Source organism: Streptomyces sp. NPDC046203, assembly GCF_040646255.1.
Lineage (GTDB): Bacteria > Actinomycetota > Actinomycetes > Streptomycetales > Streptomycetaceae > Streptomyces.
In genome coordinates this window covers 1-57671 of the sequence record NZ_JBEYZX010000038.1, presented here as the reverse complement: position 1 = coordinate 57671, position 57671 = coordinate 1, and the positions used below count along the sequence as shown (strand labels likewise).

The 57671-nt window shown below is 74.1% G+C and carries 41 protein-coding genes (1 of these 41 running past the window's edge); 26 read left to right on the top strand and 15 right to left on the bottom strand.

Annotated features, from left to right (window positions below):
- The 6 genes from ABZ990_RS23775 to ABZ990_RS23750 form a co-directional block, all read left to right on the top strand.
- Positions 1-3144 carry the 3' portion of a DUF5682 family protein gene (locus ABZ990_RS23775; protein ID WP_361234993.1) on the top strand. Its footprint begins 501 nt before the window's first position, so 3144 of the gene's 3645 nt are visible here — the last part of the coding sequence; its start codon lies off the left edge, out of view; the stop codon is at positions 3142-3144.
- Entirely contained in the window at positions 3141-5036 is a 1896-nt protein-coding gene (locus ABZ990_RS23770) for a hypothetical protein (protein ID WP_361234990.1), read from the top strand. The genes ABZ990_RS23775 and ABZ990_RS23770 overlap by 4 nt, the downstream gene beginning before the upstream one ends.
- Positions 5037-5290: 254 nt before the next feature.
- The gene (locus ABZ990_RS23765; protein WP_361234987.1) at positions 5291-6016 is read left to right on the top strand and encodes a dienelactone hydrolase family protein; all 726 of its coding nucleotides are present in this window, start codon (positions 5291-5293) and stop codon (positions 6014-6016) included.
- 192 nt (positions 6017-6208) lie between these two features.
- Entirely contained in the window at positions 6209-8110 is a 1902-nt protein-coding gene (locus ABZ990_RS23760) for an ABC transporter ATP-binding protein (RefSeq protein WP_361234984.1), read from the top strand.
- A 90-nt stretch (positions 8111-8200) separates the two neighbouring features.
- Complete coding sequence (locus ABZ990_RS23755) at positions 8201-8392, top strand: hypothetical protein (RefSeq protein ID WP_361234981.1); 192 nt, start codon at positions 8201-8203, stop codon at positions 8390-8392.
- A complete protein-coding gene (locus ABZ990_RS23750) occupies positions 8393-9730 on the top strand; it encodes a hypothetical protein (RefSeq protein ID WP_361234978.1) in 1338 nt (445 codons plus the stop codon).
- Between the two features lie 150 nt (positions 9731-9880).
- Here the strand turns inward: ABZ990_RS23750 and ABZ990_RS23745 are convergent, their stop codons facing one another.
- The 4 genes from ABZ990_RS23745 to ABZ990_RS23730 form a co-directional block, all read right to left on the bottom strand.
- Positions 9881-10318, bottom strand: coding sequence for a VOC family protein (locus ABZ990_RS23745; RefSeq protein WP_361234975.1), 438 nt, complete (start codon positions 10316-10318; stop codon positions 9881-9883).
- Between the two features lie 96 nt (positions 10319-10414).
- Entirely contained in the window at positions 10415-11059 is a 645-nt protein-coding gene (locus tag ABZ990_RS23740) for a response regulator transcription factor (RefSeq protein ID WP_361234972.1), read from the bottom strand.
- On the bottom strand, positions 11050-12156 hold the full coding sequence (locus ABZ990_RS23735; protein WP_361235017.1) for a histidine kinase: 1107 nt from the start codon (positions 12154-12156) through the stop codon (positions 11050-11052). Before ABZ990_RS23735 ends, ABZ990_RS23740 begins: the two co-directional genes overlap by 10 nt.
- A gap of 215 nt (positions 12157-12371) precedes the next feature.
- Positions 12372-13040, bottom strand: coding sequence for a DedA family protein (locus tag ABZ990_RS23730; RefSeq protein ID WP_361234969.1), 669 nt, complete (start codon positions 13038-13040; stop codon positions 12372-12374).
- A 411-nt stretch (positions 13041-13451) separates the two neighbouring features.
- On the opposite strand from ABZ990_RS23730, the gene ABZ990_RS23725 reads away from it, so the two are divergent.
- Positions 13452-14069 (top strand): hypothetical protein, encoded by a 618-nt coding sequence (locus tag ABZ990_RS23725; RefSeq protein ID WP_361234967.1) that lies wholly within the window; start codon positions 13452-13454, stop codon positions 14067-14069.
- Positions 14070-14091: 22 nt separating this feature from the next.
- On the opposite strand, the gene ABZ990_RS23720 is transcribed toward ABZ990_RS23725, so the two are convergent.
- The 4 genes from ABZ990_RS23720 to ABZ990_RS23705 form a co-directional block, all read right to left on the bottom strand.
- Complete coding sequence (locus tag ABZ990_RS23720) at positions 14092-16716, bottom strand: glycoside hydrolase family 65 protein (RefSeq protein ID WP_361234964.1); 2625 nt, start codon at positions 16714-16716, stop codon at positions 14092-14094.
- Positions 16713-17621 carry an HAD-IA family hydrolase gene (locus ABZ990_RS23715; RefSeq protein ID WP_361234961.1) on the bottom strand — a complete coding sequence of 303 codons (909 nt, stop codon included), beginning with the start codon at positions 17619-17621 and terminating at the stop codon, positions 16713-16715. The genes ABZ990_RS23720 and ABZ990_RS23715 overlap by 4 nt, the downstream gene beginning before the upstream one ends.
- Complete coding sequence (locus tag ABZ990_RS23710) at positions 17618-18775, bottom strand: zinc-dependent alcohol dehydrogenase family protein (RefSeq protein ID WP_361234958.1); 1158 nt, start codon at positions 18773-18775, stop codon at positions 17618-17620. Before ABZ990_RS23710 ends, ABZ990_RS23715 begins: the two co-directional genes overlap by 4 nt.
- A 228-nt stretch (positions 18776-19003) precedes the next feature.
- Positions 19004-19669: a class I SAM-dependent methyltransferase gene (locus ABZ990_RS23705; protein WP_361234955.1), complete on the bottom strand. Its 666-nt coding sequence runs from the start codon at positions 19667-19669 to the stop codon at positions 19004-19006.
- Between the two features lie 213 nt (positions 19670-19882).
- On the opposite strand from ABZ990_RS23705, the gene ABZ990_RS23700 reads away from it, so the two are divergent.
- On the top strand, positions 19883-20386 hold the full coding sequence (locus tag ABZ990_RS23700; protein ID WP_361234952.1) for an N-acetyltransferase: 504 nt from the start codon (positions 19883-19885) through the stop codon (positions 20384-20386).
- Positions 20387-20473: 87 nt separating this feature from the next.
- On the opposite strand, the gene ABZ990_RS23695 is transcribed toward ABZ990_RS23700, so the two are convergent.
- On the bottom strand, positions 20474-21151 hold the full coding sequence (locus ABZ990_RS23695) for a metalloregulator ArsR/SmtB family transcription factor (RefSeq protein ID WP_361234949.1): 678 nt from the start codon (positions 21149-21151) through the stop codon (positions 20474-20476).
- 95 nt (positions 21152-21246) lie between these two features.
- On the opposite strand from ABZ990_RS23695, the gene ABZ990_RS23690 reads away from it, so the two are divergent.
- Positions 21247-22599 (top strand): MFS transporter, encoded by a 1353-nt coding sequence (locus ABZ990_RS23690; RefSeq protein WP_361234946.1) that lies wholly within the window; start codon positions 21247-21249, stop codon positions 22597-22599.
- 128 nt (positions 22600-22727) lie between these two features.
- Here the strand turns inward: ABZ990_RS23690 and ABZ990_RS23685 are convergent, their stop codons facing one another.
- Positions 22728-23663: a hypothetical protein gene (locus ABZ990_RS23685; RefSeq protein WP_361234943.1), complete on the bottom strand. Its 936-nt coding sequence runs from the start codon at positions 23661-23663 to the stop codon at positions 22728-22730.
- Between the two features lie 216 nt (positions 23664-23879).
- Between ABZ990_RS23685 and ABZ990_RS23680 the strand changes: the two genes are divergently transcribed.
- From ABZ990_RS23680 to ABZ990_RS23625, 12 genes are all read left to right on the top strand, one after another.
- On the top strand, positions 23880-24050 hold the full coding sequence (locus tag ABZ990_RS23680; protein WP_361234940.1) for a thiazolylpeptide-type bacteriocin: 171 nt from the start codon (positions 23880-23882) through the stop codon (positions 24048-24050).
- Between the two features lie 437 nt (positions 24051-24487).
- Positions 24488-26599, top strand: a complete 2112-nt coding sequence (locus ABZ990_RS23675; RefSeq protein WP_361234937.1) for a BTAD domain-containing putative transcriptional regulator — start codon at positions 24488-24490, stop codon at positions 26597-26599.
- A 490-nt stretch (positions 26600-27089) separates the two neighbouring features.
- On the top strand, positions 27090-29378 hold the full coding sequence (locus ABZ990_RS23670; RefSeq protein ID WP_361234934.1) for a TOMM precursor leader peptide-binding protein: 2289 nt from the start codon (positions 27090-27092) through the stop codon (positions 29376-29378).
- A complete protein-coding gene (locus tag ABZ990_RS23665; RefSeq protein ID WP_361234931.1) occupies positions 29368-31314 on the top strand; it encodes a TOMM precursor leader peptide-binding protein in 1947 nt (648 codons plus the stop codon). The genes ABZ990_RS23670 and ABZ990_RS23665 overlap by 11 nt, the downstream gene beginning before the upstream one ends.
- A 161-nt stretch (positions 31315-31475) precedes the next feature.
- A complete protein-coding gene (locus tag ABZ990_RS23660; RefSeq protein WP_361234928.1) occupies positions 31476-33152 on the top strand; it encodes a nitroreductase family protein in 1677 nt (558 codons plus the stop codon).
- A gap of 28 nt (positions 33153-33180) precedes the next feature.
- The gene (locus ABZ990_RS23655) at positions 33181-36093 is read left to right on the top strand and encodes a lantibiotic dehydratase (protein ID WP_361234925.1); all 2913 of its coding nucleotides are present in this window, start codon (positions 33181-33183) and stop codon (positions 36091-36093) included.
- Positions 36081-37211 (top strand): lantibiotic dehydratase C-terminal domain-containing protein, encoded by a 1131-nt coding sequence (locus tag ABZ990_RS23650; protein WP_361234922.1) that lies wholly within the window; start codon positions 36081-36083, stop codon positions 37209-37211. Before ABZ990_RS23655 ends, ABZ990_RS23650 begins: the two co-directional genes overlap by 13 nt.
- The gene (locus tag ABZ990_RS23645; RefSeq protein ID WP_361234919.1) at positions 37208-38497 is read left to right on the top strand and encodes a M50 family metallopeptidase; all 1290 of its coding nucleotides are present in this window, start codon (positions 37208-37210) and stop codon (positions 38495-38497) included. The genes ABZ990_RS23650 and ABZ990_RS23645 overlap by 4 nt, the downstream gene beginning before the upstream one ends.
- Positions 38498-38691: 194 nt before the next feature.
- Positions 38692-39666: an ABC transporter ATP-binding protein gene (locus ABZ990_RS23640; RefSeq protein WP_361234916.1), complete on the top strand. Its 975-nt coding sequence runs from the start codon at positions 38692-38694 to the stop codon at positions 39664-39666.
- Entirely contained in the window at positions 39663-40418 is a 756-nt protein-coding gene (locus tag ABZ990_RS23635) for an ABC transporter permease (RefSeq protein ID WP_361234913.1), read from the top strand. The genes ABZ990_RS23640 and ABZ990_RS23635 overlap by 4 nt, the downstream gene beginning before the upstream one ends.
- A gap of 89 nt (positions 40419-40507) precedes the next feature.
- Positions 40508-42460, top strand: coding sequence for a TOMM precursor leader peptide-binding protein (locus tag ABZ990_RS23630; RefSeq protein WP_361235014.1), 1953 nt, complete (start codon positions 40508-40510; stop codon positions 42458-42460).
- Between the two features lie 173 nt (positions 42461-42633).
- A complete protein-coding gene (locus ABZ990_RS23625; RefSeq protein WP_361234910.1) occupies positions 42634-43935 on the top strand; it encodes an amidohydrolase in 1302 nt (433 codons plus the stop codon).
- A gap of 29 nt (positions 43936-43964) precedes the next feature.
- Here the strand turns inward: ABZ990_RS23625 and ABZ990_RS23620 are convergent, their stop codons facing one another.
- Positions 43965-45575 (bottom strand): AMP-binding protein, encoded by a 1611-nt coding sequence (locus ABZ990_RS23620; protein WP_361234907.1) that lies wholly within the window; start codon positions 45573-45575, stop codon positions 43965-43967.
- 218 nt (positions 45576-45793) lie between these two features.
- Positions 45794-47125 (bottom strand): D-arabinono-1,4-lactone oxidase, encoded by a 1332-nt coding sequence (locus ABZ990_RS23615; RefSeq protein WP_361234904.1) that lies wholly within the window; start codon positions 47123-47125, stop codon positions 45794-45796.
- A gap of 359 nt (positions 47126-47484) precedes the next feature.
- Here ABZ990_RS23615 and ABZ990_RS23610 point away from each other — a divergent pair, with 359 nt between their 5' ends.
- Entirely contained in the window at positions 47485-48906 is a 1422-nt protein-coding gene (locus ABZ990_RS23610; RefSeq protein ID WP_361234901.1) for an alanine racemase, read from the top strand.
- An 86-nt stretch (positions 48907-48992) separates the two neighbouring features.
- Here the strand turns inward: ABZ990_RS23610 and ABZ990_RS23605 are convergent, their stop codons facing one another.
- Positions 48993-50477, bottom strand: a complete 1485-nt coding sequence (locus tag ABZ990_RS23605; protein ID WP_361234898.1) for an MFS transporter — start codon at positions 50475-50477, stop codon at positions 48993-48995.
- A gap of 401 nt (positions 50478-50878) precedes the next feature.
- Here ABZ990_RS23605 and ABZ990_RS23600 point away from each other — a divergent pair, with 401 nt between their 5' ends.
- The 4 genes from ABZ990_RS23600 (at position 50879) to ABZ990_RS23585 (ending at position 55066) form a co-directional block, all read left to right on the top strand.
- On the top strand, positions 50879-52102 hold the full coding sequence (locus tag ABZ990_RS23600) for an aromatic acid exporter family protein (protein ID WP_361234895.1): 1224 nt from the start codon (positions 50879-50881) through the stop codon (positions 52100-52102).
- Positions 52103-52253: 151 nt separating this feature from the next.
- Entirely contained in the window at positions 52254-53066 is an 813-nt protein-coding gene (locus tag ABZ990_RS23595) for a crotonase/enoyl-CoA hydratase family protein (RefSeq protein WP_361234892.1), read from the top strand.
- A gap of 436 nt (positions 53067-53502) precedes the next feature.
- Positions 53503-53826 carry a plasmid stabilization protein gene (locus tag ABZ990_RS23590; RefSeq protein ID WP_361234889.1) on the top strand — a complete coding sequence of 108 codons (324 nt, stop codon included), beginning with the start codon at positions 53503-53505 and terminating at the stop codon, positions 53824-53826.
- A 280-nt stretch (positions 53827-54106) separates the two neighbouring features.
- Complete coding sequence (locus ABZ990_RS23585; RefSeq protein WP_361234886.1) at positions 54107-55066, top strand: NmrA/HSCARG family protein; 960 nt, start codon at positions 54107-54109, stop codon at positions 55064-55066.
- A 433-nt stretch (positions 55067-55499) separates the two neighbouring features.
- On the opposite strand, the gene ABZ990_RS23580 is transcribed toward ABZ990_RS23585, so the two are convergent.
- Positions 55500-56918, bottom strand: a complete 1419-nt coding sequence (locus tag ABZ990_RS23580; RefSeq protein WP_361234884.1) for an amidase — start codon at positions 56916-56918, stop codon at positions 55500-55502.
- 130 nt (positions 56919-57048) lie between these two features.
- The gene (locus tag ABZ990_RS23575; protein ID WP_361234881.1) at positions 57049-57210 is read right to left on the bottom strand and encodes a hypothetical protein; all 162 of its coding nucleotides are present in this window, start codon (positions 57208-57210) and stop codon (positions 57049-57051) included.
- Positions 57211-57671 lie beyond the last annotated feature (461 nt).

The window sequence follows — 57671 nt, the reverse complement described above, 5'->3', positions numbered from 1 at the left end:
CGCGCCGTCGAGGTGCTCGCGCCCGGCGGTTCGCCCGAGGCCGTCCGCCGGGCGGCGCTCGGGGTGGGATGGGCGCTGCGCTCCGACGGCGCGGTGCCCGCGACCGATCTCGCCCGCGAGGCCCGGATGCGCCGGGTCGTCGCCGAGGCCGCGGCGGGCGGCCGGCGGGTGGCCGCCGTGGTCGGCGCGTTCCATGCCCCGGCGCTCCTCCTGGACGGCTCCGGATCCCTCGGCGACACGGTCGGCGCCCCGGACGGGGAGGCCGGGATCGGTCTCGGCACGGGGACGGTGACGGCGACGGCGACGGGCGCCGAGGTGTCCGTCACCTCGTTCGTGCCGTACTCCTTCGATCTGCTCGACTCGCGCTCCGGCTATCCCGCCGGCATCCGCGACCCGCGCTGGCAGCAGGCCGTGTTCGAGGCGGGCGGAGACCCGGAGCGGCTCCGCGACGCGGCCGCCGCCGCGCTGACGGGGCTGTGCCGCGAGCTGCGCCGGGCGGGCCACCAGGCAGGCACCGGCGAGGCGGCCGAGACCCTGCGCGTGGCCTGCGACCTCGCGTCGCTGCGCGGGCTGCCCGCGCCCGGGCGCGGCGAACTTCTCGAAGCCGTCACCTCCGTCCTCGGCCAGGGCGAGCCCCTGGGCCGGGGCCGGGCGCTGGCGCGCGCCCTGGAGACGGTGTTCGTCGGCACCGCCCGCGGCCGGATATCGCCGCACGCCCCGCGCTCGGGTCTCGGCCCGGCCGTCGAGGAGGAGCTGGCCCGGCTGCGGCTGCCGCGCCCGGAGGAGCCCGAGCCCCGGGAGGTACGGCTGGACCCGCTGCGCTCGCCGCTGGACGGCGAGCGCGAGGTGCTGCTGCAACGCCTGCGGGTGATCGGGGCGTCGTACGGCGAGCCGGTCGCCGTCGCCGCCACCGGCGACGGCACGGCGCTCGGCAGCAAGTGGCGGCTGACGTGGACGCCTTCGGTGCCCGCCCGTCTCGATCTCGCGGGCGCCCGCGGGGTCACCGCCGCGCAGGCGGCGGCCGGCACGCTGCGCGAGACCGCGCGCCGCGAGGCGGCCGAGGGCGGCCCGACCGCCGCACAGGTCCTGACCGGGCTCACCGCCGCCGCGCGCTGCGATCTGCCCGGACTCGTCGACGACCGGCTGCGCGAGGCCGCCGCCGTGCTGCCCGCCACCGCCGACCTTCCCGAACTCCTCTCTGCCCTCGATCTGTTGGAGGGGCTGCGGCGCGGCCACTATCCCGGGACCACTCCCGAGGCCCGCGCGGTCGCGGGCGAGCTGACCGGCGAGCTGCTCGAAGCCGCCGTCCGCGCGCTGCCCGGTCTCGCCGGGAGCGACTCCCCCGCGGACGCGGCGGCCCTGGTGGCGCTGGCGAGCCGGGCGGCCGCCCGGCAGTCGGGGCTCCGGATGGACCATGTGCTCGCCTCTCTCGCCGCCGACGCCTCCCCGCTCGTCCAGGGTGCGGCCCGGGCGGTCCGTGTGCTGCTCGACCTCGATCCGGCCGACGGGCTGGGCGAGCGCGTGGCGGGATGGATCGACGGGGCGACCGGCCCCGACGCGCGGCGCGCCCTGACGAAGCGGCTCGGCGGGCTGCTCACCGCCGCCGGGCCGCTGCTCCAGTCGTCCCCGGCCGCGCTCACCCCGCTGCTCGACCGCGTCGACACCCTCACGGACGAGGAGTTCCTCGACCGGCTCCCGGCGCTGCGCGGTGGTTTCGACGTCCTCACCCCGGCCGACCGCGACCGCATACTGACCACGGTGACCGAGCGGCTCGGCGACCGGCTCGACCTGTCCCTCGACGCCCCGCCCGAGCTGCTCGCCCTGTGGGCCTCGGCCGACGCGGCCGGGCTCGCCGCGCTGAAGAACCTTCCCCTGCCCGGCGCCGACGCGGCCGGCACGCACCCGCCGGCGGCGGACGACCGTACGGCGGAGAACCGTACGGCGGACGATCGCGCGAAGGGCGCACCCGCTCACCCCGTCGCCCCGACGCCGCCCGTCCCCTCGCCCTCGCCCTTGCCCGTGCCGGAGCGCCGGCTCGGCGGGGCGGACCGCTGGCGGCTGCTCCTCGGCCGTCACCAGGACCGGCTGAACGGCGAGGCCCGCCGGTACGCGAACGCTCTGGACGAGCTGTACGGGCACGGCCGCGGCGAGGGCGCCGAGGATCTCGGCGGCGGGTCGGGCGGCGGCCGGGATGCCTCGTTCCCCACGGCCCGCGAGTGGTCCGAGGAACTCCGGGCGCTGTTCGGCCCCGATGTCCGTGAGGAGGTGCTCGCGGACGCCGCCGGCGCGGGACGTTCCGATGTCCTCGCCGAGTTGGACCCGGCGTCCGTGCGTCCGTCGGTGGAGTTGCTGAGTTCGGTACTGTCCCTGGCCGGCGGCCTGCCCGAGGCCCGGCTCGCCCGGCTGCGGCCGCTGGTGAAGCGGCTGGTCGACGAACTCGCCCGGGAACTCGCCACTCGCGTACGCCCGGCCCTGTCCGGGCTCTCCACCCCGCGCCCGACCCGGCGCCCCGGTGGCCGTCTCGACCTCGCCCGTACCCTGCGCGCGAATCTGGCGCACACACGCCGCACGGACGACGGCCGGGTGGTCGTCGTCCCCGAACGCCCCGTGTTCGGCAGCCGGTCGGCGAAGGAGGCGGACTGGCGGCTCGTCCTCGTCGTCGACGTCTCCGGTTCGATGGAGGCCTCGGTGATCTGGTCGGCGCTGACCGCCGCCGTGCTGGGCGGCGTACCGACCCTGTCCACGCACTTCCTGGCCTTCTCCACACAGGTGGCGGATCTGACCGACCGGGTGGCGGACCCGCTGTCCCTGCTGCTGGAGGTCCGCGTCGGCGGCGGGACGCACATCGCCGCCGGGCTCGCGCACGCCCGTTCGCTGATCACCGTGCCGAGCCGCACCCTCGTCGTCGTGGTCAGCGACTTCGAGGAGGGCGCACCGGTCGCCGGGCTGCTCGCCGAGGTCCGCGCGCTCGCCTCGTCCGGCGCGCATCTGCTCGGGTGCGCGGCCCTCGACGACACCGGTACGCCCCGCTACTCGGTTCCGGTGGCGCGCCAACTCGTCGCCGCCGGCATGCCGGTGGCCGCCCTCAGTCCGCTCGCCCTCGCCCGCTGGGTCGGCGACCGCCTTCGTGGAGAAGCCCGTTGAGCACCGAACTCCTGCCGCCCGTCGCCCCCGAGGTCCTCGCGGGGGCCGTGGAGCAGCTGACCGCGCGGCTCCGCAAGAAGCTCGACGCCACGATCGCGGAGTGCGGCGAACGGGCCGCGGCCGGTGCGGACGGGGCGGTCGAGGTACGTTTCGGCGAGGACACGGTGGTCACCCTGCGACCGGGGCCGTCGGGCGCGGTCACGGAGGCCGGACAGGCCGTGTGCGGCTGCCTTCTGGCGCCGCGTTGTCTGCATCGGGCGGCGGTGCTGGGGGCGGCCCCGATCGCGGATGTGTCCGGCCTGTCCGGGCCGGCCGAGCCGGAGACGGACGCGTCGGCCCGGTCCGGCGGCGGGGCGGACGAGGAACCGGCCGCCGTCCCGGCCGGGCCCACCGCACCGCACACCCCCTCCCCCGCGTCACCCGCCCCTTCGGCGGGCCCCGGGGAGACCGCGCTCACGCCCGCGCAGACCCGGGCCGGAACCGCTCTGTGGGAAGCGGCCGCCGAGGCCCTGTCCGCCGGGGTCGCGGCCGGCGGCGCGGTCGTCCAGGCCGAACTCCTGCGCGCCGCCCACAGCGCGCGCCTCGCCGGGCTGCCCCGCGCCGAGGCCGCCGCGCTGCGGGTCGTACGGGGCCTGCGCGCGGCGCGGGACCGGAGCCAGGGGCAACGGCTCGGCGATCTCGCGGACGCCTTCCGCGAACTGCTCGCCGGTGCCGCGCCGCTCGCCTCCGGCACGGCCGGTGCCGCGTGGGCCGGAGGTGCGCGCCGGGCGTACGAACAGGGCGGCAGCCTGCGCGTGTACGGCCTGTGCCGGGAACCCGTCCTGTCCGCCACCGGCTACGGCGGTGTGACGACCCATCTGCTCGGCACCGACGGGATCGGCTTCACCCTCTCCGACGTACGGCCCGGTGGCCTGGGCCGGGCCAGGGGCGCGGGCTCCGCGTCCGTGGCGCTCGGGGGCGGGATCCTCGACCACGCCGGGCTGGCCCGCGGGGGGCTGCTGATCGCCGGTGCGACCGTCTCGGCCGACGGACGGCTCGGCGCGGGCCGGAGTGTGCGCGCCACGCCGCTGCGCGGGGTGGACTGGTCAAAGGCGCCCGTGGCGGCGCTGTTCGCCCGGCCGGTGCACGAGGCGGTGGCCGAGGCGCTCTCGGTGGCCGAGGAGAGCGGGACGGGCCCGGACGCGCCGGGTGCGGGGCTGCTGGGCTGTGACGTGGAGGTGGCCGGTGCGGCCGGGGACCATCTGGTGGCCCGGGTGCTCGGCGGCGGACCGCTGGTGCGGCTGCGTCCCGCCCATCCGCACCCCGAGTTGCCGCACGCGGCCAATCTGCGGCTGATCGCCGCGTTCCCGGGTCTGGCGCTGCGGGTCCTCGGCCGGCCCGATCTGGACCGGGCGGCGACGCTTCGTCCGCTGGCGGTGGGGCCGGTGCCGGGGGCCGCGTACACGCTGCGGCTGCCGGAGGAGTGGCGGGGGCGGGCCGATCTGGGCTACGACCGGCTCCAGGGCGACAACATCCCGCGGGTCGCACCGGCCGGCACGGACGCGCGCACCGGCCCCGGTCCGGTCACGGCCGGTCCCGATCCACTGGCGGACGCGCCGCTGTGGCGGGTGCGGCGGCTGCTGGAGACCGGCGTCGCGGGCGGTCGGCGGGCCGTCGCCGAGGCGGCGCGCGGCACGGAGACGGCCGGTTTCGCCGTACCGCTGCGCCGGGCCGGGCTCGTCGGCGCGGCCCGGCTGGCCCAGGACCTGACGGCCGAGGCGGACCGCCGCCCCCGCGACTCCTTCGGCCGTCTCCTCGACCCGTCGGCCGACGGCTACGCGCGCGCCTGGCTCGCCTCGGCCGCCCATCTGGCCGCCGCGGAACGGTTCCTGGTGGCCGCCTCCTGGAACTGAGGCGCCCGGAAGCAGGACGCCCGGCCGCCGGGTGAGGTGACCTGCGGGATCCGCTCACCCCGCCCGGTGGCCGTACCGGGCGGGGAAGGCGGCGGCCCTGCCCGGCATGCCGAGGACGACGGTCGGCTCCGGTACGGGGCTGCCCGTCGTCCTCGGTGGCCGACGAGGTCGGGCATGCGGTCGGGACAGACCGCTGTCTGCCATCGGTGAACACCACCCCCGAGCGGGCCCAACGGTCATTACCGTCCAGTCGTATGACGACGGTGACCACCCGTACGGTCGCGTACCCGGCCGACAACCTGACGATGATCGGACACCTCGCGCTCCCGGCCGGTGCCGGGCGCCGGCCCGCGGTCCTGATCGGGCCCGAGGGGATGGGGCTCAGCGATGTCGAGCGTCGCCGGGCCGAGGCGCTGGCCGAACTGGGGTACGTGGCGCTGGCCTTCGACCTCCACGGCGGACGCTATCTGGACAACCCCGAGGAGATGCTGGCCCGTTGCCTGCCCCTGCTCGCCGACCCCGACCGGATGCGAGGAATCGGTCACGCCGCGCTCGACGTGTTGCGTGCCGAACCACGGGCCGACCCCGGCCGGATCGCCGCCATCGGCTACGGCACCGGGGGCGCGGTCGCACTGGAACTCGGCCGCGACGGCGTCGACCTGCGCGCGATCGGAACGGTCAACGCGCTGACCACGGGCCGCCCAGGCGAGGCGGCGCGCATTCGCTGCCCGGTCTGGGCCGGGGTCGGATCGGAGGACCCGATCATGCCGCCCGCGCAACGAGCCGCGTTCACCGAGGAGATGCGGGCCGCGGGCGTCGACTGGCGCCTCGTGGTCTATGGCGGCGCCTTGCACGCCTTCCACCACCCGACGGTCGACCACGCCACGCCTCCTGGCGTCGGCTACCACCCCCGGCACGCGCGGCGAGCCTGGCGGGACATCGTCGCCCTGCTCGCCGAGTGCCTGCCCGTCACGGAGTGATCCGATCGCTTCTTGATGCTCGCCCCTGCCCACCGCCGTTCGACTCCGGGTCGTACGGCGGGCGCAGGGCACTGCCGGCCCGGGAAGATCGTCGAGTGATCCGGGGTCTCCTGGGGCAGTGATGGCGATATGCGCCCGTTGGTACGCATGCCGCCCTTGGTGTGGCCGGCGGGGCTGGAAAGGTGGCCCTCGATGGCTGAACGGCGTACCCGCGCCATGGTGTCCTCCGCGGCCTTCGCCGTCCGACTCGCCTGGCTGGCCGACCGGCGGGCCCTGGTCCATGTGCTCGTGGTGCAGGTGCTGGCGGCGGCGGGGATGGCCGCGGCGCTGGTGGTGACGCAGAGGGTGTTCGGAGCGGTGCTCACGGACGGGCCGGCGGCGGCCGGGCGGTCGCCCTCGCTGGTGCCCGCGGTGATCGGGGTGCTGGTGGCAGGCGCCGCGTTCGGCGCCCTGCGGCTGTCCGGGACGGCCCGGATGGCGGTGCTCACGGTGAAGGTGGACCATCTCGTGGCGAGCATGGTCCTGGAGGCCGCCGTGGCGGCCGAGTTGCGGCAGTTCGAGGATCCGGGCTTTCACGACCGGCTGCAGCGGGCCGTGTTCGCCTCGCGCCGCCAGCCCGCCTTGGCCGTCGTCCTGCTCGTCACCGCGTTCCAGGCGGCACTGACGGTGCTCGCGGTGGGCGGCGCGTTCCTCTTCATGGCCTGGTGGCTGCTGCCGCTCGTCCTGCTCAGCGCCGTACCCGCGCTCCGGGCGGCGGGCTCGCAGCGCGGCGCCCACCACGATCTGCACCACGGCCTGTCGGAGAACCGGCGGTTGCGGGAGTACCTGGAGCGGCTGCTCACCGGCCGGGACGAGGCCAGGGAGATCCGGGCGCTCGACCTCGGGGGTGTGCTGACGGAGCGCTGGGAGGAGCAGTACGCGCGGGAGATCCGCGAGACCGAGAGCCTGCTGAGGACGCACGCCAAGCGCCGGATGGTCGCCCAGGGTGCCGGGGCGGCGATCACCTGTCTGGCGGTGGGCAGCCTCTGGTGGATGGCCGACCGGCAGCTGCTGCCCCTGTCCGTGGCGGGAGCGGCGGTGGCGGGGGTGTGGCTGCTCTCCGTACGGATCAACACCTTCGCCGGCATGCTCAGCGGCATCGGCGAGAACCTGCTCCGCCTCATCGACCTGAAGGACTTCACCACATCGGCGGCGGAGACGACCGGGGCGGACGCCCGGAAGGACCCGGCCGCGACGTCCCGACCTTCTCTGATGCCACGTCAAAAGTCAGCGGAAGAAGCCCCGTTCGGCCCGTTCGGCGAATTCCGTGTCGAGAAGCTGTGTTTCACCTATCCCGGCGCGGACACCCCGGCGGTGCGGGAGGTGAGTCTGGAGCTGCGGCCGGGGCAGGTGGTGGCCCTGGTGGGGGTGAACGGCTCGGGCAAGACGACGCTCGCCGCTCTGCTGGCCGGGCTCTACCCGGCGGACAGCGGCTGCCTGTTGCTCGACGGCGAACCGGTCACGGACCTCGCCGCCCATCGCGAGCGGACGGCGGTGGTCTTCCAGGACTTCACCCGCTACAAGCTGCCGGCCGTGGACAATATCGCCTTCGGCCGCCCGCACACCGCCGCCGACCCGGCCCGGGTGCGGGAGGCGGCCCGGCGGGCCGGGGCGCTGGAGTTCCTGACGGAGCTGCCGGACGGTCTGGAGACCTCGCTGGGCAAGGAGTTCACCGGGGGCGCGGATCTCTCCGGAGGCCAGTGGCAGCGACTGGCCCTGGCCCGCGCCTTCTACCGGGACGCTCCCCTCGTCATCCTGGACGAGCCGACCGCGGCGCTCGACGCGCACGCCGAGGACCGGCTCTTCGCGCGACTGCGCGGGCTGTTCGCGGGCCGGACGGTGGTCCTGATCTCCCACCGGCTGCGCAGCGTGCGGCACGCCGACCGCATCTACGTACTGCGGGGCGGCCAGGTCGTCGAGCAGGGCGATCACGCGTCGCTGCTGGACGCGGGCGGCGCCTACGCCGATCTCTTCCGCGCTCAGGCGGAGGCGTACGGGAACACGGGCACCGCGCGGCCCGGCACCCCCGCCCGTCACACCTCCACGACCGGATAATCGCACACCCATCCAGGGCCCCACTCCTGCGAGTCGGTCCCTCTAGACGCGCCGGACAGACACCCCCATGCTGGATTTATGGTCACTTACATGGAAGAGACACTGTCTCTCACGCCGAACACCGAAATGATCGCCGAAATCGAAGAGATCTTCACCGACACCTTCCTCGCCCCCATGGCGTGCCGGGTGCAGGGTGAAGGCTGCACGGGAGCCGTCGGGTGCTGCCCGGGCCTCGTGTGCATCTCCACCAACGGCTACAGCGGCTTCTGCCAGCAGCCGTAGGTGATGTTGTCGCCAGGGGTGGTCGTGGCCGAACTGGGCAGCAGCGCGGTCCTGCTGAACACCAGCAGTCCCGCCGCCGCCTATGTCAGCCCGACCGCCCTTGGTTGGCTTCAGGGCCAACCACCCGCCCCCGAACACCACGACCAGCACGCCCACTGCTTCACCCAGTGGCGCTCCGCCGGCCTCGTCTCCTCGGGCAACGCGTCCACCACAACCGACGAACCCGGCTCGCTGGAGGCACAGGCGGCCGCACTCGCGGCTCTGCCCGGGCATCCCGTGCTCGTGGTGGCCATGGCAGAGGCCTGCGGCTTCTGCGATCAGCTCGGCGCCGACCTCGCGGCGAACGCCGCCGCTCTCGCCCGTCTCGACGCCTCCGTCCTGCTCGTGGACGCCGACGGCGCCCGGCTGCTGGGCCGTTCGCTGTACATCCCGGCCTACCCCGGCCTGATCCGCCTCGGCCAGGACGCCGCGCGGCGGGGCACGCCCACCGCCGTCCTGCTGTCCCGCGACCGGCCGGCCGAGGTGCTCACCGGGTTCGCCGAGGTCAGCAACGCGCTGATCACCCTCAGCGGTGCCGATCCGAAGGCCACGACCGTGGAGGCGCCCACCAGTTGTTCGGTGAACGTCGCCGCCGAGCCCGTCGACGCGGTCCTCACCGCCACGGTGGGCGGGACGCGTCTGGGGATCGCGGTCCGCGGCCCCGAGGCCCGCCGGATCGCCGAGGAGGCCACCGGCGCCGTCGCCGAGGAGGGCTACACACCCGTCACCCTCACCCTGGAGCGGCCCGAGACCTTCCATCTCCTCTTCCGCGGCGGCGAACTCCTCGCCCGCGCCCGCACACCCGAGGCCCTGCGCGAGGTCCTCAACGCCGTGCTGGCCGGGTACGCGCGCTTCGCCGCCCCCGAGCGGGACGAGATCCCGGTGCTGTGCGGGGCGGCCGTACGCGAGGGAGGGGACGCCGTGCTCTTCCCCCGCAGCTGGATGTCGGACCTCGTCAAGCGCGCCCGGCAACTGGACCAGGCGGGCTGGCGGCTGCGGCCCGAGCCGTACACCGTACTGCGGACCGCCCCCGACACCGCCGCACTCCATCTGCCCGGCGCGGGCGGGGCCGGACAGCCCGGCCCGGCGGTCACCGCGGTCCTCACCCAGGCCCCCGAGGGCGGCGCCCCGCCCAGCCGGCCCCGGCTCCTGGCGTCCATCGTCAACTGGATCGCCCGGCCGGCCGCCGCCGACTCCGTCCACACGCTGGCGGCGTCACTGCGGCAGGTACCCGTCCTCGCGGGCACCTGGCAGGAGGCCGTCACCCATCTGACCCGGACCGACGAGGGCCGTCCCTGACGAGGCCGGACCGGCTGAACGCAGGGCCGCTCCCGAGGCGATGTGCCTCAGGAGCGGCCCGCTTGTCATGCCGTGGGGCGAGGGGCTGCCCGGTGGATCAGGGCCGGATGGGCCCCAGCCCGCGCAGGTCCCGCCGAGACCGCGACGACGTCAGTCGAGGCAGAACTCGTTTCCCTCGATGTCCTGCATGTTCTGACAGGACTCGTTCACGCCGTCGGCCCGCAGGAGGGTGCCCCGCACCGCGCCCAGCGCTTCCAGCCGAGCGCACTCGGCCTCCAGTGCGGCAAGACGCTCCTCGCCCACGAGCCCGGTGCCGACCCGCACATCGAGATGTACGCGGTTCTTGACGGCCTTGCCCTCGGGGACCTTCATGAAGAGGAGTCGCGGGCCGACACCCGAGGGGTCGAGGCACGCGAACGCCGTGTCCCGTTCCTCCGGCGGCAGCGCGTCACGGTGCGCCTCCCACGTCGCGAACCCTTCGGGCGGCGGGGGTACGACGTACCCCAGCACCTCGCACCAGAAGCGCGCCAGGCGCTCGGGCTCCGCACAGTCGAAGGTGACCTGGAACTTCTTGATCGTCGTCGTCACGGCAGGCGAGTCTGCCATCCGGCCGCCAGGGGCTCAACCGGTTAAAACTCCGGCGACGCCGGACTGGTGCGCGAGGGACCTGCGCACTGCCCGGTGTCACGACTCCAGATAGCGGAGCACCGCGAGGATGCGCCGGCTGTAGCCCTCGGTGTGGGACAACTCCAGCTTGTCGAATACGGCGTTGAGGTTCTTCTCCACCGAACTCTGCGAGAGGTGCAGTCTGTTCGCGATCGCCGCGTTCGTGAGGCCCTCGGCCAGCGCCTCGATGACGGTGCGCTCGCGGGGCGTGAGCCGAGCCAGCGGGTCGCTGTGCGCCGTACGGACGACGAGGTGTCGCACCACCTCCGGATCGATGGCGGCGCCCCCGGCGTGGATCCGTTCCAGCGCGTCCAGGAACTCCTCCACCTGCGCCACCCGGTCCTTCAGCAGATAGCCCACGCGCTCCGCGCCGGCCGCCAGCAGCCGGGCGGCGTAGGCGCGCTCGACGTGCTGGGACAGGACGAGGACGCCCGTCTCCGGGCAGCGTTCACGGATTGCCACCGCGGCCCGCAGTCCCTCGTCGGTGTGTGTCGGGGGCATCCGGATGTCGGCCACGACGATGTCCGGCTGCTGTTCCTCGGTCTCCCGCAGGAGGGACTCGGCGTCGGGCAGCGCGGCGAGCACTTCGTGGCCCTCTTCGACGAGCAGCCGGACCAGGCCCTCCCGCAGCAGGGTCGAGTCTTCGGCGAGGATCACACGCATGGCAGCTCCGCGGTGAGGGTGGTGGGTCCCCCGAGGGGGCTGTCGAGGCGCAGGAGTCCGTCGAGGGCGGTCACCCGGCCGCGCAGTCCGGTCAGTCCGGTGCCCGCCGGGTCGGCGCCGCCCGTGCCGTCGTCCTCGATCCGTACGGTCAGGACCGGTCCCAGCCGGTGCACGCGGACGTGGACGGCGGTGGCCCCGGAGTGTTTGGCCGCGTTGGTCACCGCCTCGGAGACGACGAAGTAGGCGGCTGTCTCTACCGGTTGGGGCAGCGGACCGGTCACGGCGAAGTCGATGCGCAGCGGGATGCCGCACCGTTCGGCGACCCCGCCCAGCGCCTCTTCGAGGCCGAGACTGTCCAGCGCCGACGGGTACACCCGCCAGGCCACCTCGCGCAGTTCGGTCAGAACGCCCCGGGCTTCCTCGTGGGCCTGTGCCGTCAGGGCGTCGGCCAGGGCCGGGTCGCGTTCGCGGCTGCGCCGGGCCCGGCCGAGGAGCATGGCGAGGGCCACCAGGCGTTGCTGGACGCCGTCGTGCAAGTCCCTTTCGATACGGCGGCGTTCGGTGTCCACGGCCTGGACGACGGCGGCCCGGCTGGTGGCCAGTTCGTTGATGCGCCGCCGCAGCAGCTCGCGTTCGGACGGGCCGAAGCACTCGCGGGCGATGCCCGCGTCGAGGGCCGTCAGCGCGAGGAGGCCCTGCACGTCGAGGAAGAGCAGCACCCCGCCCAGCAGTACCTGGGTGAGGAGTTCGGTCCACGCGAGGCTTCCGCGCACCGCTCCCCGGGCGAGGAGGGCGGCGAGCACGGCGCCGAAGGCCAGCAGGCCGAGCACCACGGCGCAGAGCAGGCCCGCGTAGCAGCGGACGGCGAGGAAGCGCAGGATCTTCGGATCGGACGCCTGGTAGTGCTCCGGGAAGTGGTCGCCGAAGAACGCGGAGCGGCGGGCGCGTTCGAGGTCGGCGAGGCGGCGGGCGCCGCCCATGAGGACGCCCAGCGCGTCACGGCGGGTGCGGGGCCACAGCAGGAAGGCACCGAGGGCGGTCCCGAGGACGAGGAAGTACACCAGGCCGGTCAGGGCTGTGCCGCAGCCGAGCAGCACACCGGCACCCCGGCGCGGCCAACCGGGGCGCGGGCTCTCGCCGTTGGCCTCGCGAGCGGTGGTGTCTTCGGGGAGGGCCGTCCACCCGGCCGCCGTGCCCGGCGAGTCGTCGTCCACGGCCCTCGACCCTAATGCGGCCGCACGGCCCGGGCAAGATCGTCCGGGCCGTGCGGAGCGGGGCGGGGGCCCCGCCGGGAGGACGGCGGAGTCCGGGGTCACCGGGTGCGCCGGTGCCGGGCCGCGCCGCGGCCTCGGAGCCGTACCGCCAGATAGGCCACGGCCGCCACGGCCACGAGTACCAGGACGGCCTTGGACAGGACGTCGACGTAGGTCTCGACCACGTCCCACTGGTCGCCCAGCCAGTAACCGGCCATGACGAGAACGCTGTTCCAGATCAGACTGCCGAGCGCCGTCAGCATCAGGAAGAGCGGCAGCGGCATGCGCTCCACGCCCGCCGGGACCGAGATGAGACTGCGGAAGATGGGCACCATCCGGCCCAGGAACACGGCCTTGGTGCCGTGCCTGACGAACCATTCCTCGGTCCGCACCAGGTCCGATGCCTTCACCAGCGGCAGCCGGCCCCAGATCGTGTGCATGCGGTCGCGGCCGAAGAGCAGGCCGATCCAGTAGAGCGCCACGGCGCCGGCGACCGAGCCGAGCGTGGTCCAGAACAGGGCCGAGACCAGGGTGAGTACGCCCTGCCCGGCGGCGAATCCGGTCAGCGGCAGGATCACCTCGCTGGGCAGCGGCGGGAAGAGGTTCTCCAGGGCGATGGCCAGGCCGGCTCCTGGTCCGCCCATGGTGTCGACGAGGCCGGCGGCCCAGCCGGCGAATCCGCCGGCGGGCTCCTGGGCCATGGCCAGGGTCGTGAAGTGGTGCGGCATGGTCGGCTCTCCAGACAGGTGGGATACGGCCCGGACGGGCGGCGGGCCTGGACCGGCGGGAGCGGATCGCCCCGGCGGCATCCCTCACGCTAGGAATCGAACGGCCGGCGCCGGTATGGGGTTTGCCGTCGGTCCCGGTGGGGTTCCCCGCAGGGCGCACCCTGCGGTTTTCCGCAGGGTGCGGCGCGCCTGGCCCACGGGGTGCGGGCGGGGAGCGGGACGGCGGACGGGGCCTTGCTCCCATGCGCCGGAAGGGTTCGTTACAGTGCGCTCGGCTCCGGACGGTGGGGATGGCCGGCCAAGGAGACGCCCCCGTCGCGATCATCGACCGGGCCGGACCGATCCCCTCCCTGCGAGGCGGCTGAAAAGTCACTCAATGATGTTCACATCGAAGGAAATTGACGGAGAGTCATGGACTTAGCGCAGCGAATCCACCGCCCGATCACCATCCTCGCTCTGGTCGGCGCACTGCTCGGCACGGCTGCCTGCACAAGCTCAGAGAAGGCCACCGTGGATTCCGTGCCGAAGGCCACCGCCGACCCTGGCGCGTACCGCGTCCCCCGGAACATCTGCGCTTCGATCGACTTCAGCCCGCTTGCCGCCGTGATCGGCAAGACCAGAAAGGCCCCGGAGAACACCACTCTCGCCGGCAACGATTCCGGGGGCGGCGCCGAATGCGTACAGAGCCTGGGTCCTGTCGTCGTCTCGGACGAAGCCTTCGTGGGGTGTTGGGCGTATATCGACGTCTCGAATACGGTCGAGCACTTCGCGTATCTCCGTCGAAATGGCGCCAGGTACACGGTCGATGGCGTGAAAGACACTCCTCTTGTCGGCCAGCAGGCGTTTCAGTACAGCCACAAGCAGGATTCCCCGCCGTGGAAGACCGAGTTGTGGCTGACCGTCCGCGACAGCAACCTTGGGTGCGAGCTGAAGGCTCGGACCCAGAGCCCTCTCCGCGACGATCAGACCACCGAGGTCTACAAGGCTCTCGCCGACATCGCGCGCACCACCCTCCCCCGGCTGCGCTGAGGGGAAGCTCGGCGAGCAGCCGTCAGAGGCGGAACCACCTCTCCTCCCCCGGCTCGACGGTGAAGCGCCGCTCCCCGGGGAGGACGACGGTCAGCGCGCCCGGCGGCGAGGCGGGCACCCGGACGGCGAGGCGGCCCGGCAGGACGCGCAGGCGGATGCCCCGGTGGCTCCGGAAGCCGACGGTGAAGGTGAAGCGGGGGATCTCGGCCAGCGGGACCGGGGCGATCCGCAGGCCCTCCGAGCCCGCCTCCAGTCCGGTGATGCCACGTTCGACCAGGTCCACCGTGCCGGCCATGGCGCCCAGGTGGATGCCCTCTCCGGTGGTGCCGCCCTGGATGTCGGCCACGTCGGCGAGCAGCGCCTCCTCGCAGTGGCGCCAGGCGTCGGCGCCCTGCTGCCGGGCCAGGATCCAGCCGTGTACGAGGCTGCTGAGCGTCGATCCGTGGCTGGTGCGGCGCAGGTAGTAGGCGACGGTGGCGCGCCAGGTCTCGTCGTCAAGCCGGTAGCCGAGCCGGTCGAACAGGCCGGACAGGTGCTCGGGCCGGAAGAGATAGCCGAGCATGAGGGTGTCGGCCTGTTTCGACGCCTGGTAGCGGTTGACCGAGTCGCCCTCGGCCTCCAGGATCCGGTCGAGCCGGCGGATGTCCCCGTACCGTTCCTCGTAGCCGGGCCAGTCCAGGTCGGCCAGCTCCCCGTACCCCTCGAACTGGCTCACCACACCCTGATGGAAGGGCACATGCAGACGGCGGGAGACGTCCTCCCAGTGCTCGATCGCGGTCGCGTCGAGCGCCAGCAGTTCGCGGAGTTCACCGCCCCGGGCGGGGGGCAGCCGGTCGAGGAGGTCGAGGCCGCGGGCCAGCACCCAGGCGGCGGTCACATTGGTGTAGGCGTTGTCGTCGATGCCGGGGGCCGTGGCGTCCGGATAGGCGTCGTGGTACTCGTCGGGGCCGACGACCCCCCGGATCCGGTAGCGCCGCAGAGCGGGGTCGTAGCGGGCGGCCCCGGCCCAGAACCGGGCGATCTCCAGCAGGGTCTCGGCCCCGGGCCCGTACAGGAAATCGAGGTCACCGGTGGTCCTGGCGTACCTCCATACGTTGTACGCGATGGCCGAGCCGACATGGCGCTGGAGCCGGGAGTGGTCGGGCAGCCAGCGGCCCGAACGCGGGTTGAGGTGCAGCTGCTGGGTCTCCTCGCGGCCCGAACTCGCGCTCTGCCAGGGGTACATGGCGCCGGTCTGGCCCGCCTCGCGCGCCGCCTCGCGGGCGGCGGGCAGTCGGCGGTGGCGGTAGAGGAGCAGTGAGCGGGCCACTTCGGGGAAGTGGAGGTCGAGGTACGGCAGGATGAAGAGTTCGTCCCAGAAGACGTGCCCCCGGTACGCCTCGCCGTGCAGTCCGCGCGCGGGCACGCCGACGTCCAGTTCGGCCGTGTGCGGGGACAGCGTCTGGAGCAGGTGGAACAGATGCAGGCGCAGGATGCGGCCCGCTTCGCCGGGGACGCGCAGATCGCCGCGCTCCCACAGCCGCCGCCAGGCCGCGTGGTGACCGGCGAGCAGCCCGGGGAAGGCGGGGGCGCGGGTGACCGCGTCGAGGGCGGCGTCCAGGACGGCATCGGGAGAAGCCGCGAGCGGGGCGGTCGCGGGCGCCGTCGCGGGCGGCCGGTCGGGGGCGCTGTGCAGGGCGAGGGTCTTGACGACGCTCGCGGAGCGGTGGGGGCCGATCGGCAGCCGGTACGTCTGGACGGTGCCGGTGTTCGTGGCCGACCGTTCGGCGGGGCGCGCGGGGCGGGTGACCGTGCGGACGGCGGGGACGAGCCGGGTGCCGGGATCCGTCGTACGACAGGTGAGCCAGGCGACGCCGCCCGGGGCGAACCCGGCACGATGGCCGGTGAGATGACGGCCTTCGAGGTTCCGGTAGCGCTCGATGCCCGCGTTGGTCACCGCGCCGTCGAGGACGGACTGGACTTCGACGGTGCCGCTCCAGCCGTAGGCGTGGAAGACGGTGCGCTGGGCGGCGAGCCCCGCGTCCCCCATGTGTACGAGCCGGGTGTGGACGACGCGCAGGCCGCGTCCGTGGTCGTCCTCGAAGAGCAGGTGCCGGGTGAGCACTCCACCGCGCAGGTCCAGCCGTACCTCGTAGTGCCGCAGCTCCTCGGAGTCGGGGGTCAGCCAGTCGCCGGGCGGTCCGTCGACGGGCAGCCGGCGGTAGCGCAGCAGCGTCCAGTTCGGGAGGTTGACGAGATCCTCGTTCTCGACTTCGCGGCCCGCGACGAGCGAGGTGCGCCGGTCGTAGCAGCCGGCGAGGTAGGTACCCGGGTAGTGGACGGGGCCGGCCGGGCACTCGGGGGCGGAACCGCGGGTGGCGAACCGGCCGTTGCCGAGGGTGCAGAGCGCCTCGACGAGCTGCTCGCGTTCGGGTACATAGGAGGTGTAGGTCCAGGTCCAGCCGGTGACCGTGCGCGGGGTGCGGGCGGTACGGCGGGCCCGCGCCGCCCAGGGGGTGGGGGCGGACCGGGCGGACCGGGCGGCGCGCGCGGGCCGGGCGGTGCTCGTCCGGGGCGCCCGGGATGTACGGAGTGTGCGGGGCGTCCGGGGCGTCTGCCGCGCCTGGGGCGTCCGGAGCGTTCGGCGCGCCTTGCGGGTGCCGGTCATACGATCTCCCCCCAGACCCGCCCGACCAGTGTCATGAGGTCCGGGACGACCAGGTCGGCGCCCCCGGAGCGCAGGGCGGCGGCACCGTGTCCGTCGGGCGTGCGGTCGACACCGGCGACGAGGCCGAAGCCGCCTCGATGCCCGGCCCGGACTCCGGCGAGGGCGTCCTCGACGACGGCGGTGTCGCCGGGACCGGGACCGAGCAGACCGGCGGCGTGCAGGAAGAGCGCGGGGTCCGGTTTTCCGGCGAGGCCGAGCCGTGTGGAGTCCTCGCCGTCGACGATGGTGGCGAGCAGCGGGGTGAGTCCGGTGGCCCGGAGCAGCGCCCTCGCATGGCGGGAGGCCGACACGGCGGCGCAGGGGATCCGCAGGGCGAGCAGATGGGCGAGCGCCTCCGCCGCGTCCGTGAAGGCGGCGAGCGGCGCGGCGGCAAGGGCGTCCTGGAAGGCGGCCTCCTTCCGGGCGGCGACGGCCCAGATCGTGTCGTGGCCGGGCGGGTCATCGGGCCGTCCGGCCGGCAGACGGATACCGCGGGCGGTCAGGAACGCCTCGGCTCCGTCGAACCGGGACTTGCCGTCGACGTACTGGCGGTAGTCGGCGTCCGCGTCGAACGGCGCCCAGGCGGCGGGGCCGGGAGGGGCGGGAGGGGTAGAGGGCGGAGCGAACCCGGCGGGGCCGGGTGACGGTGCCCCGGACGGCCCGGGCGCCTCGGCAGCCCCGTACCCCTCGTGCACCTCGGGTGTCCCGGATGTCTCCCGCGCCTCGCCGGGCGCCGTCTCGGCGAGGAAGGCGTCGAACGCCGTCTTCCACGCCGACGCGTGCACGACGGCGGAGTCGAGCAGGACGCCGTCGGTGTCGAAGACCACCGCGCGCGGCGGCGCGGGGCTCGCGGATGCGCCGCTCATCCGGCGACCGGCCCGCTGCCGCTGCCGCCGCTACTGCCATTGCTGCCGTTGCCGGTGCTGCCGGTGCTGCCGGTGCTGCCGGTGCTGCCGGCGGAGACCTCGACCGCCGTGTGCTGCGGGCCGCCGAGGGCGACCTTGAGGGCGCCGGTCTCGGCCGCCCGGCCGAACACGTCGTACGCCTCCTCCATCTGCCCGAGTTCGAAGCGGTGGGTGATCAGCCGCTCCGCAGGCAGCCGGCCGGCCGCGAGCATGCGCAGCAGCATGGGGGTGGAGAACGTGTCGACGAGACCGGTCGTGATCGTGACGTCCTTGATCCACAGGTCTTCGAGGTGGAGGGTCACGGGTTCGCCGTGCACACCGATGTTGGCGACCCGGCCCGCCGGCCGGACCATCCGCGTACACGTCTCGAAGGCATCGGGCACGCCCACCGCCTCCATGACGACATCGGCGCCGAGGCCGTCCGTCAGATCGGCGACGAGCTGTTCGGGGCCTTCCGCGACGCTCACGGTCGCGTCGGCGCCGAGTTCGCGGGCGACGGCGAGCCGGGACGGATCGAGGTCGACGGCGATGATCCGGCCGGGGCTGTAGAGGCGGGCCGTGGCGATCGCGGCGAGGCCGACGGGGCCCGCGCCGACAATGACGACCGTGTCGGCCGGCCGGACCTCCCCCGCGAGGACGCCGACCTCGTAGGAGGTGGGGAAGATGTCCGCGAGCAGGACGGCGTCATGGCTGTCGACGGCGCTCGGCAGGGGATGCAGGGACAGATCCGCGAACGGCACCCGGACGTACTCCGCCTGGGTCCCGTCGATGGTGTGGCCGAGGATCCAGCCTCCCCCGCCGAGACACTGGCCGTAGCGGCTCTCCCGGCAGAATCGGCAGCGGCCGCAGGGCGAGATACAGGAGACCAGGACGCGGTCCCCGGGGCGTACGGTGCGCGCGTCCCGGCCGGTCTCGACGACCGTGCCGACGGCCTCGTGACCGAGTACCCGGCCGGGGGTCGTCTCCGGTACGTCCCCCTTGAGGATGTGCAGGTCGGTGCCGCAGATGGTGACGACGTCGACTCTTACGACCGCGTCGCCGGGATCCTGGATCTCCGGATCGGGCACGTCCTGCCAGGACAGACGGCCCGGCCCCTGGAAGACGGCTGCCTTCATGACGCCCACCACGTCCTTCCGTACGCCCGCCCGGGCGTCCGTTCGGATATTCGTTCGGATGTCCGCTTCGGCGGCGGCCCCTTCCAGGGTTTTCGTTCCTGCGGGTGCCCGCAACCGGGGCGGCGGATCACCCCGCATCCGTCCCGGGGAACGGGACGGGCCGCCCGGGGTACGGCGAGGGGGCGGCCGGTTCGGGCGCGGGCTCGCGCGCCCGGTGGCACCGTGCCGTCACACCTCCGTGCGGGGCGCGCCGCCTCGGACGGCGGTGCCCAGGATGTGGGCGGCGGCGGGGAGCGGGATCCGGGAGGCGGGGAAGTCGAAGCGGTCGACGGCGGCGAGGGTGAAGCCGGCGGCGGCGATGGCCGCCTCGGTGTCGCGGCCCGTGTGGCATCCGCCCACCAGCGGGGGCCAGATGGTGGCGTCGAGGACCCGCTGCACCCGGCGCATCCCGGGGGTCCGGGCCCGGACGTGTTCGAGGAAGCGGAGCTGTCCGCCGGGGCGCAGGACGCGGTGGAGTTCGGTGAGAGCGGCGTGCGGGTCGGACACCGAGCAGAGCGTGAGGCAGGCCACGGCCGCGTCGAAGGAGCTGTCCGGGAAGGGGAGCCGCTCGGCGCGGGCGGCCTGGGTCTCCACCGGTACGGTGACGCCGCGGGCCTGCTCCACGGCCCGGGCGCGCAGCGTCGGTTCCGGCTCGACGGCGACGACCCGGGTGACCTCGGCCGGATAGTGGGGGAAGTTGAGGCCGTTGCCCGCACCGATCTCGACGACGTCGCCGCTCAGCCCGGCCAGCAGCCGGGCGCGGTGCTCGCCCATCCCGGCCCGCTCCAGCGCGGGGCCGGCGAACCCGGCGTACACGCGGGCGAAGACCGGATGGGGCCTGGTCGGTTGCGTCATCGAAGCCTCCCTGATGCCGATGCCGGTGCCGGTGCGGGTGCCGGTTCCTCAGCCTAGGCCGCCGGGGGCCCGGGAGAGGGAGGCGCGGGCCGGACAGCTTGACGATGGCGTCCGTCCGGCGGCTCGCGCGGACCCGAAATCCCGGGCGCTCGGCCGTCCCGCGCCCGATACTGGCGGCTTGCCGAAGGCGAGACGGAGGGGGAGGTCGGAAAGATGGACATCACGTGGGGGCTGACGGTTCGCGATCTGGTGCACGCGGATCTCGCGTCGTGCGGGTGGGCCGGGTCGGCCGTCCATCTGGACGGTGTCGCCCGGCAGCTGGAGCGGGCCCGGGGCGGCGCGGTCGACTACCTGGCCGTATGCGGCACGACGGGCGTCGTCCTGGCGAAGGGCGGTGTCGACTACGAGGCCACGCCGGGCGCCGGCACCCTGTGGCAGCTGGCCGTGCGTCCCGCCGTACAGTCGCGCGGCATCGGCACGTTCCTCGTCGGAGCCGCCGAGGCGCGGATCAGGGATCGCGGTCTGCTCCGCGCCGAGCTGTCCGTCGAGGAGTCCAACCCCCGGGCCCGCGCCCTGTACGAACGGCTGGGGTACGTCGCGTACGACCGCCGGCCGGACGGCTGGGACGTCCAGGCGCCCGACGGGTCGATCCGCCGCCACGAAACGGTCTGCGTGGTGCTGTGGAAGGACCTGGCCCGGCGGCCGTCCGAGGGGTGACGGCGGCCTGAGAGCCGGACCCCGGGGCGGCGCCCTCGAATGACCCGTCGCCCCCTCGCGTGCCGCCGGGCCGCCGGACCGCCCCCGTCAGGCGGTCTCGCCCTCGCGGACAGGGTGTTCGGCGAGGCGCCATTCGAGCATGCCGTCGTTGAGGCGGACGGCCCGCCGGCCCAGGCCCGTGAGCAGCCGCACGGCGTCGTAGGCGAGCGCGCAGAACTCGCCCCGGCAGTAGACGACGACCTCGGTCTCCTCGGGCAGCTCGCCGAGGCGGCCGGCCAGCTCGCCGACGGGGATGGAGAGCGCGCCGGGGATGTGCCCGGCGAGGTACTCCTCCGCCGGGCGTACGTCGAGGACGACGGTGCCGCCGTCGGCGAGGCGGGCCAGCAGTTCCTCGTGGCCCACCTCGGCGGCTCCGTCCTCGCCGAGGTAGGCGGAGCGGGCGACGGGGACCGCGGCCTGGTGGCGGTCGGCGACCTGGCGCAGAAGGGCGAACAGCCGGGCGACGTCGTCACCGGCGAGCCGGTAGTGGATGCGGACGCCTTCGCGGCGGGTGGCGACGAAGCCGGCCTGCTTGAGTGTCTGCAGATGGGCCGAGGCGGTGGTCAGGTTGAGCCCGGCGGCCTTGGCGAGGGCGTCGACGGTGCGCTCGCCCTGGGCCAGGAGATCGAGCAGTTCCAGGCGCTTTCCGCTGGCCAGAGCCTTGCCGCTGGCCGCGAATGCCTCGTAGAGAGCGGCCTTGCCGCCGCCGGTGGTGGCTTCCCGCATTGCTTCCTCCAAATATCTATGGATTACTGTAACTGAAGCCCGGCGGTGATGCTCCCCGTCCGGTACCCCGTCCAGGAGACCCAAGGACACCGCCCGTGAAGACCACCCCCGCCTCCGCCCCGCCCCCGGCACCCGGCCTCTCGGCCGCCCCCTCGGCCGTTCCCTCGACCACCCCCGCGACCGAGCCCGCGCCGCCCGTCGACCGCTCGGGCCGCCCGGTGCGGCTCGGCCTGCGGGAGAACTGGCTCCAGTTCACCCTGCTCGTCGTCGTCAACATGGCGGTCGGCGGTCTGGTGGGCCTCGAACGGACCACCGTCCCCCTGATCGGCAGCGAGACCTTCGGCCTCACCAGCGGTCTCGCCGTCTTCTCGTTCATCATCGCCTTCGGCCTCACCAAGGCCTTCACCAACCTCGCGGCCGGCGCGCTGACCGCCCGGTTCCGCCGCAAGCAGCTGCTCGTGACCGGCTGGCTGATCGGCGTACCGGTGCCGTTCCTGCTCGCGTACGCGCCGTCCTGGAACTGGATCATCGCGGCGAACGTCCTGCTCGGCCTCAACCAGGGACTCACCTGGTCGATGACCGTCAACATGAAGATCGACCTGGTCGGCCCGTCCCGCCGGGGCCTGGCCACCGGTCTGAACGAGGCCGCCGGATACACCTCCGTCGGCGTGACCGCCCTGGTCACCGGCTACCTCGCCACCGGCTACGGGCTGCGGCCTGTCCCGGAGCTCATCGGCGCCGTCTTCGTCGTCGCCGGACTCGCGCTCGCCCTCGTCGTCCGCGACACCTCCGCCCATGTCGCCCTGGAGCTGGCCCGGCACCCGAAGCCGCTGCCGGAGGGCGAGCGGACCGGGCTCGGGGCCACGTTCATCCGTACGTCCTGGCGCGACCGCTCGCTGCGCGGCGCCAGCCAGGCCGGACTGATCAACAACCTCAACGACGGTCTGACCTGGGGCGTCTTCCCGCTTCTGTTCACCGACCGAGGGCTGGGACTGGTCGCCGTCGGTCTGATCAAGGGCCTCTACCCGATCCTGTGGGGCCTCGGGCAGATCCCGACCGGGCACCTCTCCGACCGCTTCGGCCGCAAGCCGCTCATCGTCACCGGCATGCTCGTCCAGGCCGGCGGCTTCGTCCTCGCCCTCGCCCTGCTCGATCACCCCCTGCTCGCGGGGGTGCTGTCCGCCGTCGCCCTCGGCCTCGGCACCGCCATGGTCTACCCGGCGCTCATCGCCTCGATCTCCGACCATGCCCACCCCGCGTGGCGTGCCAACGCCCTTGGTACGTACCGCTTCTGGCGCGATATCGGTTACGCGGCCGGCGCCCTGGTCGCCGGCGTCCTCGCCGACCTCCTCGGGCTGAACGCCACGATCGTCGCCGCCGCGGTCCTGACCGCGGGCTCCGGCCTGCTTGCGGCCCGCTGGATCACCGAGCACCGCGCGACGGCCTGACGCGCACCGACGCGGACCGCCGCCGCCGCGGGAAGGGGCCTTTCCGGGGCGGCGGCGCCCGGGGAGCCGTACCCCAGAAAGCCCAGAAAGCCCGGGGCACCCCGGACACCCGGGGCGCGGCTCCCGGCTCATGCCGGCGGCCACCGCCCGTCGCTCACCCCGTGCGCGATCCGGAGCCACCGCTCCTGGCCGCCCTCCAGCGGCCAGGCCCAGCTGGGCCGCCGGGCCGTGTCCAGTTCCCGCAGGTCACGGGCGAGCAGCGGCCCGAGCAGGGCGGCGCCGTCGGGGACCGCGGCGCCGTGGCGGACCCGCAGCTCCGCGAAGCGCGCCATCTCGGCCTCGTACCTCCCCACCGCTCGTTCGGTGCCCTCGGCCACCTCGTCGCCCGGGGCCGTACGGATCAGCTGAAGCAGCGGGGGCTCGACGGATTCGGCGATCGCGGCGGCGAGACGCGCATGGCCGTCCAGGATCACTCCGCAGTCCAGGCCGCTCACCCACCACATCAGAACGGGCGGGAGCGTCCCGTCCCGGGCCTGCTTGCGGTACGCCTTCACCCGGCCGTCGTCCGCGGCGGGCATCGGGCGCAGCGGAAGGATCTCCCACGAGCTGTTGTGGACGAACCAGTCGATGTATCCGTCCGGGTCGCCCTCGACGAGCAGGGAGTCCAGGTACTCCCCCCACGGCAGGCGGGCGTCGTTCCCGCGCAGCAGCGGGTTCCGGTTCGTGAGCAGCCAGCGGCCCTCGTGCAGCGGGCCGCCCGGCGAGTCGAGCAGATACGGGGCGAGGCGGTGCGCCCAGCGGTCCGGGCGGCCGGCCAGGGTCCGCGCCGCCTGGGCGCGCAGCGGCGGTACGACGGAGCGGTAGGCGCCCGTACGCCGGAATTGCACCCCGCAGCCGTCGCGGTCCACGGTGGCGAGCAGCACCGGCTCCGTCTCCTGGGCGAGCAGCAGCCGCCGTTCGGCGGCGAACAGGCGAAGACCGGGCCGGGCCGGTGACCGCACCTCCAGGGACAGACCCGTCCAGTTTCCGTCGTCCTCGGTGATATCGGTGCGTGCGTGTCCCATGCCGCAACCGTAGCCAGGGCCTGGGACAGGCGGGCGGAATATTCACCTCCACCGCTCCCACCAGGGCTTTCGCCCTCCGCAGCGGTCCGCTGGCACCGCGTGTCAGCGAAGTGCCAGCGGAACACGTGCCGAACGGTGAGCGCGTGCCGCTGGAATGGTTCCGCACCGGCGACCTCGGGAGCCGGGAAACGATCCATCGAGACCTTGGGAGACACCATGGACAAGGAACTGAGCACCCTCGCGGACGAGATCCTCAAGCTGGAGGCCGAGACCTTCGAGATCTCCGACTACTCGGAGGCCAGCGAGGTCGTGCTCGCCGGCTGCACGAGCACCAGCTCCACCTCGACCTCCAGCTCCACCTGCAGCACCACCTCCTGCTCCGCCTGACCCGACGGTCGGCGTAGCCGAGCCCGTCCGACCCCTTCCTTTTCAAGGAAGCGGCGCCGGACGGGCCTTTGGTGTGCCCTCAGACAAACGGAATGAAGTCTTCCGCAACGCCAGGGAAACGTTCCGTCGCCACCGGCCCACCGCCGGATGACGCCCGCCGCCGGCCCGGGGTCCAAAACCGGCCACCGCCCCCGTGAGGTGCGCGAACACCCCGCGTGACGAGCTGTCAAGACGCCGCTGACAAGCCGCCATTCACCTGCGCGGACCCCCTTGACCAGGAATCTACGCCAGTAGACACTCACCACTGCCACACGACCGAACGGATGAGTGAAGTCCGCTTCACAGAGGCTCCGTCATGCCTGCGCGCTCCCTCCAGGGGTACGCGGCGGTGCGCCGGTCCATACCAGAGGCGTCCGACGGTAGACGAGGGGAACTCAGTGCGCTTCCAGTTGCTCGGTCCGCTCAGCATCACCGACGGACGCGACATGGTCGTCCTGCCGCCGTCCAAGCCGACGTCGCTGCTGGCCGCCTTGCTGGTACGGCCGGGCGAGGTGGTCCCGGTCTCCCGGCTGCGCCAGGCCGTCTGGGGAGAGGAGCAGCCCGCCACCGCGAAGGCGGCGCTGCAGAGCTGTGTCCTGCGGCTGAGACGGCTCTTCGCGAAGTACGACATCGAGGAGCAGTCGGTGGTCGCGGTCGCCGGCGGATATCTCCTCCCCGCCGATCACGACACTCTCGACCTGCTGCACTTCCGCCGTCTCACCGAACAGGCCGACGGCGCGGGCGAGGCCGAACTCCCCCTGCTGCGCACGGCGCTCGGGCTGTGGCGGGGGCCGCTGCTCACCAATGTCCCCTCCGATCTGCTGCACCGCGACGAGGTGCCCCGGCTCGTCGAGGAGCGGCTGCGGGCGGTGGAGCGCGTCTGCGAGATCCAACTGGCGCGCGGACGGGGCCGCGAGGTCCTGGTGGATCTCTGGGAGGCCACCCGGGCCCATCCCCAGCACGAGGGGCTCACCGCCCAGTTGATGCGTGCCCTCTACCGGGTCGGGCGCCAGAACGAGGCGCTGGCCGAGTACCGCAGGATACGTACGCATCTGCGCGACGAGCTCGGCATCGACCCGGGCGCGGAACTCCAGCGGCTGGAGCTGTCCATCCTGCGGGGCGACGCACCGCGCGGACCGGAGATCGAGCCCGCCGCCCGGCTCGCCGTCACCGCCGGGTCCGGCGCGTCGACCGCGTCCAACGCCTCGGCGGAGCCGTCCGTACAGCCGCCCGCGCAGCCGGCCGGCGGCCCCGCCGCCGACCAGCCCTCCACTGTCGCGGACACCCCTGCCGGACGTGCCGGGCACTCCCCCGCCGAAGACCCCGGCACCGAGTGCCTCGCCCCCGCGGGCACCACCGCCCACGGCGAGCCCGCTCCCGGTACGACGGCCGCGTCGACCCCGCCGGCCGGCCGCGCCGCACGGGCCCGCCGGCGTCCGGCGCCCGGGCCCCGGCTGCCGTACGTCCCCGGCTTCACCGGCCGCTCCCGCGAGACGGCCGACCTGGTCGCCCACCTCTCCGGCGCGGCCGGCGGCTCCGACAACGGCACGGACGGGACCGCTCCGCTCCTCGCACTGATCTCCGGCGGTCCGGGCATGGGCAAGACCGCCCTCGCCCTGCACGTCGCGCATCTGGTGGCCGACCGCTACCCCGGGGGCGCGATCGTCCTGCCGATGAGCGGTCCCGACGGCACGGCACGCCCCACCGCCGACGCGGCCGCCGCCCTGCGCGCGCTGCTGCCCTGCGGGGACACGGGGGATAACGGGGACACCGCGAACGCCGAGGGCGCCTCGGAGCCGGAGCCGTGTCTGGTGATCCTCGACGACGTGGTCCACCCCGACCAAGTGCGCGAGCTGCTCGACACGATGAGTCCCGGCGCGGTCGTGGTGACCAGCCGTCTGGGTCTCGCCGCGCTGGTCGCCACGCACTGTCCCATGGTGCTCCAGCTCGGCGCGCTGTCGCCGCGGGAGTCCCGCGCCCTGCTCACCGCCGTGCTCGGCCGGGACCGGGTGGCCGCCGAGGCCGGCGCCGCGCGGACCCTCGCGGAGCTGTGCGGGCATGTCCCGCTCGCGCTGCGGATCGTGGCGGCGCGGCTGCTCACCCGGCCGCGGACCCGGCTCGCCGACTACGCGGAATGGCTCCGGCGCGATCTGCCCGCGCGGCTCGCGCTGCCCGACGACCCCCGGATGTCGGTGCCGCTCGCCCTCGACGGTGCGCTCGGCCGGCTGCCCGCGCCGCTGGCCGACGCGTATCTGCGGCTGGCCCGGCTGCACGGCCGGATCACCGCGCCGGCCACGGCCGGGGCGCTCGCGATCCCCGAGACCGAGGCCGAGGAACTGCTGGAACGGCTGCTCGACCACGGGCTCCTGGAGGACGACCAGCCCGGGACCCTGTGGATGAACGAGCTGTTCCGCGCCCATGCGTTGTACCGGACCGCCCGGAACGGGGACGACGTCCCACGGGCCGTGACCACCCCGGCGAGGCGCGCCTTGCCGTCGGGGGCCACCTGATCGTCCCGGGGCGGCTCCCCTTCCTCTGTACCACCCGAGACGCCTGAACCTCCCGACCACCCGACCCGCTGCCCAACCCTGCCCTCTCGCACTGTGACACTCCGTGCCACCCGGTGCCGCCCCACCCGTTCGCCGCCCACTCGCTTTCCCGCACGCCCGACGCGCCGTCCGACCCCCGTCGCGTCTCCCCGTCACATCCGCATCACGTGCCCCACCGACCCCGCCGAACCCGCCGAACCTCCACTCTCCGAATCTCTCTCCGCGTTCTCTCCTTTCTCTCTTTTTTCTCTATCCGCCCGGTTCCCTCCCGCGCCCGGCTCCACTGTGAGCCCCGCGCACCAGGGGGCGCCGGATTCCCTTCCCCCTTGATTCCCGACCTGCTCAGACCAGTCAGACCAGTTCAGCCCAGCCAGACCTGCTCAGACCAGCTCAGACCTGTTCTCAGATCCACCGCGGCCGACAGGCCCCGAACCGGAGGTGCGACCCCCGCATGTCCACGACGCCTTACGAGGAGACCGCCGGCACCCGGCCCCGGGTGCGCCGCGACGTCCTGTTCACCGAGACGCCCAAGGGCGTGATCTTCCACAACGCCGACGGCGGCTTCCAGTTCAGCTCGCCGAACGCCTACAAGGTCGCCACACTGCTCGTCCCGCACTTCAACGGGCGCAGGACCGTGGCCGAGATCTGCAACGGCTTCGGCGAGCCGCAGAAGGCGATGGTCGGCGGCCTGGTGAAGGCCCTGTACTCGCGCGGCTTCGCCCGGCCCGTACCCGAGCCCGCCGAGCCGGGCGCCGAGGCCGCCCTGGACGAGGCGGTCGCGGAGCGCTTCGCCGAGCAGATCGGCTACCTCGACCACTACGCCGACGGCGCCGAGGGCCGGTTCGCCGCGTTCCGCGGCACCCGGGTCGCCGTGCTCGGCGACGGACCGGTGGCCCGCTGGTGCGCCCAGTCGCTGCTGCGCAACGGCTGCGCCGCCGTCGCGGTCGAGGCCGCGCTGACCGAGAACCCCGCCACGGCGGAGGACTTCGCCGCGCTGCACGCGGAGGCGGCCGAACTCTCCGCTCGGGGCTGCCCGACCGAGGTCGTGGTACTCCCCGGCAACGGGGCGGCCGGCGCGGGCGGTTGGGCCGCGTACGAGGGGTACGACGTGGTGGTGGCCGCGGGCGGCCGCGACGCGCTGCAGACCACGCTCGCCCTGCTCGGCGCGGGAGTTCCGGAGGGCCGGCTGCTGCTGCCCGCCTGGACGTTCGGCGGCCGGGCCGTGGTCGGTCCGGTCAGCGGCGCGGGCTCCCCGGCCTGCGCGGCCTGTGCCGCGCTGCGGCTCGGCGCCACCGGGGACGCGGCCGAGGCGGCCGAGCTGTGGAGCGGTCTCGCGCTGGGCACGACGGCGGCGGCGACGCCGCGCGGCCCGCTCGCCGCGATGCTCGGCAACCTGCTCGGCTACGAGGTGTTCCGCCTGGTCACGGAGGCGCTGCCGGCCGAGACCCGGGGCCGGGTGCTGCTCCAGGACATGGCCTCCTTCGACGTGCTCGCGGAGCGGCTGCTGCCGCACCCGCGCTGCCCGTACTGCGCCACCTCCGCCGCTTCCGCCACCTCCGCCACCGCCCCGGAGCCGGTCGACCTGGCCGAGGCGCCCGCGCGGCCGGTCTTCCGGCCGGTGGTCGCCGCCGCCCCGGACGACGAGGCGACCGAGGGTCCGCTCGCGGAGCTGGACCGGCGCGCGCTCGCGCTGCGCCCGTCCGTCGGTGTCTTCACTCGGTACGCGGACGAGCCGGTCACCCAGACGCCGCTGAAGGTGGGGGCCGTGGAGCTGGGCCTCGGCGCGGCGGGCCGGCGTACCGTCGCCGCCTTCGACGTCCAGCACACGGCGGGCGCCCGGCTGCGGGCCCTGGAGGCGGCGGCCGCGGTGTACGCCGAGCACGTGGTGCCGGCCGTCACTCTGGCCGACGCCCACGACGAGACGGCCGAGGCGCTGCCCCGGGTGGCGCCGGACGCGCTGGTCACGGCCACCGGCGCGGGCGGCGACCCGGTCGCGGCCTGGCTGGCGGCGACCTCGCTGCTGACGAAGGAGACGCACCGGGTGCCCGCAGGGGCCGTGCGGCCGTTCGGTCCGGACAACCAGGACCGCCGGTTCGAGCCGTCGCGGGCCGGTGCCGGTGCGGGCGGCGGACTGCCGGAGGCCGCGGCGGCGGGTCTGCTGTCGGCGCTCGGGTACGACGCGCTGCTGCGGTCGGTGCGCGGTGCGGGAAGCACGGCGGTGCTGGCGCCGGAGCTGTTCGCCGACGCGCCCGAGGTGACGTTCCTGCTGCGCTCCGCCGGGCATCTCGGGTACGCCGTCGACCTGCTGGACCTCGGCGAGGAGGCGCACAGCGGGGTGTCCGTGGTGCTGGCCCGGACCCGGGTGGCGGCCTCGGACGGCGCGGCCGGCGAGGGGGCGTCGCACTGGAGCGTCGGCGCCGCGCTCGGCCGGACGGCCGCCGTCACCGACGCGCTGCGCGACCTGCTCGGTACGGCGCAGCTCGCGGCGGAGGGCGTGCTGGGCACGCCGGACACCGGTGACGCGCTGCTGGTCGACCTGGACCCGTTCCTGGTCGCGGTCACGGCCCCGGCGCCGGGGGACTCCCCCGCCACCGCTCCGGCCTGGTCGGAGGTGCTCGGACGGCTGGCGGCGGCGGGCCGGGACGCGTTCGTGGTCCCCACGCACGGCGCCGATCTGCCGGCCGCCGGGATCCACACCGTGCGCGTGCTGCTGACCAAGGCGGCCGGCGATGACCGCTGACGTGGCATCGGCCCCGGCCACCGGGGCCGCCGCGCCGCGCGCCGAGGCGTGCCGTCGCTTCGCCGACGCGCTCGGGCGGGCCCTCGCGGGCCTGCCCGGCGGGTCCGGTCCCGGGGTTCCAAAACCGGCGGTCTCGGCTCTCGGGGTGGGCGACGCGTTCGCCGCCCCGGCGGCCGGCGCCGGTACCGCGCTGCCCGTGCGGCTGTACGGCCGTCAGGTGATGGTGGGGCCCTGGCCGGTGGCGGGCCGGGCCGGCTGCGCCGGGTGTCTGGAGCGCCGCTGGCAGTCGGTGCGCTCGGTCGGTCTGCGCGAGGGCCTCGAACTGCGGGGCCGGACCCGGGAGGCCGGGCCCTGGCCGTACCACGTACCGTTCGCCGCCGAGGCCGTGGCGGCGCTGATCGCCCGTCTCGCCGCCGCTCCGCCGGACGGCGAAGAGCCGTTCCCGGACGTGTGGTTGGTGGATCTGGAGACGCTGACGGTCCGTCACCATCCTTTGGTGCCCGAGCCGGACTGTCCGTCCTGCGGGACGCCTCGGCCGCTGACGGCCGAGGCGGCCGCGCTCACGCTGGAGCCCGCGCCGAAGTACCGGCCGGGTGTCGCGCGGGTGCGGCACGTGGAGTCGTACGGACTGCGGGTGGACGCGTTCGCCAACCCGCACTGGGGTGCCGTCGGGCCGTCGGTGGTGTGCGACGTGACCTCGCCGACCACCTCGGCCACCATCGGCTGCTTCTCCAGCCGTTCCGGGGAGTATCTGCGCGAGACGTTCTGGGGCGGGCACGCCGACACGTACCGCTCCAGCACCCTGATCGGCGTCCTGGAGGGCCTTGAGCGGTTCGCCGGGATGCGGGCCCGGGGGCGGGCGGTGACGCTGACCGCCTCGCTCGACGCGCTCGGGCCGGACGCCGTCGACCCGCGCGAGACCGGGCTGTACACCGACGAGTTCCACCAGGCCAACCCCTGGGTGCCGCCGTTCACTTCGGACCGCGAGGTGCCGTGGGTGTGGGGCTGGTCGCTACGGGACGGCCGCCCCCGTGCCGTACCGGAGATCCTGGCGTACTACCACAAGCCGGGTATCGAGCACCGGTTCGTTCAGGAGAGCTCCAACGGCTGCGCCTCCGGGGGCAGTCTGGAGGAGGCCGTGCTCAGCGGTCTGATGGAGGTGCTCGAACGGGACGCGTTCCTGCTGGCCTGGCACGGCATGCAGCCGCTGACCGAGATCGACCCGGCGACCAGCTCCGACCCGCTCACCCGGGTCATGGTGGAGCGGATGGCCATGTACGGCTACCGGGCCCGGTTCTTCGACACCCGGATCAGCTTCCCGGTGCCCGTGGTGACCGGCGTCGCCGAGCGGTTCGACGGCGGCACGGCCCGGATGTGCTTCGGCGCCGGGGCCTCCCTCGACCCGGAGGCGGCGCTCGCCGCCGCGCTGTGCGAGATCGCCACGGACTCGGTGCAGTTGCTCCACCGCTTCGAGCGCGACGAGGCCGACTACCGGGCGATGGCGGCCGACTTCACCAAGATCCTCAGTCTGCACGACCATCCGCTGACCTACGCGGTCCCGGAGATGGGCCGGCACGCCGACTTCCTGCTGCGGCGGTCCGATCCGCCGGCGCCGCTCGCCGTGGCCGATCTGGGCTGGGAGCGGGCCGACGGCTCCGGGCCGGACGTACGGGACGATCTGCTCGCCGCGGTCGAGGCCGTCACATCCGCCGGGTTCGACGTGGTCGTGGTCGACCAGACCGCGCCCGAACAGCGGGCTCTCGGGCTGTACACGGTGAAGGTGCTCGTACCCGGGCTGCTGCCGCTCGACTTCGGCTGGACCCGGCAGCGCGCCCGGCACATGCCCCGGATGCGTACCGCGCTGCGCGAGGCGGGGCTGCGGCAGACCGATCTGACCGAGGCCGATCTCAACCCCGGCCCGCATCCGTTCCCGTAACCCGTACGAACGGCCGCCCGGCAGGCCGCTGTTCCGAGGGCCCGGCCGTCCGGGCCCCGGGAGCGTGCCGTCCCGGCCCGCTCGTGTCCGCCGGGCGTTCGTCCGGCCATCCGTCCGCACCACGGCGCGCACGCGCCGAGAACCGAGGAAAGGGGGAGCCCATGGGGTACGCCCATGAGTACGCGCAGGCCATCCTGCATCGCGGCCGCGTCCCGATGGAGCCCACCGACCATGTCGTGAACTGGTCCGACGGCCCGCGCAAGGGCAAGTACTTCCCGGACGCCGAGGCGTTCGCCCTGCCGGACACCGAGGACCTGCCCGACGTCCCGATCGCCCCCGGTCTGCTGCCGGGCACCGAGCGCCCGGATCCGTCGCGGGTCGCGGCGGGCTTCAGCCTGCCGCTGCTGTCGGCGATGCTGAAGGACTCGTACGGTCTGACCAACCGCCGGCTCGGCATCCAGGCCAACACCGACCTGCCCGGCCTGCCCTTCTACACGCACGCGAACTGGTCGCGCGGCACCGCAGGCGGCGGCGGTCTCTACCCGGTGAGCATCCACTGGGCCTCGGGGCCCTCCGGCCCGCTCACCCCCGGTCTGCACTACTACGACCTCAACCGGCACGCCCTCCAGCGGCTGCTGACCGGCGACCTCACCGAGCGGGTGCGGGCCGCCCTCGGCCCGGACGCGCCCGCCGAGGCCCTGGAGGCCGACCAGTATCTGATCCTCGGCGTCAAGTACTGGCAGAACTCGTTCAAGTACAACAGCTTCTGTTTCCACGTGGTCTCCACCGACATCGGCACCCTGACGCAGACCTGGCGGATCTGGGCCGCGGCCCGGGGGCTGCGGATCGCGCCCGCGCTGTGGTTCGACGAGCCCGTCCTGAACGGGATCCTCGGGGTGCCGGGCGAGCAGGAGGCGGTGTTCGCCGTCATTCCGCTGCACTGGGACGGACCGCGCGCCGCGCGCGCCGGAACGGCGGGCACTTCGGGTACTTCGGGTACCGAGGGCACCGCGGACACGTCGGGCCCGTCGGGCACGGACCCGGAGCACCGTCCCGCCGTACGGCACCGGGACGTCGAACGCTCGCGTACGCTGCTGGACTTCACGACGGTACGGGACATGCACGCGGCGACCCTCGCGGGCGCCACCGAGCGTCCCGCGCCGGGCGCGCTGGCCGCCGCCGCGGCCGCCGTGGACGACGGCGGAGGCGAGCGGGTGCCGCTGCCCGCGCCCGTCGCCCCCACCACCGGGACCCGCGAGGCCCTGCGCCGCCGCCGGTCCAGCTTCGGCCGGTTCGACGCGCGGCAGAAGCTGTCCGCGCGGGATCTGTCGACCGTCCTCGCGGCGTGCGCCGCCACCCGACTGGCGGGCGACACCGACCCGGAGGGCGCGGTGCGGCTCGCCCGCGTGCACGTCTTCGTCAACCATGTCGAGGGCATCGCGCCGGGCGCGTACACCTACGACCCGGACCGGGGCGATCTGCGGCTGGTCGAGGCCGGTCCGCAGGGTGTGTTCCTCCAGGACAACTACTTCCTGGCCAACTACAACCTGGAGCAGACGGGCGCGGTCCTGGTGCCGACCGTACGCACCACGGCCGTCCTCGACGCCCTCGGCGACCGGGGCTACCGGCTCGCCATCGGCACCGCCGGAGCCGTCTCGCAGACCTTCTACACGGCGGCCGCCGCCCTGGACGTGGGCGCGGGCGTGGCGCTTGGCTTCGACAACGTGTCGTTCGCCGAGCGCCTCGGGCTCATGGACGGCGACGAGGCTCCGCTGCTCATCATGCCCCTCGGCCACGAACGGCCCGAGCCCGCCGACTTCCACCACGAGATCGCCTGACGGCCTCGGAGCCCCGGAGGACTTCCCCATGACATCCACGACGTCCGGCGTCCCGGACCCCCAGCACCATCCGGCCGGCCCGGACCGCGCCGAGGCCGGCGGGTCCCGCTGGGAGCCCGGTGCCCGCTTCGTGCTGCGCGCGGCCGGGCTGCCGATCGAGACCGCGCAGGCGCTGCGCTGCCCGGACACCCGCGCCTGGGCCGACCGGGTGCTGGCCGAGGAGGAGCGGCTCGCCGCGACCGGCGCGGAGCTCAGCGATCTGCTGGCCGCCCTGGTCAAGGCGACCACCACTGGTCCCGACGAGCTGCCCGGCGACGCGACGGCCCGGCGCGGCCTGCTGGCGCTGCGCCGGCAGATCTTCAACAACCGGCTGCCGGCCGACCCCGAGGCGGCCGTCCGGCTGGTGGCCGAGCGGGACGCCGAGGCCGGTGAGCGGACCTCCGCCTGGCTGCGGGACCGGGCCCTGTTCGGCGAACTCCTGGCCAGTGGCGAGGAGTTGCTGGACGGTGAACTCCGGGAAAGCCGTGGCGCGTTGCGCCGTGCACTGGCCGACGACCGGATCCGGCGCGCGCTGCTGCTCGCCTCGCCGACGCTGGACGGACGGCTGGACGCGTATCTGAACGACACCAGCGCCCGCCCGGCCAACCGGATGCGGAAGATCGAGCGTTCGGCGCTCACGTATCTGTACCGCACGGCATGCAAGACCAGTCCGTTCAGCACCTTCACCGGAGTCGGTCTCGCCTCGTTCGGGGCCGGGTCGGCGACGACCGGGCAGGACGCGGCGGACACGACGGACCCGGCGGACGGCCCGGCGGACGACAGTGCCGCGCTGGACGTCGGCGGGGAGTGGACCAGCCATGTCCGGCTGAACGTGGTGGTGCTGAGCCGGCTCACCGAGCTGATCACCGCCGACCACGCGCGCCGCCAGGACCTGCCGGTGACGCTGTCGCCGGGCTGGGAGCGCGACGCGGACCGGATCCGCTACGTCCGCCACGAGACGACCGCCGGTGACGACGGCGCGGCCGTGACCTTCGACGCGGTCCGCGACCGGCTGTTCTTCCTGCGCCGCAGCGGCACCCTGGACCGGCTCCTGGAGTGGCTCGGCGGCCGGGACGGGACGGTGCGGCTGCGGGATCTGGTGGACTGGCTGGAGTCGGAGCACCGGGCCGGCCGGGAGGAGTGCGAGCGGTACGCCTCCGCCCTGCTGAACGTGGGCATGGTACAGGTGCCGCTACTGCGGACCGACGTCCACAGCGGCGACCCGCTGCGCGCGTACCAGGAGGCGCTGCGCTCGCTGGAGGCACCGTGGGCGGAGCGGCTGGCGGAGCTGCTGGACGGTCCGGCCGCGTGCCTGGCGCGCTATCCGTACGCCGATGTCACCGAGTGCCGCACCCTGTTGCGCACCCTGCGCACCCAACTGTACGATGCCCAGATCGAATTGGGCGCCACCGAGCCGACCCTGCCGCAGACCCTCGTCTACGAGGACGTGGACACGGGCGGCGAGTTGGCCTGTGGGTCCGAGGTGCTGAGCGGACGGACCGGCCGGTCGCTGCGCGCCGTGGAGGGCGTGCTGCCGCTGTTCGACCTGACGCTTCCCCAGCGCATCACGCTCATGGGCTTCTTCCTCGCCCGCTACGGCCGGGGCGGGCGCTGCGACGACCTGCTGGGCCTGGTCCACGACTTCCACGAGGACTTCTTCGACCAGTACGTCTCGTTCACCTCCAAGCGCTCCCCGTTCGACGCGAACGGCGCCTACGTACCCGAGGAGAACTGGCTCGGCCAGCCGGAGATGAAGGCCCTCGACGGGGCCCGGACCCTCTTCCACGACGGGGTGCGCGCCCTGTGGGAGCGGACCGGGACGGCGGACGCCGAGGAGATCGAGCTCCCGGCCGCGCTGCTCGACGAGACGGCGGGCGAACTCGCCGCGCTCGGCGCGCGGTTCGTCCCGCAGAGCCATCATCTCCAGCTGTCCCGGCCCGCGGAGGGCGGACAGCTCGCCGTGCTCAACAAGTCGTACGGCGGACTGGCCTTCCCCTTCAGCCGGTTCACCCATCTGTACGACGGCGCGGCCTCGGACGCGTCCGGGGACGGCACCGGATTCTCGGACGCGCTGCGCGTGGAGATCGCGCGACGCCGCCCGGAGGGCGCCGTGTTCGCGGAGGTCACCGGCGGGCCGGTCAGCAGCAATCTCAATCTCCACGGACGGCTGACCAACCACCACATCGTCTGCCCCGGCGAGACGACGACCGTGCCGGACGAGGCGCGGATCGACCTCGACGATCTCTATGTCGTCCACGACGAGGCGGCCGGCCGGCTCGTGCTGCGCTCGCGCCGGCTCGACCGTGAGGTCGTCCCGGTCTACCTGGGCTATCTGGTGCCGATCGCGCTCCCCGCGATCCCGCGCACCCTGCTGCTGTTCTCCCCCAGCACCATGGCCGCCCTCGACGTATGGGCGGGGGTGCCCGAGGGCGAGGCCGAGCAGGGGGTGACCCGCAGGCCGCGGGTCCGGCACGGCTCCGTCGTCGTCTCCCGGCGCGCCTGGACCGCGCTCGCCGACGTCCTGCCGGTGCGCCGGCCCGGGGCCGGCGAGACGGAGTTCTTCCTGGACTGGCAGCGCTGGCGGCGTACGCACGGTCTCGCCGACCGGTGCTTCGCCACCGTCGCCCGGCCCGGACAGGGACCGATCGGCGCCAAGCCGATCTACGTCGACTTCGACAGCCCGCTGTCGCTGTCCTCGTTCGACGCGCTCATGGAGCGGTCGCCGGGCACCCGGGTGACCTTCCGGGAGATGCTGCCCGCCGAGGACGCGCTGCACGTCACCTCGGAGCGCGGCCGGCACGTGGCCGAACTCGCCGTCGAGACCTTCACCACCCGTACCACTCCTTCCTGTTCCCCTTCCCCGCAGTCCGGCCCGGAGGTCGACCCGTCATGCCCGAACTGACCGAGCCCGCGGCCTTCCGGCCCGCCGAGGACGGCGCCTCCTCCCCTTGGCTGGCGCTGCACGTCTTCTACGCCGCCAACCCCCAGCCGCTTCTGGTGAAGTGTGTGCGTCCGCTGTTCGACCAGCTCACCGAAGAGGGGCTGATCGAGGGCTACTTCTTCATCAACTACTGGCTGGAGGGGCCGCACGTCCGGATCCGGCTGCGGCCCGCCTCCCCCGAGGTGGAGCCCGAGGTCCGCCGGCGCGCCGAGGAGGCGATCGGCGGCTTCCTGAAGAGCCGGCCCGCCCTGTACGAGGTGGACTCGGGCTTCCTCAAGGACTTCTACAACTCGCTGTTCGACATCGAGTTCCCGGGCGAGGACCGGGAGAAGTACATGGGCCCGGACGGCCGGATGAACCTGCGGCCGAACAACTCCTTCTCGTACGAGGTCTACGCCCCCGAGTACGCCAAGTACGGCGGCCCGGCCGGTGTGGAGCTGGCCGAGTGGCACTTCCGGCGCTCCAGCGACCTGGTCCTGGAGGCGTACGGCAGCATGAACCTGCATCTGCGGACCGTGCTGCTCGGCACGTCGGCGCAGCTGATGATGGTGATGGCGAGCTGCTTCCTGCCCGAGGAGAAGGATCTGGCCGACTACCTCGACGCGTACTACGGCTTCTGGCACCGGCTGTTCCCCGGCACCGGGTTCATCGGCTCGTCCGAGTACGAGCGGACGTACGAGAAGATGGCGCCTTCGCTCGGCGCCCGGTTCGCGCAGCTGCGGGAGGCGGTCGCGAGCCGTGAGCCGGCCCGGCTCCCGGAGTTCCTGCGCGGCTGGGCCGAGCACTGCCTGGAGCTGCGCGACCGGGTGGTGGAACTCACCGAGCGCGGCGAGCTGGCGTTCCCCGCGTGGGACGGTCCGGCGCGGGAGGACACCGGCCAGGAGCGTGCGGCGGATCCGGACGCGGCCCCGCTGGTGACCGCGACCCGGGTGGAGGCGGTCCTGCCGCGGCTGCTCTCCCCGTATATGCACATGACCAACAACCGGCTGCACGTGACGATCCAGGACGAGGCGTATCTGGCGTACGTCCTGGGCCGGGTGCTGCGCGAGCCGGTTCCGGGACGGCAGGACGCGTCGTGAGCGCCCCCGACCGCACCGGGGCGGAGCCGGACGGCACGGGCGCCGGGGCCGCCGAGGCCGCCGGAACCACCGGGACCGCGGCAGCCGCAACCGCCGCTGGAACCACCGACGGATCAACCGCCGCTGCGGGCAAGGCCGGTGGGGCCGTCGGCTCCGCCGGCGGGGCCGCCCAGAGCGGTGCCGACCGGGCCGCCGCCGTCCGCGCCTACCGGCCGGAGATGCGCCCGGGGGTGGTGATCGGCCCGGCCGTGCTGCGCGGCCCGCGCACCGTCCATCTGGTCAAGCACCCGGTGAGCGGAGCCACGTTCGAGATCGGCCCCAAGGAGCAGTTCGTCCTCTCGCTGCTCGACGGCACCCGCGGCCAGGACGACGTGGTCGCGGCGTACGCCGAGCGGTTCCGGCTCCGGCTGCCCGACGAGCAGTGGATCCGGCTGCTCGGACTCCTCGGTACCCGGGGGCTGTTGGCCGGGGCGCCGGACCCGGCGCCGCCCGAGCCGGTCCCCGCCGAGCCCAACACCTTCTGGAAGGGCACCCGCAGCACGGTGTCCGACGCCCACCGGACCGCGTCCCGGCTGCACCGGATCCTGTCCCCGTTCCTGGGGGCGTGGCTCCAGGTCCCGCTGGTGCTCGCCTCGTTGGTGATGATCGTGGCGGTTCTCGCCGATCCGCCGGCGTTCTGGGACGGGATGCTGGACCTGGTGTCCCGGCCGCTGGTCCTCGTGCCGTTCGCGGTGTTCCTGTGGTTCAGCATCTGTCTGCACGAACTCGCGCACGGGATCGCCGCCCGCCGTTACGGCGGTGTCGTCACCGAGATCGGGCTGCGCTGGCGCTTTCCGACGATGATGATGTACTGCACGGTCGACAACTACCTGTTCCTGCCCGGGCTCCGGGCGAAGCTGGTGGTGGCCGCGGCCGGTGCGCACATCAACCTCGTCCTGCTGCTGCCGTTCGCGCTGTGGTGGGCGCTGATCGATCCGGCGGACCCGGCCCGGCCGCCGCTCACCGGGGCGCTGTTCATCGGCATCGTGCAGGCCCTGAGCAATCTGGTCCCGCTGCCGCCGCTGGACGGCTACCGCATCCTCAGCCATCTGGTGGGCGCGGTCGGCCTCGCTCCGGAGACCCGCACCTATCTGATGCTGCGGCGCGGCGGTGGCCGGGACGCGGTGGCCGCCTACCCCGCGCGGGCCCGCCGGGTGTACACCTCGTACGCGGTCACGGCGGCCTGCTGTGTGCTGCTCGCGGTGGCCGGCAGCGTCACGGCCGTCGTGCTCCTGATCACCGGGTGAGCCGGCCGCCGCTGCCCCCGGCGGCCGGCCGACCACCCTCGTACGCCCACCGGCCGACAGCTCGAAGACGACCACTCGAAATCGACCGGCCGACCCGCCCACCGGCCGCCCGCCCGACCGCCCGACCGCCCGAAGACGCCCCGACGACCTCCCCGACGGCGAAAGTTCACGCAACTCATGAATGAGGTACCCCTATGACCTCCCCCTCCCCCTCCACGGACGCCGTGGCCGCGGCGGCCGTCGCGGTCGACGCCGTGACCAAGACCTACGGCGACCGCAGAGCCGTCGACGGGGTCTCCCTGACGATCCGGCGCGGCGAGTTCTTCGGGCTGCTCGGCCCCAACGGCGCCGGCAAGTCCACGCTGGTGGAGATCATGGAAGGGCTGCGCAAGGCCGACTCCGGGTCGGTGACGGTGTTCGGCGAGTCGCCGTGGCCGCGCAACACCGCGCTGCTGCCGCGCATGGGCGTACAGACCCAGTCCTCGGCGTTCTTCGTCCGCCAGACCGTCCACGAGCACCTGCGGACCGTCGCCGCGCTGTTCGGCGCGGATCCGCGGGCCGTGGACGAGACCCTGGAGTCGGTGGGTCTCGGCGGGATGCACGGCGTCCGGGTGGACAACTTGTCCGGCGGTCAGCGCCAGCGGCTCGCCATCGCGTCCGCGCTGGTGCACGGTCCGGAGCTGATCTTCCTGGACGAGCCGACGGCCGCGCTCGACCCGGAGGGCCGGCGCGATCTGTGGGAGGTGTTGCGGGGGCTGAAGGCGAAGGGCCGCACCATCGTGTACACCACCCATCACCTGGACGAGGCGGAGGCGCTCTGCGACCGCGTCGGCATCCTGGTGGCGGGCCGCCTCGTCGTCACCGACGAGCCGCAGCACCTCATCGACACTTTCGGCGCGAGCAGCCGGCTGCTCGTGCCGCTCGGCCGGATCGACGAGGCCGAGGCACGCGAACTGCCGGGCGTGGACGGGGTCATGGTGCAGGGCGGACATCTCGTCCTGGAGACCCGCGCCACCGGGCAGGTGCTGTCCGCGCTGGACGCGCGGGGCGGCCTGGACGGGGTGCAGACCCGTACGCCCAGCCTGGAGGACGTGTACCTCGAGCTCACCACCCGGCAGACCTCCCCCGCGTCGCAGCACGCCTCGAAGAACCAGGAGCAGCAGGCATGAGCGCCTACTCCGCCCTGACCGCCGCGGGCTACCGCGCCCAGGTCCGGGACAAGACGACCGTCTTCTTCACCTTCGCCTTCCCGCTGATCTTCCTCGTGGTCTTCGGTCTGGTCTTCCGCGGCCAGAGCGTCGAGGAGAGCGGCTTCTCGTATCTGTCGTACACCGCGTCCGGGGTGCTGTCCTGGGGTGTGGCCAACGCCGCCGTCTTCGGTACCGGCTTCACGCTGATGCAGTGGCGCGCGGACGACATCCTGCGGATGATCCGGATGTCCCCGGCGCCGCTGTCCGCCGTCATCGGTTCGCGCTACGTTCTCGCGCTCGGCGTCGGGCTCGTGCAGTCGGTGCTGTTCGTGGGCGTCGCGATGCTGCCGGGCTTCGGTCTGGTGCCGGCCTCGCGCTGGCCGCTGCTGATCCCCGTACTGATCCTCGGCATCACCACCTTCCTGCTGCTCGGCGTGATCATCGGCAGCATCGCCGACACCGCCGAGTCGGTGGCCGGCATCGCCAACTTCCTCATGCTGCCGATGGCGTTCCTGTCCGGCTCGTTCTTCCCGCTGGACTCCATGCCGGACTGGCTGCAGAAGGTCTCCCTGGTGCTGCCGCTGCGCTATCTCAACGACGCGGTGTCCGGTTCGCTGACCGGCCGGGGCGACCTCGGGGACATCGGCATGGGCTGTGTGGGACTCGTCGTGTTCGCCGCGGTGTTCGGGCTGATCGCGGCGCGCACCTTCCGCTGGACGAAGAAGTCATGACCGCGCCCACCGCAACCACCGCGACCACCGCGCCCGCCACAGGAACCACGGGAACCACGCCCACCGCGGCCCGGCCGCTCGCCCAGCCCATGGAGACCGCCCGCGCCGCCCTCCAGTCCACCCTGGACGGCCGGTTCGGCGACGGCGCGCCGCGGGTGGTGACGGTCGGCGCCGTCGCCGCCCGCGGCGGGGACGGCGACGCGCCGGACGTGTGGGCGGCCGACCGGCCGGCGGCCCGGGTGCATCTGACCGCCTCGGCGGTCCTCGTCGGCCCCTGGGGCGGCGACGGCACCGCGCCCGCCTGCGGCCGCTGTCTCGCGCTGCGCTGGCAGCGGCTGCGCAGCCGCAGCGAACGCGACGCGCTGGAACTCGGCGGGCTCGACGGGCCGCGTCCGGCGGGAGCCTGGCCGCTGCTGCCCGCGCACGTCCACGACTCGGTGGCGGCGCTGGCCGAGGCGGTCCTCGGCGAGGAGGTCCTCGGCCGGCCGGGCTCGGGTCCGGCGCCGGTGCCACCGGCCGAGCACCCCGCCGACCGGGCGCTGCCCCAGGTGACCCGGCTCGACCTCGCGAACCTGACGGTCCGCACGTATCCGCTGCTCGCCGATCCGCTCTGCCCGGACTGCGGTCCGGGCGCCCGGGTGCCGGCGGCCGGCGAGGTCGAGCCGCTGAGCCTGGTCTCCCGCCCGAAGCCGGACCCGGACGGCTACCGGCTGCGCTCCGCGTTCGCGATCCCGATGCCGGTGGACGCGCTCGCCAACCCGGTCTGCGGCGCGCTGGGCGCCTCGACCTGGACCGACGTCACCTCCTCGACGACCGCCCCGGTGGCGGGCAGTGTGTTCATCCGAGGCTACGCGGGGCTGCACGACGTCACCTGGAGCGGGCAGGAGAACTCCTTCGCGACCAGCCGCCGGCTCGCCTTCCTGGAGGGCCTGGAGCGGTACTCCGGTACGCACCGGCGCGGCGGGCACGCGCCGGTCGTCGGCTCGTACGACGAGCTGCGGGCCGACGCGATCGACCCGGTGGAGTGCGGGGTCTACAGCCCGGAGACGTACCGGGACGACCCGCTGGTCCGGCCGTTCGACCCGGCCCGGCCGATTCCCTGGGAGTGGGGCTGGTCGCTGCGCGACGAACGGCCCGTCCTGGTGCCGTCCCGGCTCGTCTACTACAGCGCGCCGCTGGCCGGCGACGACTTCGTCTTCGAGTGCTCCAACGGCTGCGCCATCGGCGGCGCCCTGGAGGAGGCGGTGCTCGGCGGTCTGCTGGAGCTGATCGAGCGGGACTCCTTCCTCAACGGCTGGTACGGGGCGGCCCGGCTGCCCCGGATCGACCTGGCGACCCTCGGCAGCCCCACGGCCGCCGCGATGGTCGAACGGGCCGCGCTCCAGGGCTACGACGTGCACGCCTTCGACAACCGGATCGACCTGCCGGTCCCGGCCGTCACCGTGGTCGGCGTCCGCCGCGACGGCGGGCCCGGCACCCTGTCGTTCGCGGCCGCGGCCTCGCTGGATCCGCGTTCGGCGGTCGAGGGGGCGCTGTCGGAGGTGCTCAGCTACATCCCGCACCTGACCCGGCAGACCGTCGAGCGACAGGGCGAACTGGAGGCGATGGCCGACGACTTCGGTCTCGTACGGCATCTGAAGGACCACCCCCAGCTGTACGGGCTGCCGAGGATGGCCGAGTACGCGCGGAGCTATCTGGAGCCGTCCGAGGCCCGTCCGTTCGACGAGGCGTACGCCGAGTGGCAGGGTCACGGCCGGCCGCGCACCGGCGATCTGCGGGACGACGTCGCGGTGGTCCGTGACGCGCTCGTCGGCGCCGGCCACGATGTGATCGTGGTGGACCAGACCTCTCCGGAGCAGGAGCGGATGGGGCTGCGCACGGTCGCCACGGTGGTGCCGGGGCTGCTGCCGATCGACTTCGGCTGGAACCGGCAGCGGGCGGTGCGGATGCCCCGGCTGCGTACCGCGCTGCGGCGCGGCGGGCACCGGGACACCGACCTCACCGAGGCCGAGATCCGGATGGCCCCGCACCCCTTCCCCTGACAGTGACCTGACTGTCCGTCACGCTTCTTGTTCCGTACGCCTGTTCCGGGCCTCCGCCGCCGTGCCGCGACGGAGGCCCGGGGCCGTTCCCTCCCCGGAGTACGCCGATGTCCCCGACCGTTCCCCCTCCTTCTTCCCCGACCCCTTCGCCGGTCTCCTCGCCTTCCTCCGCCATGCCGCAGTCCCTTGGCGCCGGGCCCGGTGGGGAGGATCTCCTCCTGCGGGCCGGGCAGGTGCTGCGGCCGGCGCTCGGCCTCTATCTGGACCTGCACGCGCATCCCGAGCCGTCCGGCGAGGAGGCCCGCACCGCGGACCGGTTCGCCGAGCGGCTCACCGCCGCGGGTCTGGACGTCACCCGGGGAGTGGGCGGCCACGGGGTGGTCGGGGTGCTGCGCAACGGGCCCGGGCCGAGCGTGTGGCTGCGGGCGGAGCTCGACGCGCTGCCGATGCGGGAGCGTACGGAACTGCCGTACGCCAGCCGGAACGGCGCCATGCACGCCTGCGGCCACGATCTGCACCTCGCGGCGGCGGCGGGCGCGGCGGAGCTGCTCGCCACGCTGTCCGGCCGGTGGCAGGGCACGCTCGTGGTGGTGGGGCAGCCCGCCGAGGAGACGCTGACCGGGGCCGAGGCGATGCTGCGGGACGGACTGTACGAGCGGTTCGGCCGGCCCGGTGTCGTCCTCGCCCAGCACGCCGCCCCGCTGCCGTCCGGCCTCATCGCGCACATGACGGACGGCGGCCCGCCGATCACCGGGGCCGGCGCCGTACTGGAGGTGACGCTGCACGGCCGGGGCGGGCACGCCGCCACCCCGCATCTGGCGGTGGACCCGGTCCTGGCCGCCGCGTCCGTGGTCACCCGGCTGCAAGCGGTCGTGTCCCGCGAGTCGGCACCCGCCGAGGCGGTGACGCTGACCGTGGGCACGCTCCGGGCCGGCGTCGCCGCCAACGTCATCCCGGACCTCGCGACGCTCGGGATCGGGGTCCGGGCGGCGGACGAAGCGGCACTGGAGCGGGCGCTCGCGGCCGTGCACCGCATCGTGCGCGCCGAGAGCGCGGCCTCGGGGGCGCCGCGCGACCCGGAGGTGAGGATGGTGTCCCGGTCGGCGGCACTGCGGTGCGATCCGGCGGCGACGGCCGCCGCGTGGGGCGCGCACGCGCGGCTGCTCGGGCCCGGTCGGGTGCTGCCATGGCCGGGGTCGCCGGCGACGGAGGACTTCCCGCTGTTCGGGGACGCCGGGGCGGGGATCCACGGGGAGTCCGGGATCCCGCTGGTGTACTGGATGCTGGGGGTGGCGGGAGCCGCCGGCCCGGACGGGGAGCCGCCGGCGCCCAACCACTCGCCGCACTTCGCGCCGGATGTACGGACCGCGCTGCGGCCGGCGATCGCCGCTCCGGCCGCGGCGGCCCTGGCCCACTTCGCCGCCCCGCCCGCGCCCGGATCAGGGGCGGGGACGGATCCGGAGGGCGACAGCTGAATCGAGGGGCGGCCGGGGCGGGGGCCGGGTCAGGCTCCGGTGCCGGCTCCGAGGGGCAGTGAGCGCAGGTCCTTGCGGAGGATCTTGCCGGACGCCGACTTGGGCACGGTGTCGGTGAACTCGACGATCCGCACCTTCTTGTGCGGCGCGACCCGCTCGGCGACGAACGCGACGACCTCGTCCGCGGTCAGCTCGGCCCCGGGGCGGCGGACGACGAACGCGCGCGGGAGTTCACCGGCCGTCTCGTCGGGGTAGCCGACCACGACGGCGTCCACGATCGCCGGGTGGGTGAGCAGCAGCGCCTCCAGCTCGGCCGGCGGCACCTGGTAGCCCTTGTACTTGATGAGTTCCTTGAGCCGGTCGACGACGTACACCTCGCCGCGCGGCCCGAGCCGGGCGAGGTCCCCGGTACGCAGGAAGCCGTCGGGCAGGATGGTCTCGGCGGTCGCCTCGGGGTTGTTCAGGTAACCGGCCATCACATTCGGTCCGCGCACCTGGAGTTCACCCGTCTCGCTCAGCCCTTCGGCGGGCGGCGCGAGTTCGTGCCCGGTCTCGGGGTCGACCAGCCGGTACTCCACGTTCGGCAGGGCGAAGCCGATGGAGCCGACCGACACACTGCCGTCCACCGGGGTGAGATGGGAGACCGGGCTCAGCTCGGTCATGCCGAAACCCTGGAGCATCCGGCAGCCGAGCCGGGCCGCGAGCGCCTCGCCCAGCGCCTCGTCGAGCGGCGCCGCCCCGCTCACCACCAACCGTACCGAGGACAGGTCGTATTCGCGGACCAGCGGATGCTTGGTCAGCGCGACGGCGATCGGCGGCGCCACATAGAGGAAGGTGCAGCGCCACTCCTGGATCACGCGGAGGAACTCGGCGAGGTCGAAGCGCGGCAGGGTGACGAGCGTCCCGCGCGCTCTGAGGGTGCCGTTGAGGATGACGCTCATCCCGTAGATGTGAAAGAAGGGCAGGATCGCCGGGACCGTGTCCTCGGAGTTCTGCGGCAGCACCGGCTCGTTCTGGCGAACGGCCGCGACCAGGTTGGCGTGGGTCAGCATGACGCCCTTGGCACGGCCGGTGGTGCCCGAGGAGTACGGCAGGGCGGCGAGGTGGGTCGCGGGATCGATGGTCACCCGGGGCGCGGGCCGGCCCTCGGCCAGCAGGGCGGGCAGGGTCTCGTACGTCCCGTCCGTGCCCGCGCCGTCGTCCAGCAGGTACACCTGGGAGGCGGACAGTCCGGCAGCGGCGGTGGCGGCGAGTCCGGCGGGCAGCAGCGGGCCGACCGTGAGGTACCGGACGGCTCCGGCGTCGCGCAGCTGTGCGGTGATCTCGGCCGGTGTGTAGAGGGCGTTGAGGGTGGTGACGGTTCCGCCCGCGCGGAGGACTCCGTGGAACGCCACCGCGAACTCCGGGCAGTTGGGAGCGTTGAGCGCCACCACGTCACCGGGACGCAGCCCCCGTGCGGCGAGCGCACCGGCGAACCGGTCGATCCGCTCGGCGAGTTCGCCGTAGGTGAGGGTCTGTCCGCTGACCCCGTCGACGAGCGCGATCCGTTCCCGGTCCGCGTCGCCGAGTGTGCCGAACAGCAGCTCGTGCACGGTGACGTCCGGCACGGCGACATCGGGGAGGGGACTGCGAAGGATCACGGGGGCTCCTGAAGGATCATGGCGGGGCGACGCACTGCCGCGCATCCTGCCGCACCCGGGGGCCGTACCGCGAGAGTTTGTGGCGGTGCTGTTCGGCTGGGACGGATTCCGGTGGACCGGGAGCCGTGGCGGCCGTGGCTCGCCGCCCGCTCGCCGTGACTTCGCCCGGACCTCGCCCCCTCGGGTCGCCGCTCCCGGAGCGAGTCACGCGGGCGAGGTCACGCGGGGCGTCGTACCGGCGCCTCGGGGGCCGGGCCGAGGACGCGGTCGAGGTACGGGTTGGCGAAGACGCCGGTCGGGTCGAGCGTGTCGCGCAGAGCCGTGAAACCGTCGAACCGGTCGTAGCGGGACCGGAGTTCGTCCGCACCGAGATCGTGCATCTTGCCCCAGTGCGGCCGCCCGCCGAAGTCGCCGAGGATGTCCTGGCAGGCGCGGAAGTACCGCTGATAGGGCATGCGGTGGTACTGGTGGAAGGCGATGTAGCAGCTGGCGCGGCCGTGCGCGGTGGACAGCCAGATGTCGTCGGCGGCCGAGAACCGCACCTCCAGCGGGAAGGACACGCGCGCGTCGTGCGCGTCGATCCAGCGCTTCAGTTCGCGCAGCGCGTCGGCCGCGTGCTCGCGCGGGATCGCGAACTCGCCCTCGTGGAACCGGACATCGCGGACCGAGGCGAAGACCTTGTACGAGTGGTCGGTCCACTCGCGCGAGGACATGGCCCGTGCCGCGAACCGGGCGATCGGCGGCACCAGCGACGGAAAGCGGGCGCCGAGGCGGTTCAGGCCCTCGAAGCCGAGGCCGCTGACGGTCTCGTCGAGACGGCGGGCGACCGCGCCGATCGGCCGCAGCGGCGCGTCGCCGGGCAGCCGCCGGAAGCGCCGGGTGAGAGTGGTGGTGCTGTGCGGGAACCAGAAGAACTCGAAGTGGTCGTGGGTGTCGGCGAACTCCTGGGCCCTCTCCAGGGTTTCACCGACCGGCATGGCCGCGTCGCGGGCGTGCAGGGCGAACAGCGGGACGCACTGGAGTGTCACCCGGGTGAGCACACCGAGGGCACCGAGGCCGACCCGGGCCGCCGCGAACAGGTCGGGCCGCTCGGTGGGCGAGCAGGTGACCACGCTGCCGTCGGCGAGGACCAGTTCGAGGGCGCGGACCTGGGTCGCGATGCCGCCGAACCGTACGCCGGAGCCGTGGGTGCCGGTGGAGATGGCACCGGAGATCGTCTGCCGGTCGATGTCGCCCATGTTCTCCAGGGCCAGGCCGTGCGCGGCGAGCAACGGTCCGAGCTTCCACAGCGGCATGCCCGCCTCGACGGTCACGAGGCCGGTGGCCTCGTCGAGGGAGCACAGCCCGTCCATGCCGTCGAGCAGGAGCTGGACGTCGGGTGCGACGGCCGCGCCGCTGAAGGAGTGCCCGGAGCCCACCGGCTTCACCCGCAGGCCGGCGTCCACGGCGTCCTTCACCGCGGCGGCCACCTCGTCGGGACCCGTGGGGCGCAGGACCCGCCGGGGCCGCGCCTCCTCGTTGCCCGCCCAGTTGCGCCACACGCTGCTCATGCCAGGAGTCCTCTCGACCCGATCGACGGACCGGCGCCGGACGCCCGGCGACGGCTGGTCCCGTCCGAGTGGCGACGGCCCCGACTCCGGCCACTCGGACAGGACCTCGCCGGAAGACTGAACTTGGTCGGTCGTCCAAGTCAAGGGCTCCCGCGCCTTGACTTGGACGACCGACCAAGAGACCGTGGCGCCCCGTACCCGATCCGGCCCCGGGGCCACCCCCCGCCTTTCCGGGGCCGGTTCGGGGACGGCTCGCGCCCCTCGCGGTTCCCGCCCCGCACCGCCCCACACCGCCGCCGCTGTCTCCGCCGTCTCCGCCGCTTCCTCCTCCGCCCCTGTCCTCGGAAAGGCCGCACGCCATGCCCAGCGCCGTGCCGGACGACGTCTTCGCCGTCCCCGCCCCAGCCCAGGCCGTCCGCCCGGTCTCCCCCGCGGGGTTCGCCGATCTGGAGAAGGCGACGGCCGGTCTCCAGCCGCCGTTCGCCGTCGTCGACCTCGCGGCCCTGCGTGCCAACGCCGGCCACATGGTCCGGCGCGCGGGCGGCAAGCCGATCCGGCTCGCCAGCAAGTCCCTGCGCTGCCGCTCCCTGATCGGCGAGGTGCTGCGGATGCCGGGCTTCTCCGGCATCCTCGCCTTCACGCTGCCGGAGGCGCTGTGGCTGGCGCAGGACGGGCCCGGCCGGGGCGGCGCGGATCCGGCCGGTGGCGGCCTGATCGGTGCGGGCCGGGCCGGTACGGCGCCAGGCAACACGGACGGCAGGGACGGCAGGGACGGCAGGGACGGCAGGGACGGCAGGGCCAGGGTGGGTGGTACGGCCGGCGCGGGCGCGATCGCCCCCGGGACCGACATCCTCGTCGCCTACCCGACCGCCGACCTGCCCGCGCTGCGCCGACTCGCCGCCGACGAACAGGCCGCCGCCCGCATCACCCTGATGGTCGATTCCGTCGCGCATCTCGACCTGATCGCCGACGCGATCGGCCGGTCCGGTGCCCCGGTGCGCGTCTGTCTGGACCTCGATGCCTCGCTGCGCCTGTTCGGCGGTCGCGTCCATCTCGGCATGCGCCGCTCGCCGCTGCACGCCCCCGAGCAGGCCGCCGCGCTGGCCCGCGCGGTCCTGGCCCGGCCGGGGCTGAGACTCGTCGGCGTGATGGCGTACGAGGGACAGATCGCCGGTGTCGGCGACGACCAGCCCGGGCCGGGCGCGATGCGCGCGGCCGTACGGCTCGTGCAGCGGGTGTCCGTCCGTGAGCTGCGCGCCCGCCGCGCCGCCGCGATCCGCGCCGTACGGGCGGTGGCGCCGCTGGAGTTCGTCAACGGGGGCGGCACCGGCAGTCTGGAGTCGACCTCGGCCGAGCCGGCCGTCACCGAACTGGGCGCCGGATCCGGTGTCTACGCGCCCGCCCTGTTCGACCACTACCGCGGCTTCCGCCCGCTGCCCGCCGCGTACTTCGCGCTCTCCGTGGTCCGCCGGCCGGCGCCCCGGCATGTCACCGTCCTCGGCGGCGGCTGGGTCGCCTCCGGGGCGCCGGGCCCGGACCGGCTGCCGCTGCCGGTGCATCCGCCGGGCCTGCGGATGCTGCCCGCCGAGGGCGCGGGCGAGGTCCAGACCCCGCTGACCGGGCCGGCCGCGGACGGGCTGCGGCTCGGCGACCGGGTGTGGTTCCGGCACGCCAAGGCGGGGGAACTGTGCGAGCGGGTCGAGACCCTGCATCTCGTCGAGGGCGACCGGATCGTGGACGCCGTCCCCACCTACCGGGGCGAGCGGCACGCCTTCCTGTGACAGGGGACGACGGCAGGGCGAAGAGGGGCAGGGGCGGAGAACGGGTGCGTACGCCGGTCCCCCGGCCGCCGCCCCGCCTCCCGGCCTCAGCGCTCCGGCTCGGCCGACAGAGGGGTGGCGATGTCCTCCAGAGAACGTCGCTCGGCGTCGACGGCGAGGAACGCCGCCACCAGGCCCGCCGCGCACATCAGGCCCGCGCCGATCTGGAAGGCCACGACGGTGTCGGACACCACGCCCGACGTGGTGAGTTCGGCGAAGATCAGCGGGCCGCTGATACCGCCGGCGGCCGTGCCGATGGCGTAGAAGAAGGCGATGGCCATCGCCCGGGTCTCCATCGGAAAGATCTCCGAAACCGTGAGATAGGCGCTCGACGCGCCCGCCGACGCGAAGAACAGCACCACGCACCAGCAGACGGTCAGGGTCGTCGCGGTGAGTGTGCCGCGCCCGAAGAGCCAGGCCGTACCGAAGAGAAGGACGCCGGAGAGAAGGTACGTGGAGGAGATCATGATCCGGCGTCCGACGGTGTCGAACAGCTTGCCGAGCAGCAGCGGGCCGACGAAGTTGCCGGCGGCGATGACGGCGAAGTAGTAGCCGGTGCGGTCGGTCGGCACGTCGAAGAAGGTGATGAGGATGGTGCCGAAGCCGAAGGTGATGGCGTTGTAGAGGAACGCCTGCCCGATGAAGAGCGACAGGCCGAGCACCGCACGGCGCGGATAGCGGCGGAAGACGGTCTTCGCGACGACCCCGAATCCGATGGCGCGCCGCTGGTGGATGGTGAGGGTGCCGCGCGGGGCCGGCAGCCGGTGGCCGTGCTCCCGTTCGACGGCCCGCTCGACCTCGCCCACCAGCTGTTCGGCCTCTTCGCCCCGGCCGTGGATGAACTGCCAGCGCGGACTCTCCGGCACGTGCCGCCGGACGAGAAGGATGACGAGTCCGAGGACGACACCGAGGGCGAAACTGAGCCGCCAGCCCACGTCCTCGGGAAAGATGCCGGTGTTCAGCATCACCAGGGAGAGCATCGCTCCGCCGATGGCGCCCAGCCAGTAACTGCCGTTGATGATCAGGTCGACCCGGCCCCGGTACGCGGACGGGATGAGTTCGTCGATGGCGGAGTTGATGGCCGCGTACTCGCCGCCGATGCCGAAGCCGGTGAGGAAACGGAAGAGGAAGAACCACCACGCCTCGAAGGAGAGCGCGGTGAGCGCGGTCGCGGCGAGATAGACGGCCAGGGTGACCATGAACAGCTTCTTGCGGCCGTGCCGGTCGGTGAGCCAGCCGAAGAACAGGGCGCCGGCGCAGGCGCCGGCGACATAGAGGGCGGCGGCCGTGCCGGTGACCTGGGCGGCGGTGATGTGCAGACCGCTGCCGGGTTCGGCGAGGCGGCCGGCGATATTGCCGACGATGGTGACTTCCAGACCGTCCAGGATCCAGACGGTGCCGAGGCCGACGACGATCATCCAGTGCCAGCGCGACCAGGGCAGCCGGTCCAGCCGGGCCGGGACGGCGGTGGTCACGGTTCCGATACTCACGGGGCCGGGCCCGGAGGAGGCCGGTGGCGGTTTCGCGGTCATGGTCCCCTTTCCGGTTCCCTTTCGTTCGTCGGGTGCTCGTTCCTGCCCGTGCGGCTCGTACGCCGTCGCGCTCCTCGTACTCCTCGTACGCCTCACCCGCCTTCGTGCGCTCCGCCCGCCGTCGTACGACTCGGGCTTCACGCGCGGCGGGGCCCGGCCCAGCGGTTCGCGCCGCGCGGCTTTCGGGCGGCACGTCCAGCATGGGCGGGAGACGGCGGTCCCACCACGAGACCGTCCGCCGACCGGGCGCATACGGTCCACCGGACCGGGGCAGGCGTCGGGGACCGAAGGCCCGGCGCGAAGAGACCCGGCACGAGCACGAGCAACACGAGAGACACGGGGAACACAAGGAACACGAGGAGCCGGTGGGCCGGGGCACGACGACCCGAAGGAGGGAGTACGTGGCACAGGCACCTCGGCGGCGCACCGGACCCGCGTCCCGCCACGCCCGGCTCGTCGCACGGCTGCGGCGCGATCCGTTCACCGTGCAAACGGTCCGCTCGACTGCGGCGGCCACTTTGTCGTACGTCGTCGCACTCTGGCTCAGCAGCGAACCCGCACCGCTCACCGCCCCGCTCACCGCGCTCCTGGTCGTCCAGGTCACGCTCTACTCGACGCTCACCACCAGCCTGCGCCGGGTCAACTCGGTGGTGGTCGGCGTTCTCATCGCGATCGCGTTCAGCGTGATCGTGGGGCTCTCCTGGTGGAGCCTCGCCCTGATCATCCTGGCGTCGCTCGTGGTGGGGCGGGTCGTGCGCGTCGAGGAGTTCGTACCGGAGGTCGCGATCAGCGCGATGCTGGTGCTCGGCGTCACCCAGGTCGCCCACACGGCCTGGGACCGGGTGCTGGAGACGCTGATCGGGGCGGCCGTCGGGCTGCTCTTCAATCTGGTGCTCGCGCCACCCGTATGGGTGGACACCGCCGGGGAGTCGATCGAGGAGCTGGCCCGGCGGACCCGCCGGCTCCTCCTCGACGTGGCGGACGAGTTCTCCGAGACGACCCCGGTCGAGCGGGCGGCGGCCCGGCTGCACGAGGCCCGGCGCCTGGACGACGATGTCGCCGGGGTGGACGCGGCGCTGCGCACGGCCGAGGACAGCCTGCGGCTCAATCCCCGGGTCAAGGAGGGGCTGCTGCACCGCGTCGTGCTCCGCACCGGGCTCGACACCTTGGAGATCTGCGCGGTCGTCGTACGCGTCCTCGCCCGTACGGTCACCGACCTGGCGAAGGCGCGCTCCGGCGCGGTGCTGTTGCCGTCTCCCGCCGCTCTGGCGCTGCGGGAGACGGCGGAGTACACCGGGGACGCCGTCGTCAGCTTCGCCGTCCTCGTCACGGCGCGCGGCAGCGAGGCGGCGGAGGCCGCCGAGCACCGCCTCGCCGAGGAGCTACGGGCCGCCCGCGCCCGTCGTACCCACGCGGCCGAGCTCCTGCTGGCGCTGACGCTGCGCGACCCGCGTCACTGGCAGTTGCACGGGGCTCTGCTCGCCGAACTCGACCGTATCCTCGACGAGCTCGACCCCGACCACCGCGGCCGGCGCCTGATGGAGGAACTCGACCGCCGTACGAGCGCCCTGCGCGAGCGCCGCCGCCGACTGACCCTCCGCGCCCGGCTCCGCACCCGCGCGTGAGCCGCCGGGTCCGGCCACCTGCCCCGTGGCACCCCGGACCGGGCGGCGCGAGGACGCCGGAGAGGACGCAGGACGGGAGCCGGGCCCCTGCCTCCCGGCCCCTGCCCCCTGCCTCCTGGCCCTGGGGGTCCCGGCGCACGAGAATGCCGCCATGACCGACACCCCCGCCGCGCCGGCGGACCAGGAGGAGACCGCGCCCGCCGTCCGGGTGGAGCGGGACGGGCCCGTGACGACCGTGGTGCTGTCGCGGCCCGCCGCCCGCAACGCCGTCGACGGACCGACGGCCCGCCATCTCGCCGACGCCTTCCGGGAGTTCGAGGCGGACGACGAGGCGGCGGTGGCCGTGCTGTGGGGTGAGGGCGGCACCTTCTGCGCGGGCGCGGACCTGAAGGCGATCGGCACCGGGCGGGGCAACCGGGTGGCGCCGGACGGCGACGGGCCGATGGGGCCGACCCGACTGCGGCTGACGAAGCCGGTGATCGCCGCGATCTCCGGGCACGCGGTGGCGGGCGGCCTGGAGCTGGCGCTCTGGTGCGATCTGCGGGTGGCCGAGGAGGACGCGGTCTTCGGGGTGTTCTGCCGGCGCTGGGGAGTGCCGCTGATCGACGGCGGCACGGTACGGCTGCCCCGGCTGATCGGCGAGAGCCGCGCCATGGACCTGATCCTGACCGGCCGGCCGGTCCCGGCCGCCGAGGCGTACGCGATCGGTCTCGCCAACCGTCTCGTCCCGCCCGGACGGGCCCGCGCCGAGGCCGAGGAACTCGCCCGGAACATCGCGGCGTTCCCCCAACTGTGTCTGCGCCACGATCGGTTGTCGGTGCGGGAGCAGCACGGCCGGCCCGAGTCGGAGGCGCTGGACGCCGAACTCCGGCATGGCATGGTGCCGTTGTCGGCGGGCGAGACGGGGGCGGGCGCCGCACGCTTCGCGTCGGGGGCGGGGCGGCACGGCGCGTTCGACGGCTGAGGGACGACCTCCCCTGCCCGCCGTCGCAGGGCCGCCGCGGGTGGCGACGGCCGGCCCGTCGCCGGCGGTAGAGGGCCGCGCTCGCGCCACCGGGTCGTACGACGCCGGGAGCAGCGGGAGCGGACGGGCGCGGTCAGGCGCGGACCGGCACGGACGGGTCCGCCGGTGGAGCACCGCCAGGGTCTCCACCCGCATGCGGTCCGGCTCCGGCCTCTCCTCCCCCACTCCCCTCCTCGCAGGGATCCGGCCGGGGCCGAAGGAGCGGGCGCCGGGTGGCACGTCGAGTGGCGGAATCGGCCGCGCCATGACGATCATCGGAGGAACCGGCCGGTCCCCCGGACCGTACGCGTGAACCTCCGCGCAAGAGGCAGCGGCCCGTCGCGGGGACCCGTCACAGCCCCACGGTTCCCGGATTCCCCCAGAGAGAGGAAGGGCCATGCCGCGCGGATCGAGCAGCAAACGAGAGCGGCAGTACGAGCACATCAAGGAGAGCGCCCTGGACCGGGGCGAGAGCGAGAAGCGCGCCCGAGAGATCGCCGCGCGGACCGTGAACAAGGAGCGCGCCCGGGCGGGCGAGTCCAGGACGGCGAGCCGGACCTCCCTGGAGGACATGTCCTCCTCGCGCCGCGGCGGGCAGCACGCGCACAGCGGCGCGCGGGGCCCGACGTACGACCAGCTCTACGCGGAGGCGCAGCGGCGCGATGTGCACGGGCGCTCGTCGATGAACAAGGACGAGCTCAAGCGCGTGCTGGGTCAGTGAGCCCCGGCGCGGGCAGGCGCGGGCACCCGGGCCGGTGACACGGAGGCATGGCGGGCGGCCGGGCGGGTAGCCGCCCGAATGGGCGGCCGGAGCGCTCGGCGTTCATCCGCGCGCGCGAGCGGCGGGTGTGGCGCCTTCGCGGGCATCCGATCTCGCGATGTCGCGCGCGCCGGCTGTCGCGGGCGCGAGCCGTCGCGGACGTCGGCTGTCGCAGGTGTCCGCGGGGGCCGTCCGCCCCTGGTGAACACCGGAGGAGATCGAAGGAGGAGGATCCGGAAGCATGACGGACAAGCGCATCGTGACCGTGTGCGGCGCGACCGGGAACCAGGGCGGCGGCGTGGCGCGGGCCATTCTCGCCGATCCCGAGGGCGAGTTCGCCGTCCGCGCGCTCACCCGCCGGCCCGACTCAGCGGCGGCGAAGGAGTTGGAGCGGCTGGGGGCCGAGGTGGTGCGGGCGGACCTCGACGAGCCGGAGAGTCTGGGGCCGGCGTTCGAGGGCGTGTACGGCGCGTTCCTGGTGACGAACTTCTGGGAGCACGGGTCGGCCGAGCGGGAGAAGGCGCAGGCCGGCCATCTGGCCCGGGCCGCCGGGCACGCCGGGGTGCAGCACGCGATCTGGTCCACGCTGGAGGACACCCGCGCGTGCGTCCCCGTCGACGACCCGCGCATGCCGACGCTGCAGGGCTCGTACAAGGTCCCGCACTTCGACGCCAAGGCGGAGGCCGACGCCTTCTTCGGGGACGCGGGGGTTCCGACGACGTTCCTGCGGGCCACGTACTACTGGGAGAACCTGCTCGGCGGCTCCGGACCGCACCGCGTCGACGACGGCACCCTCGTCCTCGACATGCCGATGGGCGACAAGCGGCTCGCGGGGATCGCCGTCGGCGACATCGGCCATGTCGCGCTGGCCGTCCTGCACCGGGGCACCGACCTGATCGCGGCCACGGTGAGCATCGCGGGCGAGCATCTGCCGGTCGCGGACATGGCCGCGCGGATGACGGAGGCGCTGGGCGAGCCGGTGGCGTACCGGCCGCTGACTCCGGACGCGTACCGCGCACGGGACGTTCCCGGGGCCGACGAGTCGGGGAACATGTTCCAGTTCTACGCGGACTGCGAGGAGCGTTTCACCGGCGCCCGCGACATCGCGGCCGTACGGGCGCTGTATCCCGGCCTCCAGGACTTCGCGACCTGGCTGGGCGGGCACCGCGAGGAGCTGGCCGCCCGGATCCGGGACCTCTGAGGCGGCGCGCCCGAACGGCCGCCCGGATGTCCGGCCCGGCACCCGCCGGAGCCGGAGGAGACAGGAGGAGCGAGGCGAGAACCATGGGTCACCCTCCGAACGATCCCGTGCCCCCGAGTCCCACCCCCGCACCGGGGCCCGGACCGCAGCCCGGACCGGCGCCGGGGCCGGTACCCGCGCCGGGCGGACCGGATCCGCCGCCGCCCGCGCCGCCGAGGCCCGAACCCGACCCGCAGCCGCCCACGCCCCGCCCCGATCCGTATCCGAAGCCGGGCCCGCTGCCCGGCCCCGTACCCGTTCCGGATCCGGATCCGGATCCGGCGCGGCAACCCGATCCGGAACGGTGACCTGGCCGGTCCGTGAGCCCGCACCCACCGGGCCGCCGGACCCGCCGTCCGGACCCGCCGTCCGGACCTCCCGTCCGGCCCAGCGCTCAGACGTCCTGGATCCGCCGGAACGGCTGCTCCGCCTCCAGCTGGAACGCGACTTCCAGCAGCGTCCGTTCGGCTCCGGGCCGGCCCGCGAACATCACGCCGATGGGCAGTTGCTCGTCCGTCGTCCGCGCCGCCGGGAGCGAGAGGGACGGGGTGCCGACGACGTTGTCGATCGGGGTGAACGCGACGTACGCGAGGATCCGCTCGATCAGCTCCGGGTACGGCACGTCCGGGCCGAGGCGCCCGATCGGGGGCGTGGTGTGGGCGAGGACCGGGGACAGCAGCAGGTCGTACCCGCGGAACGCGGCGGCGTACGCCTCCTTGGTGCGTCCGAGGCGCCGCAGCACGCCGGGGGTGTGCCGCCAGTTCGCGAGGTACCGGGCGCGCAGCCCGCGGCTGAGGCCGTCCATGCGCCGGTGGTCGAAGTCCGGCCCGAGGGTGCGGCCGGTGGCGCCTATGAGGAAGGCGAGCATGCCCCAGTAGGTGAGGAAGTCGTCGGTGAAACGGGGGTCGAGGGCCGGTGCGACGGGTTCGACGGTGTGGCCGAGGCATTCGAGGAGGGTGGCGGTCTCGGTGACGGCGGCCCGGGTGGCGGCGTCGGTGCGGGCGCCGGCCGGGGAGTCGAGCAGCAGGCCGATGCGCAGCCGGCGGCCCGTGGGGCCCTCCATCAGACCGAGCCGGGGCAGGGCGGGGTTGCGCCAGTAGCGTTCGGCGGCGGCGAGGAAGGTGGCGGTGTCGCGGACGGAGCGGCTGACGACGCCGTCGTTGACCAGGTCGATCGGGAGCAGCCTGCTCTGGGCGTTGGGGACCACCCGGCCGCGGGTCGGCTTGAGGCCGACGAGTCCGCAGGCCGCGGCGGGGATGCGGATCGAGCCGCCGCCGTCGTTGGCGTGCGCGATCGGCACCGCGCCGGCGGCCACCAGGGCGGCGCTGCCGCCGGAGGAGCCACCGGCCGAGTGGCCGGTGTGCCAGGGGTTGCGGACGGGTTCGGCGTCCCCCTCGTACTCCGTGCTGGGGCTGAAGCCGAACTCGGGCAGCCGGGTCTTGCCGAGCACGGTGACCCCGGTGCTGACGAACTGCCGCACGAACGGGGCGTGTTGGCCGGCCGCTCGCGGGGTGAAGGCGGCGCTGCCGTGACCGGTGGGCAGCCCGCGGTGGTCACTGTTGTCCTTGACGAAAGTCGGGACGCCGGTGAGCAGTCCCGGGCCGCCGGTGGCCGGGCGCGGGCTGTCGACGTGCACCTGCACCGCGTGCAGTCTGCTCTCCACCTCCCGGACCCGCTCGGCCGCGGCCCGGGCGGCCTCGTCGGCCCCGACCTCGCCACGCCGGATCGCCGCCGCGAGCCCGACGGCGTCGTGTTCCCCCAGGGCGTCGTCCCGGAAGGCGTGCACCGTGTTCCGTATGTCGATGGTCGTCACCGTTACCTCGCCCGGGGCCGTGTGGATGGTCGGCCGCCATCATGACGTACCAGCAGGTAACACGCGAGGGGTGGCGGCCACCGGGTACCGGGCGGCGGGCCCGGCACCCGGTGGCGCCCCGCGGGCTTGGTCAGGCGCCGTAGCCGTCGAGGACCCGGCGCGCCACCTTCCGCGCCGGTTCGGCCAGTTCGGCGTCCACGGCGGCCGAGCGGGACTCGCCGACGACAAGGACGGCGCCGGGTGCGGTGGTTCCGCTGCCCACGGACGTCCCCGTGCCCACGGACGTCCCCATGCTCGGGGAAGTCTCGGCGCGTGCGGCGGTCTCGGTGCGTGCGGCCGTCCCGGTGCCCGCGGCGGTCTCGGCCAGCAGGTTCCGTCGCAGATGAGTGGGCGGATGGGTGGAGTCGACACGGTGACCGCGCGACTCGGCGACGCGCCGCAGCCGCTCGTACTCGTGCGCGGGGACGGTCGCGATCCGCTCCGCCGGCCGGTCCCACAGCCCTCCGCCGGATCGTGCCGCCGCTCCGTCCCGGCACCGCGGGTCCGTGCGACGACCACTTCCCGCTGAAGCGCCGTCAGAGCGGCGTCGGCGACGAGCAGCCGCTCCAGGAGGCCGATGCCCGCGCCGGTCCCGCCGATCCGGGCGGCGGAGGCGTCGGCCTAGGGCGTGTTTCGAAAGTCCCTCCTGGCCCGCGACGCCTGGCACGCCCTCCCCCGTAGCCCTTCGGGCACGGGAGGTGCCCCCACGCTGCG

Excerpts from the sequence above, each read along its gene's own strand:
- ABZ990_RS23765 (WP_361234987.1), top strand. The coding sequence starts at position 5,291 with ATGACGACGGTGACCACCCGTACGGTCGCGTACCCGGCCGACAACCTG.
- ABZ990_RS23760 (WP_361234984.1), top strand. The coding sequence starts at position 6,209 with ATGGCTGAACGGCGTACCCGCGCCATGGTGTCCTCCGCGGCCTTCGCC.
- ABZ990_RS23755 (WP_361234981.1), top strand. The coding sequence starts at position 8,201 with ATGGAAGAGACACTGTCTCTCACGCCGAACACCGAAATGATCGCCGAA.
- ABZ990_RS23740 (WP_361234972.1), bottom strand. The coding sequence starts at position 11,059 with ATGCGTGTGATCCTCGCCGAAGACTCGACCCTGCTGCGGGAGGGCCTG.
- ABZ990_RS23730 (WP_361234969.1), bottom strand. The coding sequence starts at position 13,040 with ATGCCGCACCACTTCACGACCCTGGCCATGGCCCAGGAGCCCGCCGGC.
- ABZ990_RS23725 (WP_361234967.1), top strand. The coding sequence starts at position 13,452 with ATGGACTTAGCGCAGCGAATCCACCGCCCGATCACCATCCTCGCTCTG.
- ABZ990_RS23720 (WP_361234964.1), bottom strand. The coding sequence starts at position 16,716 with ATGACCGGCACCCGCAAGGCGCGCCGAACGCTCCGGACGCCCCAGGCG.
- ABZ990_RS23715 (WP_361234961.1), bottom strand. The coding sequence starts at position 17,621 with ATGAGCGGCGCATCCGCGAGCCCCGCGCCGCCGCGCGCGGTGGTCTTC.
- ABZ990_RS23710 (WP_361234958.1), bottom strand. The coding sequence starts at position 18,775 with ATGAAGGCAGCCGTCTTCCAGGGGCCGGGCCGTCTGTCCTGGCAGGAC.
- ABZ990_RS23705 (WP_361234955.1), bottom strand. The coding sequence starts at position 19,669 with ATGACGCAACCGACCAGGCCCCATCCGGTCTTCGCCCGCGTGTACGCC.
- ABZ990_RS23700 (WP_361234952.1), top strand. The coding sequence starts at position 19,883 with ATGGACATCACGTGGGGGCTGACGGTTCGCGATCTGGTGCACGCGGAT.
- ABZ990_RS23695 (WP_361234949.1), bottom strand. The coding sequence starts at position 21,151 with ATGCGGGAAGCCACCACCGGCGGCGGCAAGGCCGCTCTCTACGAGGCA.
- ABZ990_RS23685 (WP_361234943.1), bottom strand. The coding sequence starts at position 23,663 with ATGGGACACGCACGCACCGATATCACCGAGGACGACGGAAACTGGACG.
- ABZ990_RS23680 (WP_361234940.1), top strand. The coding sequence starts at position 23,880 with ATGGACAAGGAACTGAGCACCCTCGCGGACGAGATCCTCAAGCTGGAG.
- ABZ990_RS23670 (WP_361234934.1), top strand. The coding sequence starts at position 27,090 with ATGTCCACGACGCCTTACGAGGAGACCGCCGGCACCCGGCCCCGGGTG.
- ABZ990_RS23665 (WP_361234931.1), top strand. The coding sequence starts at position 29,368 with ATGACCGCTGACGTGGCATCGGCCCCGGCCACCGGGGCCGCCGCGCCG.
- ABZ990_RS23660 (WP_361234928.1), top strand. The coding sequence starts at position 31,476 with ATGGGGTACGCCCATGAGTACGCGCAGGCCATCCTGCATCGCGGCCGC.
- ABZ990_RS23655 (WP_361234925.1), top strand. The coding sequence starts at position 33,181 with ATGACATCCACGACGTCCGGCGTCCCGGACCCCCAGCACCATCCGGCC.
- ABZ990_RS23650 (WP_361234922.1), top strand. The coding sequence starts at position 36,081 with ATGCCCGAACTGACCGAGCCCGCGGCCTTCCGGCCCGCCGAGGACGGC.
- ABZ990_RS23640 (WP_361234916.1), top strand. The coding sequence starts at position 38,692 with ATGACCTCCCCCTCCCCCTCCACGGACGCCGTGGCCGCGGCGGCCGTC.
- ABZ990_RS23635 (WP_361234913.1), top strand. The coding sequence starts at position 39,663 with ATGAGCGCCTACTCCGCCCTGACCGCCGCGGGCTACCGCGCCCAGGTC.
- ABZ990_RS23630 (WP_361235014.1), top strand. The coding sequence starts at position 40,508 with ATGGAGACCGCCCGCGCCGCCCTCCAGTCCACCCTGGACGGCCGGTTC.
- ABZ990_RS23625 (WP_361234910.1), top strand. The coding sequence starts at position 42,634 with ATGCCGCAGTCCCTTGGCGCCGGGCCCGGTGGGGAGGATCTCCTCCTG.
- ABZ990_RS23615 (WP_361234904.1), bottom strand. The coding sequence starts at position 47,125 with ATGAGCAGCGTGTGGCGCAACTGGGCGGGCAACGAGGAGGCGCGGCCC.
- ABZ990_RS23610 (WP_361234901.1), top strand. The coding sequence starts at position 47,485 with ATGCCCAGCGCCGTGCCGGACGACGTCTTCGCCGTCCCCGCCCCAGCC.
- ABZ990_RS23605 (WP_361234898.1), bottom strand. The coding sequence starts at position 50,477 with ATGACCGCGAAACCGCCACCGGCCTCCTCCGGGCCCGGCCCCGTGAGT.
- ABZ990_RS23595 (WP_361234892.1), top strand. The coding sequence starts at position 52,254 with ATGACCGACACCCCCGCCGCGCCGGCGGACCAGGAGGAGACCGCGCCC.
- ABZ990_RS23590 (WP_361234889.1), top strand. The coding sequence starts at position 53,503 with ATGCCGCGCGGATCGAGCAGCAAACGAGAGCGGCAGTACGAGCACATC.
- ABZ990_RS23585 (WP_361234886.1), top strand. The coding sequence starts at position 54,107 with ATGACGGACAAGCGCATCGTGACCGTGTGCGGCGCGACCGGGAACCAG.
- ABZ990_RS23575 (WP_361234881.1), bottom strand. The coding sequence starts at position 57,210 with ATGGGGACGTCCGTGGGCACGGGGACGTCCGTGGGCAGCGGAACCACC.